Source organism: Lacticaseibacillus camelliae DSM 22697 = JCM 13995 (assembly GCF_001436615.1).
In the GTDB taxonomy this organism is placed as follows: domain Bacteria; phylum Bacillota; class Bacilli; order Lactobacillales; family Lactobacillaceae; genus Lacticaseibacillus; species Lacticaseibacillus camelliae.
Genome location: NZ_AYZJ01000028.1, coordinates 1 through 57,671, shown reverse-complemented (window position 1 = coordinate 57,671; position 57,671 = coordinate 1). Strand labels below are relative to the sequence as shown.

At 54.6% G+C, this 57,671-nt stretch carries 51 protein-coding genes and 3 pseudogenes; 30 read left to right on the top strand and 24 right to left on the bottom strand.

Annotation, left to right across the window (positions count from 1 at the left end):
* The first annotated feature begins 123 nt into the window (after positions 1–123).
* From tyrS to FC75_RS05590, 12 genes are all read left to right on the top strand, one after another.
* The gene (tyrS, locus tag FC75_RS05645) at positions 124–1,386 is read left to right on the top strand and encodes a tyrosine--tRNA ligase (RefSeq protein WP_056989359.1); all 1,263 of its coding nucleotides are present in this window, start codon (positions 124–126) and stop codon (positions 1,384–1,386) included.
* 111 nt (positions 1,387–1,497) lie between these two features.
* Entirely contained in the window at positions 1,498–1,854 is a 357-nt protein-coding gene (locus tag FC75_RS05640) for a hypothetical protein (RefSeq protein WP_054661644.1), read from the top strand.
* A 142-nt stretch (positions 1,855–1,996) separates the two neighbouring features.
* On the top strand, positions 1,997–3,217 hold the full coding sequence (locus FC75_RS05635) for a C40 family peptidase (RefSeq protein ID WP_056989358.1): 1,221 nt from the start codon (positions 1,997–1,999) through the stop codon (positions 3,215–3,217).
* Between the two features lie 252 nt (positions 3,218–3,469).
* Entirely contained in the window at positions 3,470–4,705 is a 1,236-nt protein-coding gene (locus FC75_RS05630; protein ID WP_056989357.1) for a C40 family peptidase, read from the top strand.
* 97 nt (positions 4,706–4,802) lie between these two features.
* Positions 4,803–5,378 carry an AAA family ATPase gene (locus FC75_RS05625; protein WP_056989356.1) on the top strand — a complete coding sequence of 192 codons (576 nt, stop codon included), beginning with the start codon at positions 4,803–4,805 and terminating at the stop codon, positions 5,376–5,378.
* Between the two features lie 72 nt (positions 5,379–5,450).
* Positions 5,451–5,882 carry a Fur family transcriptional regulator gene (locus FC75_RS05620; RefSeq protein WP_054661627.1) on the top strand — a complete coding sequence of 144 codons (432 nt, stop codon included), beginning with the start codon at positions 5,451–5,453 and terminating at the stop codon, positions 5,880–5,882.
* A gap of 131 nt (positions 5,883–6,013) precedes the next feature.
* Positions 6,014–6,448 carry a hypothetical protein gene (locus FC75_RS12455; protein WP_082397655.1) on the top strand — a complete coding sequence of 145 codons (435 nt, stop codon included), beginning with the start codon at positions 6,014–6,016 and terminating at the stop codon, positions 6,446–6,448.
* A 12-nt stretch (positions 6,449–6,460) separates the two neighbouring features.
* Complete coding sequence (locus FC75_RS05610) at positions 6,461–7,288, top strand: DUF6681 family protein (protein WP_054661621.1); 828 nt, start codon at positions 6,461–6,463, stop codon at positions 7,286–7,288.
* Positions 7,289–7,593: 305 nt separating this feature from the next.
* Positions 7,594–8,331 carry an amino acid ABC transporter ATP-binding protein gene (locus tag FC75_RS05605; protein WP_056989355.1) on the top strand — a complete coding sequence of 246 codons (738 nt, stop codon included), beginning with the start codon at positions 7,594–7,596 and terminating at the stop codon, positions 8,329–8,331.
* 11 nt (positions 8,332–8,342) lie between these two features.
* On the top strand, positions 8,343–9,170 hold the full coding sequence (locus tag FC75_RS05600) for a transporter substrate-binding domain-containing protein (protein WP_054661618.1): 828 nt from the start codon (positions 8,343–8,345) through the stop codon (positions 9,168–9,170).
* Positions 9,167–9,811, top strand: coding sequence for an amino acid ABC transporter permease (locus FC75_RS05595; RefSeq protein ID WP_056989354.1), 645 nt, complete (start codon positions 9,167–9,169; stop codon positions 9,809–9,811). Before FC75_RS05600 ends, FC75_RS05595 begins: the two co-directional genes overlap by 4 nt.
* Before the next feature lie 17 nt (positions 9,812–9,828).
* The gene (locus FC75_RS05590; protein ID WP_054661615.1) at positions 9,829–10,482 is read left to right on the top strand and encodes an amino acid ABC transporter permease; all 654 of its coding nucleotides are present in this window, start codon (positions 9,829–9,831) and stop codon (positions 10,480–10,482) included.
* 301 nt (positions 10,483–10,783) lie between these two features.
* Here FC75_RS05590 and FC75_RS05585 read toward each other — a convergent pair whose 3' ends face one another.
* Positions 10,784–11,146, bottom strand: a complete 363-nt coding sequence (locus FC75_RS05585; RefSeq protein ID WP_054661612.1) for a hypothetical protein — start codon at positions 11,144–11,146, stop codon at positions 10,784–10,786.
* Positions 11,147–11,487: 341 nt separating this feature from the next.
* Here FC75_RS05585 and FC75_RS05580 point away from each other — a divergent pair, with 341 nt between their 5' ends.
* Together FC75_RS05580 and brnQ are read left to right on the top strand one after the other, a co-directional pair.
* Positions 11,488–14,592, top strand: coding sequence for an alpha-mannosidase (locus FC75_RS05580; protein ID WP_056989353.1), 3,105 nt, complete (start codon positions 11,488–11,490; stop codon positions 14,590–14,592).
* A 401-nt stretch (positions 14,593–14,993) separates the two neighbouring features.
* Positions 14,994–16,388, top strand: coding sequence for a branched-chain amino acid transport system II carrier protein (gene brnQ / locus FC75_RS05575; RefSeq protein ID WP_056989352.1), 1,395 nt, complete (start codon positions 14,994–14,996; stop codon positions 16,386–16,388).
* A gap of 105 nt (positions 16,389–16,493) precedes the next feature.
* Here brnQ and hflX read toward each other — a convergent pair whose 3' ends face one another.
* Together hflX and FC75_RS05565 are read right to left on the bottom strand one after the other, a co-directional pair.
* On the bottom strand, positions 16,494–17,771 hold the full coding sequence (hflX, locus tag FC75_RS05570) for a GTPase HflX (RefSeq protein ID WP_056989351.1): 1,278 nt from the start codon (positions 17,769–17,771) through the stop codon (positions 16,494–16,496).
* Between the two features lie 199 nt (positions 17,772–17,970).
* The gene (locus FC75_RS05565) at positions 17,971–18,918 is read right to left on the bottom strand and encodes a diacylglycerol/lipid kinase family protein (protein WP_054661600.1); all 948 of its coding nucleotides are present in this window, start codon (positions 18,916–18,918) and stop codon (positions 17,971–17,973) included.
* A gap of 302 nt (positions 18,919–19,220) precedes the next feature.
* Between FC75_RS05565 and FC75_RS13130 the strand changes: the two genes are divergently transcribed.
* Positions 19,221–19,346: a hypothetical protein gene (locus FC75_RS13130; protein ID WP_268872396.1), complete on the top strand. Its 126-nt coding sequence runs from the start codon at positions 19,221–19,223 to the stop codon at positions 19,344–19,346.
* A gap of 101 nt (positions 19,347–19,447) precedes the next feature.
* Here the strand turns inward: FC75_RS13130 and FC75_RS05560 are convergent, their stop codons facing one another.
* Positions 19,448–21,094: an APC family permease gene (locus tag FC75_RS05560; protein WP_056989350.1), complete on the bottom strand. Its 1,647-nt coding sequence runs from the start codon at positions 21,092–21,094 to the stop codon at positions 19,448–19,450.
* Positions 21,095–21,376: 282 nt separating this feature from the next.
* Positions 21,377–23,026, bottom strand: coding sequence for an APC family permease (locus FC75_RS05555; RefSeq protein WP_056989349.1), 1,650 nt, complete (start codon positions 23,024–23,026; stop codon positions 21,377–21,379).
* A 310-nt stretch (positions 23,027–23,336) separates the two neighbouring features.
* Between FC75_RS05555 and FC75_RS05550 the strand changes: the two genes are divergently transcribed.
* The 3 genes from FC75_RS05550 to FC75_RS05540 all read left to right on the top strand — a co-directional run bounded on the left by FC75_RS05550 (position 23,337) and on the right by FC75_RS05540 (position 26,643).
* Positions 23,337–24,095 (top strand): ABC transporter ATP-binding protein, encoded by a 759-nt coding sequence (locus FC75_RS05550; RefSeq protein WP_054661591.1) that lies wholly within the window; start codon positions 23,337–23,339, stop codon positions 24,093–24,095.
* A gap of 12 nt (positions 24,096–24,107) precedes the next feature.
* The gene (locus tag FC75_RS05545; RefSeq protein WP_054661588.1) at positions 24,108–25,916 is read left to right on the top strand and encodes an FtsX-like permease family protein; all 1,809 of its coding nucleotides are present in this window, start codon (positions 24,108–24,110) and stop codon (positions 25,914–25,916) included.
* Between the two features lie 202 nt (positions 25,917–26,118).
* A complete protein-coding gene (locus FC75_RS05540) occupies positions 26,119–26,643 on the top strand; it encodes a hypothetical protein (RefSeq protein ID WP_054661585.1) in 525 nt (174 codons plus the stop codon).
* 120 nt (positions 26,644–26,763) lie between these two features.
* On the opposite strand, the gene FC75_RS05535 is transcribed toward FC75_RS05540, so the two are convergent.
* The 7 genes from FC75_RS05535 to FC75_RS05510 all read right to left on the bottom strand — a co-directional run bounded on the left by FC75_RS05535 (position 26,764) and on the right by FC75_RS05510 (position 33,952).
* A complete protein-coding gene (locus FC75_RS05535; RefSeq protein WP_225350620.1) occupies positions 26,764–28,494 on the bottom strand; it encodes an oleate hydratase in 1,731 nt (576 codons plus the stop codon).
* 55 nt (positions 28,495–28,549) lie between these two features.
* Complete coding sequence (locus FC75_RS13125) at positions 28,550–28,684, bottom strand: hypothetical protein (protein WP_263849526.1); 135 nt, start codon at positions 28,682–28,684, stop codon at positions 28,550–28,552.
* A gap of 89 nt (positions 28,685–28,773) precedes the next feature.
* On the bottom strand, positions 28,774–29,331 hold the full coding sequence (locus tag FC75_RS05530) for a TetR/AcrR family transcriptional regulator C-terminal domain-containing protein (RefSeq protein WP_056989348.1): 558 nt from the start codon (positions 29,329–29,331) through the stop codon (positions 28,774–28,776).
* Between the two features lies 1 nt (position 29,332).
* Entirely contained in the window at positions 29,333–29,995 is a 663-nt protein-coding gene (locus FC75_RS05525) for a histidine phosphatase family protein (RefSeq protein ID WP_054661577.1), read from the bottom strand.
* Between the two features lie 97 nt (positions 29,996–30,092).
* Complete coding sequence (locus FC75_RS12450) at positions 30,093–31,046, bottom strand: aminoglycoside 6-adenylyltransferase (RefSeq protein ID WP_082623115.1); 954 nt, start codon at positions 31,044–31,046, stop codon at positions 30,093–30,095.
* Positions 31,047–31,129: 83 nt separating this feature from the next.
* Entirely contained in the window at positions 31,130–32,035 is a 906-nt protein-coding gene (locus FC75_RS05515) for a proline-specific peptidase family protein (RefSeq protein ID WP_054661571.1), read from the bottom strand.
* 93 nt (positions 32,036–32,128) lie between these two features.
* Complete coding sequence (locus tag FC75_RS05510; protein ID WP_056989347.1) at positions 32,129–33,952, bottom strand: monovalent cation:proton antiporter family protein; 1,824 nt, start codon at positions 33,950–33,952, stop codon at positions 32,129–32,131.
* Positions 33,953–34,467: 515 nt separating this feature from the next.
* Between FC75_RS05510 and trpB the strand changes: the two genes are divergently transcribed.
* The 6 genes from trpB (at position 34,468) to FC75_RS05480 (ending at position 41,758) form a co-directional block, all read left to right on the top strand.
* Complete coding sequence (gene trpB, locus FC75_RS05505; protein ID WP_056989346.1) at positions 34,468–35,658, top strand: tryptophan synthase subunit beta; 1,191 nt, start codon at positions 34,468–34,470, stop codon at positions 35,656–35,658.
* Positions 35,651–36,376 carry a tryptophan synthase subunit alpha gene (gene trpA, locus FC75_RS05500; protein WP_054661565.1) on the top strand — a complete coding sequence of 242 codons (726 nt, stop codon included), beginning with the start codon at positions 35,651–35,653 and terminating at the stop codon, positions 36,374–36,376. Before trpB ends, trpA begins: the two co-directional genes overlap by 8 nt.
* Positions 36,377–36,599: 223 nt before the next feature.
* Positions 36,600–38,888: an RNA polymerase recycling motor HelD gene (helD, locus tag FC75_RS05495; RefSeq protein WP_054661562.1), complete on the top strand. Its 2,289-nt coding sequence runs from the start codon at positions 36,600–36,602 to the stop codon at positions 38,886–38,888.
* A 6-nt stretch (positions 38,889–38,894) separates the two neighbouring features.
* Complete coding sequence (locus FC75_RS05490; protein WP_054661559.1) at positions 38,895–39,362, top strand: acyl-CoA thioesterase; 468 nt, start codon at positions 38,895–38,897, stop codon at positions 39,360–39,362.
* A 201-nt stretch (positions 39,363–39,563) separates the two neighbouring features.
* Entirely contained in the window at positions 39,564–40,415 is an 852-nt protein-coding gene (locus FC75_RS05485; protein WP_054661556.1) for an SDR family oxidoreductase, read from the top strand.
* A 314-nt stretch (positions 40,416–40,729) separates the two neighbouring features.
* Entirely contained in the window at positions 40,730–41,758 is a 1,029-nt protein-coding gene (locus FC75_RS05480; RefSeq protein ID WP_082397651.1) for a branched-chain amino acid aminotransferase, read from the top strand.
* A 69-nt stretch (positions 41,759–41,827) separates the two neighbouring features.
* On the opposite strand, the gene FC75_RS05475 is transcribed toward FC75_RS05480, so the two are convergent.
* From FC75_RS05475 to FC75_RS05465, 3 genes are all read right to left on the bottom strand, one after another.
* Positions 41,828–42,844: an NAD(P)-dependent oxidoreductase gene (locus FC75_RS05475; protein ID WP_056989345.1), complete on the bottom strand. Its 1,017-nt coding sequence runs from the start codon at positions 42,842–42,844 to the stop codon at positions 41,828–41,830.
* 169 nt (positions 42,845–43,013) lie between these two features.
* Positions 43,014–44,000: a LacI family DNA-binding transcriptional regulator gene (locus tag FC75_RS05470; RefSeq protein ID WP_056989344.1), complete on the bottom strand. Its 987-nt coding sequence runs from the start codon at positions 43,998–44,000 to the stop codon at positions 43,014–43,016.
* Positions 44,001–44,011: 11 nt separating this feature from the next.
* Positions 44,012–45,451, bottom strand: coding sequence for a sucrose-6-phosphate hydrolase (locus FC75_RS05465; protein ID WP_056989343.1), 1,440 nt, complete (start codon positions 45,449–45,451; stop codon positions 44,012–44,014).
* A 157-nt stretch (positions 45,452–45,608) separates the two neighbouring features.
* Between FC75_RS05465 and FC75_RS05460 the strand changes: the two genes are divergently transcribed.
* The 4 genes from FC75_RS05460 (at position 45,609) to guaA (ending at position 50,899) form a co-directional block, all read left to right on the top strand.
* Entirely contained in the window at positions 45,609–47,561 is a 1,953-nt protein-coding gene (locus FC75_RS05460; protein ID WP_056989342.1) for a sucrose-specific PTS transporter subunit IIBC, read from the top strand.
* A 155-nt stretch (positions 47,562–47,716) separates the two neighbouring features.
* Positions 47,717–48,259: an HIT family protein gene (locus FC75_RS05455; protein ID WP_054661544.1), complete on the top strand. Its 543-nt coding sequence runs from the start codon at positions 47,717–47,719 to the stop codon at positions 48,257–48,259.
* Between the two features lie 77 nt (positions 48,260–48,336).
* Positions 48,337–49,263, top strand: a complete 927-nt coding sequence (gene coaA, locus FC75_RS05450; RefSeq protein WP_054661541.1) for a type I pantothenate kinase — start codon at positions 48,337–48,339, stop codon at positions 49,261–49,263.
* 85 nt (positions 49,264–49,348) lie between these two features.
* Complete coding sequence (gene guaA, locus FC75_RS05445) at positions 49,349–50,899, top strand: glutamine-hydrolyzing GMP synthase (protein WP_056989341.1); 1,551 nt, start codon at positions 49,349–49,351, stop codon at positions 50,897–50,899.
* 64 nt (positions 50,900–50,963) lie between these two features.
* Here guaA and FC75_RS05440 read toward each other — a convergent pair whose 3' ends face one another.
* The 6 genes and pseudogenes from FC75_RS05440 to FC75_RS05420 all read right to left on the bottom strand — a co-directional run bounded on the left by FC75_RS05440 (position 50,964) and on the right by FC75_RS05420 (position 54,809).
* Positions 50,964–52,157 (bottom strand): site-specific integrase, encoded by a 1,194-nt coding sequence (locus FC75_RS05440; protein ID WP_054661538.1) that lies wholly within the window; start codon positions 52,155–52,157, stop codon positions 50,964–50,966.
* Positions 52,158–52,160: 3 nt separating this feature from the next.
* Positions 52,161–52,409, bottom strand: a complete 249-nt coding sequence (locus FC75_RS05435) for a DUF3173 family protein (RefSeq protein WP_056989340.1) — start codon at positions 52,407–52,409, stop codon at positions 52,161–52,163.
* Between the two features lie 357 nt (positions 52,410–52,766).
* Positions 52,767–53,018, bottom strand: coding sequence for a helix-turn-helix domain-containing protein (locus FC75_RS05430; RefSeq protein WP_056989339.1), 252 nt, complete (start codon positions 53,016–53,018; stop codon positions 52,767–52,769).
* An 18-nt stretch (positions 53,019–53,036) separates the two neighbouring features.
* Complete coding sequence (locus tag FC75_RS05425; protein WP_054661532.1) at positions 53,037–53,435, bottom strand: RNA polymerase sigma factor; 399 nt, start codon at positions 53,433–53,435, stop codon at positions 53,037–53,039.
* 217 nt (positions 53,436–53,652) lie between these two features.
* A pseudogene (locus tag FC75_RS12785) lies at positions 53,653–53,883 on the bottom strand (FtsX-like permease family protein); the annotation flags it as partial.
* Between the two features lie 5 nt (positions 53,884–53,888).
* On the bottom strand, positions 53,889–54,809 hold the full coding sequence (locus FC75_RS05420; protein ID WP_003574021.1) for an IS30 family transposase: 921 nt from the start codon (positions 54,807–54,809) through the stop codon (positions 53,889–53,891).
* Positions 54,810–55,110: 301 nt separating this feature from the next.
* Between FC75_RS05420 and FC75_RS05415 the strand changes: the two are divergent.
* A pseudogene (locus FC75_RS05415) lies at positions 55,111–55,629 on the top strand (transposase); the annotation flags it as partial.
* Here FC75_RS05415 and FC75_RS12440 read toward each other — a convergent pair.
* Together FC75_RS12440 and FC75_RS05410 are read right to left on the bottom strand one after the other, a co-directional pair.
* Positions 55,625–55,930 carry an IS66 family transposase gene (locus tag FC75_RS12440; RefSeq protein WP_082397649.1) on the bottom strand — a complete coding sequence of 102 codons (306 nt, stop codon included), beginning with the start codon at positions 55,928–55,930 and terminating at the stop codon, positions 55,625–55,627. The pseudogene FC75_RS05415 and the gene FC75_RS12440 sit on opposite strands and share 5 nt — an antisense overlap.
* A 123-nt stretch (positions 55,931–56,053) precedes the next feature.
* Positions 56,054–56,815 (bottom strand): hypothetical protein, encoded by a 762-nt coding sequence (locus tag FC75_RS05410; RefSeq protein WP_056989338.1) that lies wholly within the window; start codon positions 56,813–56,815, stop codon positions 56,054–56,056.
* A 220-nt stretch (positions 56,816–57,035) separates the two neighbouring features.
* Between FC75_RS05410 and FC75_RS12990 the strand changes: the two genes are divergently transcribed.
* Entirely contained in the window at positions 57,036–57,116 is an 81-nt protein-coding gene (locus tag FC75_RS12990) for a hypothetical protein (RefSeq protein WP_235808707.1), read from the top strand.
* Between the two features lie 43 nt (positions 57,117–57,159).
* Here the strand turns inward: FC75_RS12990 and FC75_RS05405 are convergent.
* Positions 57,160–57,618: pseudogene (locus FC75_RS05405) on the bottom strand (transposase); the annotation flags it as partial.
* Positions 57,619–57,671 lie beyond the last annotated feature (53 nt).

Below are 57,671 nucleotides of genomic sequence, written 5' to 3'. Positions count from 1 at the left end.
TGGCTTTAGCCATAACGTGGGTGGTACCGCGGAATTTTTCCGTCCCTGTTTGCAGATGCAAGCGGGGGCTTTTTTTCGGTCGTGACTTTAATTTCCTGTTCAGAGTTTTTAAGGAGGAACATGATGACAGAGAATATCTTAGACGAGCTGGCGTGGCGCGGAGCTTTGAATCAGATCACCGATGAGGATGGATTGCGCAAGCTCACAACGGAAAAGCACGTTGGTATCTACGTGGGGACGGACCCGACCGGCGATTCGCTGCACGTCGGTCACCTGATCCCGTTCATGATGCTCAAGCGGTTCCAGCTGATGGGACACAAACCGGTGATCGTCATCGGCGGCGGCACCGGATCAATTGGCGACCCGTCCGGCCGCAACTCTGAGCGGGTGCTGCAGACGATGGCCACCATCGATGAGAACAAGAAAAAGCTGACCGCGCAAATGGAGCGCCTGTTTGGCACCGATAATTTTCGCATCGTCGACAACTACTCTTGGCTCAGCAAACTCAGCCTGCTGGACTTTCTGCGTGACTACGGGAAGCTGTTCCCGGTCAACCAGATGCTGAACAAGGAAGTTGTCGCCAGCCGGCTGGAAAATGGGATCTCCTACACCGAGTTCACTTACCAGATCCTGCAGTCGATCGACTTTTTGAAGCTGTACCAAACCGAGGACGTGCAGGTACAGCTGGGCGGCGCCGATCAGTGGGGCAACATTACCGCTGGCATCGACCTGATCCATAAGGTCGAAGGCCCGGATGCCAAGGTGTACGGGCTCACGAACCCGTTGATGCTCAAAGCTGATGGCACCAAGTTTGGCAAATCCGCCGGCGGTGCCGTTTGGCTCGACCCGGAGAAGACTTCACCGTACGAGTTCTACCAGTTCTGGTTCAACCAGGACGACAAGGACGTGGAGAAGTTTCTGAAGTTCTTTACCTTCTTATCTAAAGACGAGATCCAGCAGCTGGTCGAAGCGACCCAGACGCACCCGGAGAAGCGGGAAGCGCAGCGCCGGCTAGCCCAAGAGGTCACCAAGTTTGTTCACGGGCAAAAAGCCGTCGACCAGGCCGAAGCCATTTCTGCCGCGCTGTTCTCTGGCGATGTCCAGGACCTGACTGCCGAAGAAATTGAGCAGGGCTTCAAGCAATTTCCAAGTAAAACGGCGCCACGGACTGCTGAAAACATTGTGACCTGGCTGGTCGATACGACTGGTATCGAGTCGTCGCGGCGCCAGGCGCGCGAGGATGTCCAAAATGGGGCCATCACTATTAACGGGACCAAGCAGCGCGACTTGGACTTCACGGTCGATCCGAGCGCTCACTTTGCTGGTGAATTTACGATCGTGCGCCGCGGGAAAAAGAAGTACTTCCTGGTGCGCATTCAGAAGTAGCCGGGGACTCAATCGATAGAAGCAAAGGTGGCCAATGTGCCGCCTTTTTCGTCGCCGAAAGGGAGCGCGCGCCGGTCAGGATGCTATACTGAATAAAAAGGGGGAAACGGCATGGCTTATTCGGTGATCGGCGCCACTTACCAACATCAATCGCTGTCAGTCTTTTATTCAGGCCAGGACAGCTTGCAACCGCTCAATTTTAAAGCGGCGTGCAAGGAGGCCTTGCGCCTGCTGAATGCAGAGCTTGCCGCCTGTCCGCTTCCGGATATTCACGAGTTGGCGGAGCAAGTCCTGAATTTTGCCATGGCCCAGTCGCCAAAGTTGCATCAGCTGGAAGAGGCGACTGGAGACTCGCTTTCAGTGAGCTGGTTTGCCGATGACCACTTTGTCATCGCAGTGATGGACCGCACCGAGGCGTTTCAGCTGCACATCGAGGTCGTACCGGTCCATCAGCCTGCAGAGCAATAACTCATTTTGGCTTCGGCGTGGTTGCCGAAGCTTTTTTAATGGCCGTGTTCAAACTGACTTACTTTGTTAACGACTATGTAACGCCTCTGTAATCTGTGACTGCTATGGTCAAGCTAGTTAATTTCGGAGGAGTGTGTCGAGAATGAAGTTTGGGAGAGTCGTTGTTTCTTTGGGGGTTGCAGCACTGATCGGTGTGAGTGGGGTGTCGCTGAACGTGGTGTCTGCTGCTTCTTCAACGGATAATGCGAGTCAGTCATCCACAAGCTTGATTCAAAAACTGCAAGCCGCGCAAAACAAGGTCATGAAGGCGTCCAATGACGCGTCCAACCTGGTGACGCAGATCGATGAGACGCAGACAGCCATTGACGCCACGCAAACTAAGATCACGGCTTACCAAAGCCAGATCAAAAAGGCTGACGCCGAGGTCAAGAGCCGGCGCGCAGTGCTGAGAAAGCAACTGATTTCCCTGCAAAAGCAGGTCGGCAATTCAGTGACTGGCAATATTTACTTTGACTTTATGCTGAACGCCAAGGACTTTTCAGATTTAATTTCGCGCGGGTTCACGGTGAACAAGCTGAACCAAGCCTCCCAGGAAGCCTTGCAGGCGGTCCAGGATGCCGAGGCCAAGGCGAAGACCTTGAGTCAGGAACTAACCGCGAAAAAAGCGCAGTTGGTTGCCAGCAAGGCTAAACTGACCGCTTCTAAGGCCCAATTTGACGCGGCGGCCAAGCAGGCCACTGCCGATGCGGCTTCGTTGCAGAAGCAGGTCGATGCGAATAAGGCTAAATTGACTGCGCTTGCGACTTCTAATAACAAAGCCACTGCGGCAACTGCGAAGGCGCTAGTTGACTCAGCCGCACCGCAGGCCAAGAGCGTTTCTGCGGCCACCAAGAGCCAGGTTTCTAAGACAACTGGGTCAGCAAGTGTCGCAGTGCAGGTCGCGCACCGGACGCGCGCGGTTGCTGCGCCTTCCACGACTGGTTCACGCTCAGTTGCGCCATCACTTCACGGTGGGTCACTGGTAGCAAACGCACTGGCCATGCAAGGTGTGCCTTACGTTTACGGCGGCAAGACTGCTGCAGGGGTTGACTGCTCCGGGCTGGTTTATGTTGCCGGCCGCGCCGCAGGAATTCCTGCTTTCAGCACCTATCACACATCGCAGGCACTGAGCTCAATGGGTAAGATGGTTTCGCTGTCCAGCTTGCAGCCAGGCGACTTGCTTTTCTGGGGTGGCGTTGGCTCAGCTTATCACGTGGCCATTTATGTTGGTGGTGGCACCTATGTCCACGCGCCGAAGCCAGGCGATCATGTTCACACGGCCAGCATTAATGGCTGGCGGCCAAACTTCGCTCGCCGGATCTAATGCAGTGATAGAATCGGAAAAGCCCGCAAATAAATTGTGGGCTTTTTTGGTGGCTAGAATCTGAATATTTCCTGTTGCCTTTTCAGGCCAAATGTGGGTGTACACGGCTCCAAATTGGGGGAATGTGTCGTTTGTCACACTGCAGCCAAATCGCGCCATGACGGACTTTAATTGTTAACGCTGCTGTAACACGGCTGTAACGTTCGGTTGGTACATTAGACTACAGTTAATTCATTGAGGAGTGAATGTTTAATGAAATTTTCCAAAACCTTATCAGTTATCGCGGTGGCTGCACTGCTTAGTGCCGGCACCTTAAGTACCGGAACGATTGTTTCTGCTGATTCCGTCAGCGACGCCAAGAGTGCCGTTTCCAAGAACCAGTCGGCGACCGCAGCGCTTGTGGCTAAGTTGCAGGATGCCCAGGTCAACGTCAGCAAGATCAACAACCAGATTTCCGACAAAGTCGTCTCGATTCAAAAAACGCAGGATAGCATCGATGCTGCCCAGGCGAAGATCGCGGATTATGACGGCCAGATTGCCAAGGCCACTGCCGAAGTCAACAGCCGCAAAGCGGTCCTGAAGAAGCAGTTGGTCTCCCTACAAAAGCAGGTCGGTGATTCTGTCACCGGTAACGTTTACTTGGACTTCATGCTGAACGCTAAAGATCTGTCTGATTTGATCTCTCGCGGCTTCACCGTCAACAAACTGAACCAGGCCAGTCAGGAAGCTCTGACGGCGGTTCAGGAGGCAAAAGCCAAGGTTGCGTCACTGAAGGCTGATCAGGAAGCCAAGAAGCAGCAGTTGGTCACCAGCAAAGCAACCTTGGTTGCCGATAAGGCTAAGCTTGACACCATGAAGACCAGCGCGACGAAGCAGGCCAATGACCTCTCCGCTCAGGTCGAGGCCAACAAAGCTAAGCTGACTGATCTGCAGAACACAGTTTCCAAGGCGACGGCTGACGCTGCTGCGGCACTGGTTGCGCAGGCCAACGCGGCGAAGGCTGCTAAGGCGGCACCGGCTCAGGCAACAACAAAGACGCAGAGCAAGACGCAGACTGCAAGCGTCGTTCAAACTAGCCATCACACTGCACCGGCCGCAACCGCGACCATTGCCTCGGCAACGCCGGCCGCTCATTACGGCAGTAACATGTCCGGCTTTGTTGCGGCGGCACTGGCGCAGCGCGGCAAGCCGTACGTCTGGGGCGCTGCTGGTCCTTCATCCTTCGACTGCTCCGGGCTTGTCGTTTACGCCGCTAAGCTTTCTGGTCTTGGCAGCTTGCCTCACCAGGCTTCGCAGCTTCAGCAGCTTGGTTCTTCTGTCTCGCTGTCCAACCTCCAACCAGGCGACCTGCTGTTCTGGGGCGCGCCAGCATACCACGTGGCCATCTACATCGGTGGCGGCACCTTCGTTCACGCGCCAAACGCTGGCCAAACCGTGACGACGCAGAGTGTTGGTTCATGGACGCCAACTAACGCACGGCGGATCTAAAGCGTTAAACATTCACTCACTGAAGTCGGCAAGTTGCCGGCTTTTTTGATTGGGTTTTTTAGGGTAAAATAGGCGTAACTATGAAGGAGGGTCATCGATGCAGCACAAGCTGATTGTGATCACCGGCGCGACGGGGACCGGCAAGACAACCGTTTCTTCCTATTTGAAAAGGCACTACGGGGTGAATCGGGTGATGACGCACACCACCAGGCCGCAGCGGCCGGGCGAGATTGACGGCGTGGATTACTATTTCGAGACGCCGGCCAGTTTTGCCGCCAAGCACTACATCGAGCATGTGACATACGCGGGCTACGAGTACGGCAGTTCCTTTGAGTCCCTCAACCAGGCCTGGGCGCAGGCGGACTTTGTGTCGATCGTGCTGGACACGAAAGGGGCGCTGACTTACGCCCGGCAGCTGGGAGATAAAATCGCGGTGCTGTACCTGACCATTGAGGACCCCAGCATTCTCAGGCAGCGCCTGCTTGATCGCGGCGATCCCCAGGCAATGATTGAAAAGCGGCTGGCCTCGCCCGAGTATAAACGTGATCTGCGGCTGCCTGCAGGGTTAGCGGCGGTGGCGACGGAGATTAAAAATGATGACTGGGCGCTGGCCTGTCGCCAGATTGACGTGTTCATGGCGCAGCTTATCGATACGGCGGTGACCCCGGGTTAATTGCCGGTCGGCAGCAGTTGTGATAAGCTAGCTTTAATCGTAATCAATCCGATTTAGAAAGCGGAGGTCGTCATGTCTCAGGCAGCGATTGCAATTGAAAAAATGAAGCAAAGCGGCATGCGTGTCACTAAGCAGCGCCGCGCCCTGGTCGCTTACCTTGACCAAAGTGGCAGGTTTGTGCCGGTTACCCAGCTGGATCAGTACATGCGTGGGGAGTATCCGGGACTTTCTCACGACACGATTTATCGCAACGTGAAGGAATTTGAACGACTCGGGATTTTGGAAAGTGACGTGGAAAACGAGCAAGCCATTGTCAAACTGCAGTGTGACTTCCAGCACCCGCACCACCACCACTTCATCTGTACCAACTGTCACCGGGTCCAGGAGGTCAAGATGTGTCCTCTGGCGTACTTTGAGGACCAGTTGCCGGGGGCCAAAATTGCCAGCCACAATTTTGAACTTTACGGGTTGTGTGCGGATTGCGCCAAGAAGCTCAACAAGTGAGAATCCCGCGTTCAGGCGGGATTTTTTAGTGCGCAAAATGGGACGATTCTGCGCTTTTCAGGTTTCTTTAGGGTCAGGCGCGGAAGTTTACGTTAGAATCAAGGTAGCAAGTTTGAAAAGGAGGACCAGCAATGGCCTATCGCACACCACCGCTGCTGTCACCGGCAGCAATCGTTTCGCTGATCGTCTTGATCAGCGGTTACAATTGGATCAATAACACCGTGAATCCGAGTAGTACGCCGAAGTCGCCGGCGGCCCAGAGCTCATTGGTGTCGAGCATGAAGGCCAAGGACAGCAGCACCGATTCGTCTAGCAGCAGCGCGGCGCCGGCTTCCAGCAGCAAACCAGCGGCTTCTTCTAGCAAGCCGGAAGCTTCCAGCAGCACGGCGTCTTCTTCTAGCCAGCCGCAGACGGAAGGCGCGGACAAGGCGACGTCATCCAGCGCGGTTAGCAGTTCGACCACCAGCAGTAAGCCGGCGGCAAGCAGCAGTAGCAGCAGTAGTGCCAGCTCGCAACCGGCGACCACGACGGATGGCAAGACTGAGACCAATGACACGAATGAATAAGGAGGTGAGCGCATGCTGACGGCGCTGGACGTGCTCAACCGGTTACTCGGTTATTTTAATATTCAGGATAAGGCGAAGGGTAAGGCCTTCACCGTAGTGGCGGGCGCAGCCAACTTTTACATTCTGTACTTGGCCATTACCTGCCTGCGCTACCCCGGTTACCGCTTAAAAGGGGTGCTGTTTCTGTTGCTGTTTGTGGTGCTCTTGTATTTTGTCGTGCTGAATGTGGTGTACTACTACACTGACAAAACAGTGCCATTTGATATTTCGCCCAGGGTCGAGAAACTGCTGGGCGGCAATCCCGAACGGATGAAGGAAGCTGAATCAGCGCTGACTCGGCAGAGTCAGTCCGGCGCCGCCAGCGGGCTGTTCGCGGACCAGCAGCTGCTGCCGACGACCGTGATCAGTTCCGATGCCCAGCAGCAGGCCCTAAAAGCACTGGTGGATGAGCTCGTCCAAACCGGCGCCTTGAGTCTGAATTATCAGGGGCTGGATGAGCGGGCGGTTCAGCGCGTGGCGCAGAAGACGCACCAGCCCGTGGCTGCGATGGGCGGCCCGTTTGACCTGCCGTACTTCCGCCTCAGCCAAGAGCGGGGTCATTTAACGGTTTATGGCGGCGTCAACGCGCTGAAGCCCGTGGCGTTGGGTGAAATCACTCAGGTCGGCCTCATGCCGGTGAAGCAAGCGGAAAAGGACTACCAGTTAGCCGCGGCGCATGTCTTTCTGCAAGGCGGTGAGTCGAAGCGGCCGGGCCGCGCCGGCTTGTTGACCGAGCACGCGCCGTATTCGATCAGCGTCCAAGTTGCATACACGCCGCGGCCTGAAGTGACGACCAGGTAGAAAGCAGTTGCGTCGCGCCTGAATATTGGTAGAATTATTTAATACATATGATAATTCTGTCAGACGGAGCGGCGTTTTTGTTTACTTTGGTTTGTTCTCAAATTACTAACAGTCGTCCACCTATCATGGCTCAAATCGGCATGATAGGTGAGCCGCTCAATATACTGATAGAGCATTATCAGCGGTACAACCGTGTCACGACACTTAGTCTGCAATTCATTTTTCTTGCAAACGGTTGCGCTGACGCGGTATTCTAGACGCAAGCACTGTGCGGTAAATTCTGTTTGCGTAAAGGGGGAATCACGATGTCAATGATCGAATTTCACGACGTCGAGAAGTACTACGGAAAGTTTCACGCGCTAAAGAATATCAACCTGACGATCGACCGTGGTGAAGTCGTCACGATTATTGGGCCCTCAGGGTCGGGGAAAAGTACGCTGCTGCGGACAATCAATGGTCTTGAACGCATCACGTCGGGACAGCTGATTGTCAATGACTTCGACCTGGCAGACAAGAAGACCGACATGAACCGCATTCGTAAGAACGTCGGCATGGTGTTCCAGCACTTCAATCTCTACGCGAATAAGACCGTGCTGGAGAATATCACGTTAGGCCCCACTTTGGTGCTCAAGCAGGATAAGGAGAAGGCCAAGAAGGAGGCCATGGACCTGCTGGATATGGTCGGCTTGGCGGATCAGGCGCCCAAGTTGCCGGCCGCCCTTTCCGGGGGTCAGAAGCAGCGGGTCGCCATCGCCCGGTCTTTGGCGATGAATCCCCGCGCGATCTTGTTTGACGAGCCCACCTCTGCCCTAGATCCCGAAATGATCGGCGACGTCCTGGATGTCATGCAGAAAATTGCCAAGCAAGGGATGACCATGGTCGTGGTCACCCACGAAATGGGCTTTGCCAAGCGCGTCGGCGACCGGATCGTCTTTATGGCAGACGGCCGCATTTTGGAGGATTCGTCGGATGTGACTGGTTTCTTTGATCACCCTAAGGAACCGCGCGCTCAGGAATTCATCAGTAAGATCTTGAACCACTAGGAGGGGAGATTATGGCTAAAAGAATTCGCCGCCTCGGCCTTTTGCTTGCTGCGCTCGCCATGCTCCTGGTGGTGAGCGGCTGCGGCAAGTCCGTTGCGGATAGCGATGCCTTGGCCCGCGCGAAGCGGACGGATAAAATCGTTTGGGGCGTTAAGGCCGACACCCGGCTGTTTGGACTGATGAACACGAAAACCGGTCAGATTCAAGGCTTCGAGGTCGACATGGCCAAGGCGCTGACCAAGCAGATTCTCGGCAAGAGCGGCAAGGCGGAGCTGACTCAGGTCACCTCGGACACCCGCGTGCCAATGTTGAAAGCCGGCAATGTTGACGCGGTGATCGGCACGATGTCGATCACGCCGGAGCGCCAGAAACAGCTCAATTTTTCCCACAGCTACTTTTCTGCTGGTCAGTCGCTGCTGGTGCCCAAGGGCAGCAAGATCAAGTCGGTCAAAGACCTGAAAAAGGGCACCACAGTGATTGGCGTGCAAGGGTCAAACTCGGTGGACAACGTTAAAAAAGCGGCACCGGATGCGCGCGTCTTGCAGCTGACCGATTACTCGCAGGCGTTCACGGCGCTGAAGTCCCACCAAGGTGCCGCGCTGACCACAGATAACGGCATCTTGTACGGGATGTCGCAGCAGGACCCGAATTACGTCGTCGTGGGCGGTACCTTCACCAAGGAGCCGTACGGGATCGCGATGAACAAAGGACAAACCAACATGACCCGCGCGATGAACAAGGCGCTGGCGACGCTGCAGAAAAACGGAACATACGAGCGCCTGCTCAAGAAGTGGTTCAGCGATGTGCCGGGCTTTGACATCAAGGAGGTGCAGCCATGATTGAGATTCTGACCCATAACTTTGGCACCCTGATCTCAGGGTTGGGTTACACGCTGTTGTCCTCGATCATTGCGCTGATTGCCAGCTTGATCATCGGCACCGTGTTTGCACTGCTTGAGATCTCCCACAAAAAATGGGTGCGGTTCATCGGCAAAGCATACGTGGAGTTTATCCGCAACATTCCACTGCTGGTCATCACCATGGCGTTTTACGTCATCGTCCCGCAGTTCGTTGTGCAAATGGACGGCTTCACCGCCGGGACCATTGGGCTCACGATTTACACTTCCGCCTTCATTGCTGAGACGGTGCGCGCCGGGATCCAGGCGGTGCCGACTGGGCAAATGGAAGGGGCCCGCAGCAACGGGCTCAGTTACACGCAGGCCATGGTCCACATCGTGTTTCCCCAGGCGATCAAGATCGTCGTACCCTCGCTAGGGAACCAGTTCATCAATCTGGTCAAGAACTCCAGTATTCTGGCCTTCGTGGCGGGCTTTGACCTGATGTACCAAGGCAAGATCATCGCGGCCACCACGTTCAACACCTTTGACACCTACCTGGTAGTCGGGGTCTTGTACCTGGTGATCACCATGCCGATGTCGTACGCGATGCGGTACCTTGAAAAACACTGGTCACGGGCCTAGGAAGGGGATGAACGCTCATGCAAAACTTTATTAATGCGTATTCGGCGGTCAACCTTTCCTACTTACTGCGAGGCCTGTGGGTCACCGTGGAAGTCTCCGTGGTGTCGATTTTCTTCAGCTTTATCATCGGGACTTTGCTAGGCGTTGCCCGTTACGTCAAAATCAAGTACTTCAGCGCGATTGTTGGTTTCATCATTGACTTGATCCGGAACCTGCCGCTGCTGCTGATCCTGTTCTTCACGTACTTCGCGCTGCCAAATATTGGGATTCGGTTGTCGGTCATTCCAGCTTCGATCATCGCGATGACGGTGTTTGAGTCCGCCATGCTGGCTGAGATCATTCGTTCCGGGATCGGCGCCGTGCCTGTCGGTCAAATGGAAGCGGCCCGCAGCAATGGCATGACCTACACGCAGGCGATGACGCAGATCATTTTGCCCCAAGCTTTCAAGAAAATGATCCCGCCGATCGTGTCGCAGTTTATTTCGCTGGTCAAGGACACGAGTTTGGCAACCATCATCCTGCTGCCGGAGCTGACGCAGCACGCCCAGATCATTTACGGCCAGAACGTCAATTACACGATTCCGATGTTTGTGGCGCTGGCGCTGCTTTACTTTGTCGTCAATTACGCGTTGTCGGTGGCCTCGCATGTGATCGACCACAAGCTGAATTAACCAAAAAGAGGCTGAGCAACAAAGCGGTTTTAGCCCAAAACGCAGGCGTCCCTGCATCACGATTCGCACTACGAATCGCGATGCAGGGGCGTTTGTGTGTCTGGGCGTTGCTATGTGGAACGCGACTAGGTTGATTATGTCTGAGCCTGTTTTTCACCTGAGGCAGGAGAGTGTCGGGCCTTCAAGAGCCGCTTTGTTTGCCTCCTTTTGGGTGCGTTGAAAGCAGTGATACCTGGCAAGAAGCCGCCCGCTGGGATCGGCAAAACCGGTAGTGTGAGGGGGTGGCCCTCGCAGCAGCCGGCTAATTAAGGGCGTCGATTGCTGTCCCTAATTCGTTCAACAACTCGACCCATGACTTCTGGCCTTGATACTTGATGTCCATGCTGGCCACAAACTGCGTCAGGATGGCCTGCGTTTCCGGGGAATAATGACCCCGCGTGACGCTCAAGGCTTCATTAATGCGCAGGGCTTCCCATGCCATGTAAGTTTGGCTGTGCCATTGGTGGCCGTCATACACCAAAGCAAAGGTGTCGGGTGAAACCAAAGCAGTCAAATCGGCGGTGGGGGATAATCCAATACTGCTCAAGTCGACTGGACCGGTCGTTGGGTCCTGATTCGTTAACTTTTGCGCGGGTTGATTATAAATAATTATGGTCTTTGTCATGATGCGGATCACTCCTTAAATAGTGAGATTTTTTAACCACTGGGAAATTGCGGCAACGACAATCTAAAATATTAATATATTTGAATCCGTTTCCAGCATATCGAGTCGGCCACGAATGTCAACCGCTTCCGGAAAAATACTCTCAACTACGGGCGCCCGCCTTGACCGTAGTTAGCCTAGTTGCTTCAGGCGAGCTGGCGGTCGCATGAGTCGGTCGGGAGGGCCCTCGGCGGCCATCGGCACGATTGCTTTGATTTGGAACAAATTAAAATAAAATGTCAATGTTTTCACCTAAATTTGGATGCGCTATACTTGCACCAATGTGAGCAAGGAGGCAAACAATGACAGAGGAATTTAATCAACGCAAGGCCAATCAGCAAGTCAGATTGTTGCATCAGGCGATTTACGCCGGGTTTACCGACATTGAGGGCATGTCGATCTGGCACGAAACGCGGGCGGATCACCGGGACGTGCCACCGGCAGACGCCGACTGGCAGCCCGTCAAGATCGGCGACAAGTGGTCGGGCCGGGACGATTACTACTGGCTGCGCTTTAAGGTGCAAGTGCACGCGAGCGAGGCCAGCCAAACCGTGTTGCGGCTGGATCTGGGCCGGACCGGCGAAGGCAATAACTCGGGATTTGAATCGCTGCTATTTTTGAACGGTAAGGCGCGTCAGGCGGTTGATTCCAATCACGAAGAGGTCTTTCTCGGCCCTGAGTACGACGGCCAGACTGTCGATATTCAGATCATGATGTGGACGGGGCTTGAAGGCGGCGGGCCCAAAAAGAGCCAGCACTACGTCTTCACCACTGCTCAGCGTGGGCCGGAGCGCCGGACCGTGCGTAAGGCCTACCGTTACCTGAGCAACATCGTGAACTTGATCCCTGAGCTCAGCGAGGACAATCCGCTGCGTTACAGCTACATTCGGTTGGTCAAGCACGCCTTTAAAGGCTTTTTCTGGGCGACGGCCACACCTGCAGAAACGGAAAAGAACGCCGAGCATGCGCTGGCTTTGATCGATGACTTCATCGCCAAGCACCAAAACCAGAAGTTGGACTTTGCTGTTGACGCCATTGGTCAAACCCACATTGATGTGGCCTGGCTGTGGCGCTACCGGCACACGCGTGAAAAGGCGCGCCGCTCGTTTGCGACGGCGCTGCGCCTGATGGACCGGTACCCTGATTTCAAATTCTTCTACTCGACACCGCAGGTCCACAAATTTGTTGAGGAAGACGACCCGGAGATGTTCAAGCAGATCCAGGCGCGCGCAGCTGAGGGCCGCTGGGAACCAGACGGTGGCACCTGGCTGGAGCCGGACACCAATCTGCCAAGCGGCGAAGCCTTAGTACGTCAGTTCCTGTACGGGACGCGCTACTTTGAGGAAAAGTTCCACCACAAGCAAACCGTGATGTGGTTGCCGGATGTATTCGGCTACTCCTATGCCCTGCCGCAAATCATGCGGGGGTTTGGCATTCAACGGTTTGTGACCATTAAAATCTCCTGGAACGACACGAACCGGATGCCGCATGACCTGTTCATGTGGACCGGGCTGGATGGCAGCCGCGTGCTGACACAATTTTTGACGACGGTTGAACGTACTGAGGATTACTCGCAGTCCAAGGTCTGGAACTACACTTACAACGGTGAAATCTCGCCGCATGTGGTGATGGGGTCCTATCACGAGTACAAGGACAAGGACAAGTCGAACGTGCTGCTAATGCCTTATGGCTTCGGCGATGGCGGCGGCGGCCCGACCAAGGAAATGATCGAAAACCTGCACGTGATCGACAAACTGCCTGGCCTGCCTCACGCAAAGAACAAGACCGTGGCTGACTTCTTTAGCGACCTGGAGCAGTCAGTCAAGGACAACGAGGAGACCTACCCGGAGTGGAACGGGGAGTTGTACCTGGAGTTCCATCGTGGGACTTACACCTCGCAGGCGAAGACTAAGCGCAACAATCGCAAGCTTGAACTGGCCCTGCGTCGTGCCGAAATTTTGGCCACTACGGCCTTAGTTGAAAAAGGCACGCCTTATCCGAAGAAGGCGTTCGACCGGGCGTGGGAGATTCTGCTGCGCAACCAGTTCCACGACGTGCTGCCGGGTTCTGCCATTGGCGAGGCCTATGAGGACGTCGACAAGCTGTACGCCGAGGCCTTTGACCTCGTGGCCAAAATTATCGCCGACCGCACGACAGAAACCACTGGCATCGAACTGAGCAACCCGCTGCTGGGTGCAACAACGCAGGCCTTTGTCCCCGAAAAGCGTCAGGGTGAGTTCAAGACGGCTGACGGCACTGCGGTTGAAGCCAAGCGCCAAGGCGCCGGTTACTTGCTGCCAGACGTGACCGTTCCGGCCTTCGGAACGACGGCGCTGACCTTTACGCCAACGGGCGAAGCGCCAGCCGCAATGCAAAGTAATGCCAATCAAATCGAAACCCCGCACTACCTGGTCAAGTGGAACGCGGCAGGCCAGCTGACTTCCGTGTTTGACAAGGATAACGACCGGGAAGCCATCAAAACTGGCGGCCTGGGCAATGTCCTCACCGTTTACGAAGATCGGCCGACCTCATTTTCCAACTGGAACATCGACGCGGATTACCCGGAGAAGTCGCGCGTACTTTCGGCGGAGTCGATCACGACCTACCAGGAAGACGCTGGCTACCGCGTGGTCTTCAAGTACCAGTTTGATCAGTCGACGGTGACGCAGACCTTGATTTTGGCTAATGAGTCGCGGCGGCTGGACTTCAAGACGACGGCCGACTGGCACCAGCACGAGCTGCTGCTGCGCACCAGCTTTGACCTGAATGTCCTGACCGACCAAGCCACCTACGACATTCAGTTCGGCAACATCCAGCGGTCCGTGGCCCGTAACACGTCCTGGGAGCAAGCTAAGTTTGAGGTCGTGGGGCACCAGTGGGCCGACATGTCCCAGCGCAACTTTGGCGTGGCGCTGCTCAATGATTGCAAGTACGGGTATGCGGCGACCGACCGCGGTTTGTCGCTTTCGCTGATCAAGTGTGGGGTGTACCCGGACACCGATGCCGATCAGGGGCTGCACGAGTTTACCTATAGTCTTTTGCCGCACCGCGGTGACTTCATTGAGGGCCAAGTGGCCGAAGAGGCAGCTAAGCTCAACGATCCGGTGGTCGTGCGCCAACACGCCGCCAGTGGGTTGAAGCCGCTGTTCACCTTTGCCAATGCAGACGCAGTTCAGGTCGACGCCATCAAGGCCAGCGAAGACGGCAATGCAGTGATCCTGCGGGTGCACAACAACACACCGGGGGACACCCGGTTTACGGTCAAGCCAACCTTCGACTTTGCCAGTGCCGAGCAAGTGCAACTGGATGAATCGCCGGTGGCGGCGCTGACTGCTGGTGAGGATGAGACCTTCTCGCTGATCCTAAAGCCTTTTGAAATTAAGACAGTGGCCTTTAAGCGCAACTAGTCCAAACGGAATCTCATCTTTTTCTCACATTAGGGCTTGACACTTATCGGATTCTAATCTAATATGACTAGCAACAAAGACGAAGAGTAGCAGAGTAACTGAGGACGCCATGTCAGTGAGCCGCGGCAAGTGAGAAGTGGTGATGGTCAGTCAGCGAAAGTAGGCTATGAGTTGGTGCGGCGACTGCGGAAGTGGCACCTGGGATTGCGCCCATTACAGCAATGGCATATCGCCGAGTGATCGGCCGTACGCTTAGAGGTCTAGTTGGTGACGACTAGGCGAATTAAGGTGGTAACACGCGCAAGCGCCCTTAGCAATTTTTATTGCTAGGGGCGCTTTTCCTGTCTTCAGGGCGGCCTTTAGCCTGCGACTTTTCGTCAATCTTTATTGGAGGCTTGATTATGGAAAAACGCGACACAAAGCTGACCAAGCGTCAGTACATCACCTTGGGATCGATGCTGTTCGGCCTGTTCTTTGGGGCCGGCAACCTGATTTTCCCGATTCATTTGGGTCAGCTGGCAGGGGGCAACTGGGTCCCGGCAACGGTTGGTTTTCTGCTGTCGGCGGTGCTTTTACCGTTGCTCGCTATTTTGGCCATTTCGATGACTGAGTCTGATTTGATGTTTCATTTGGCCCGGCCGGTTGGCCACGGCTTTGCACTCTTTTTCCTGATTGCGACCCATGCCAGCCTGGGCCTTTTGATCGCCACCCCGCGCACCGCGACGGTCGCGTTTGAAATGGCAGTTCAGCCGTTTATTGCCCAAGCGGATATCCGGTGGTGGCTGCTCGGCTTTTCGGCGCTGTACTTTGCCGCGGCGTACTTCTTTTCCCGCAAGCCGTCTAAAATGACCGATTACGTGGGCAAAATTCTGAACCCACTGCTGCTCCTGCTGCTTTCCAGTGCCTTCATCGCCGCCTTTGTCATCAAAGGGGACGGCGGTACACTGCTCCACGCGACACACGCCACCGCGGCCGGCAGCAACCTCACCAATGGCTTCCTGCAAGGGTACAACACCATGGACGCACTGGCCGGCCTGGGGTTTGGCGTCACCATCGTTACGGCGCTTGGTTTCTTCGGCGTGAACCAGCCGCTGCAACGTTCCAAGGACGTTGCGAAGGTCGGCGTGCTGGCGATGGGGCTGGAAGCCATTATTTACGCACTGCTGATCGCGCTGGGCGTGTTGTCGCTGAACTTCACGAAGCTGTCGGCCAACGGCGGTCCGGCATTCACCTCGATCATGACCCACTACACCGGCTTGATTGGCACCGGCCTGCTCGCGGCGATGACGCTGCTGGCATGCCTGACCTCCGCCATCGGGCTGGTCACCTCGCTGTCGCAGGACCTGGGTCACCGCTTTCCGAAGGTTGGGTTCAAGCGGTTCTTGCCACTGACCTGCACAGGTTCGTTTATCATTGCCAACTTCGGCCTGAATGACATCATCACGCTCTCCACGCCGGTGCTGATGCTGCTTTATCCGCTGGCGATCGTGTTGATTCCGCTGGGCATTTTGCACCCGTTCATCGGTAAAAACCCGATCATTTACAAGACGACGGTCTTCATGACCCTGATCCCGGCCATTCTTGACGCTTTGCATTCACTTTACACGGCCTTTCCAGCGCTTTCGCTGCTCAAAGGAATCGATGCGTTCGCCAGCACCTACATTCCGTTGTTCAACATTTCGATGGACTTTGTGCCGTTCATGCTGATCGGCCTGATCGGCGGTACGCTGATTGCAAAGCTGTCCGGTCGCCCTCTGCGCGATCAGGCGTATGAGGCGTTCGGCAGCGAAGATTAGGCCTTGCTTCTTCCCAAAAGCACAAAGCGGCCAGTGGGGCTTCTGCCCTCACTGGCCGTTTTGCGCTAAAAAACTGACCCGTCAAAGCGAGTCAGCAATGTGAAGTTAGTCTTCTTCAACCAGGTACTGACGCAGCTTGCCAGCCTGGATCGGGTTGACGGTGGTTTTGACCTTCGTGCCAGTTTCCACGTACTCGGTATTGATCACACCGGTTTCGCGGTTGATAAAGTCGACCAGCTGACCTTTGTCGAACGGAATCAGGTAGGTGTGCACGGCGGAATCTGAAAAGACGCGCGCCGTGATCATCTGCACCAGCTTGTCGAGCGATGCCGGATCCTTGGCTGAGTAAATCAGCGTGTTGCCGTTTTCCTCGGGGAAGCGGGTGCCAGGGCGCAGATCAGCCTTGTTGTAAGCTTCGATCATCGGGATATTCTCGATACCGATGCTCTTCAAGGTGTCGGAAGTGACCTTCATCATTTCCGGATAGTGCTCGTCGTGGTAGTCGACCACTTGGATCAGCAGGTCGGCGTTTGCCGCTTCGGCCAAGGTGGCCTTGAAAGAATCGATTAGGTTATGCGGCAGCTTGGACACAAAGCCGACGGTGTCCGACAGCAGAAACTTGCGGTTGTCCTTCAGGCTGATCTGGCGCACCGAGGTGTCCAGGGTCGCAAACAGCATGTCCTTTTCAAAGACCTGTTTGTCAGCGCCAAGGTCGGTGTAGCGGTCCAGCAGTCCGTTCATCGTCGTGGATTTGCCGGCGTTGGTGTAGCCGACTAAGGCGACGACAGGCAACTTGTTTTCTTTACGCTGGGCGCGGCGCACTTCTTCGCCGACGTCGGCGTCCTTGAGTTCGCGGCGCAGGCGAGCGATGCGTTTGTTCAGCACCCGTTTGTCCATTTCCAGCTTGGTTTCACCGGCCCCGCGGTTGGCTAAACCACCAGCGCCACCGCCGCCTTGCTGGTCGAGTTTGTTCGCCGATGGGTGCAGCCGCGGCAGCGCATACTGCAGTTGGGCAATTTCGACTTGCGCCTGGGCCGTTTTGCTGGCCGCACGGGAGGCGAAAATGTCGAGGATCAGCTGGGTGCGGTCGACGACGTGCAGCTTCATTTCCTTTTCGAGGTTGCGCAGCTGCGATGGGGTTAGCTCGTCGTTGATCACGACAGTCGTGGCGTCGTTGGCGCGGGCCAGTTCGGCGACCTCATCGACCTTGCCAGACCCAAAGTAGGTCGCACCGGTTGGCCGGTCCAAGTTCTGCCGGGACTCGCCGACCACGTCGTAGTGGCGGGCCAGGGCAAGTTCTTTCAGTTCCTGCATCGAGTAGTCGAAGTTCTCTTGCATCCGGGAGATCCCGGCGATAATCACTTTTTCAGGTATTTCTTGCATAAATCCTCCATTGGGCGCTGTTTGCTGCAGCTCATAAAAAAAGGGAAGCCACTAAGCTTCCCAGACGGGGTGAACCGACTTGCAAGCAGCGCAAAAACAATTAGTCATTGGTCGGCGTTGCTTTCTTTAAGCGCATCGCAAGTCGGCTCCTTTCCTTATAGATGTCTTCAGTTTAGCACGATTAGTCAGTTCCAGCCAATCACGGCTTCGGAGTCGTGGCGGTTGCTTGGGCCAGCTTACCGAGTTTTTCACCAAGCGGCTCCACCGGCTTGGTCAGGACCTGAACCTTGCCTGAGATCACCTGCATGTGCAGTGGCAGACCGACGCTGGGGTCTCCGTCGATACGACTTTTGAGCTTCGGGTTGGCGGGTTCGGTTTCAATCATAAGGCGGTCTGCCGCGAAGTACGTCATGCCGGGCAGTTTGGCAAAATTACCGGTCAGGAAATACGGGAGCATCAGCAAAAAGCCGCTGAGTGACGGCTTCGGCGCCACAAACACGTGGAACAAACCATCGTCGGGCTTGGCCTGCGGCGCAAAGTTGCGAAAGCCGCCGACCGAGTTGGTCATGGTGACGAGCAGAAAGCTGGTGTTCTGTTCCCACGTTGTATTTTTGCCGGTAATCTTCAAGTGCCAGTGCTGATTACGGCTGAGCGAGTTCAGGCCGCGGGTCAGGTAGACAATGGGGCCAAAGCGCTGCTTGTCCTTTTGCGAGACGGACACCGCGGCATTCGCCAGCACGCCGAGGGTCAATGTTGAAATCATGACGCGGTCGTTGACGATACCGATGTCCAAGTCGTGCGGGGTGCCTTCCAGCAGGTTGACCAGCGCGAGGTCCGGCATCAGCGGAATGCGCAGGACCTTGGCCAGGTTGTTGACGGTGCCCTGAGGAATGATACCAAGACGCGGCGGGTTGCGGCGCTTGACTAAGCCGCCGGCAACCTGATTGATGGTGCCATCGCCGCCGATTGCGACGACGACATCGCTTTGCGCATGATATGCCAAGTCGGTGGCGTCACCTGGCGCTTTGGTCGGCTGCAGTGTGGCCGCGTGGCCGGCCGCCTTGATCCGGTTGGCCATGTGTTCGGCAACTGCCGAGCCGCCTTTGCGGCCAGCTTCTGGGTTGTAAATCAGCGTGTAAGATGTCATGGGCACATCCCTCCAATAGCTCCAGTGTAACACGCAGATTGGCGAGGCGTTTGAGATGCAAAGCGGCCGTTTGGCAGTGCATACTGGTGAAAAGAGGTGATTGGATGCTGAATGCCACATTGATCGTCGCCGGTACCTTGACCCTTGGGGCTTTAACCCTAGCCGTCTTCGTGCGCCATGAAACAAACGTCCCAGTCCCCGTGCCAATCAGACAGGGGCATTAAATTTTGCTGAAGGTCGTGATGTTCATGAAGCGGCCACCGTTTGCCCGCCGAATCCAAACCACTGGCAGTTAGACTGGCATGATTCAAACCAAGGCTAGTGCTGTTTATGAATCCATTCCTGTCATGCTGGTTGCTTCCGTTTCTGTCGGCTTCACCGGGCTGATTGTCCGGCGGCGGACTTGGGCTGTGGCACGCAAACGCTGATCCTTTAGAAAAAATGACCCCGCCGGCGTTTAGTTGCCAGTGGGGTCATTTTGCTACTCAGATGTTTCATCAAGACGCTTGCATTTTGATTTTAATCTCGATTAATTCTCTTCAGTGACGATGCCGTGACGGCCGTTGCGGGTCGCTGACAAGGTGACGGCAACCATGATGACGTCAATGACGAGGATGACGCCCCACTTAAGCACGTTCGGTGCGCTTGCCAAAATGCTGGTGGCCAAGCCGTAGCTGACTAAGGCAATCAGTGCAACGTCTGTCACAATGGTGATCAGGTTCCAGGTCGCCGGTTTAAACGCGTTGCCGCTTTGCTGCCGTTTCGCGATCCACGGCATCATGAAGCCGAGCACGACCATGCCGATTGGGACGATGATGTTCATCGCCAGCTGCAACGCGAAGGTATCAGCGGTGGCGTCGGTTGGGAAGAAGCCAAGCAGCGCGAGCAGCGCCGTGATGCCGAGCATCCAAGCACCGACGAAAATCGCCACGTGGCGGTTTTTCAGGTACGTGTAACTCGGCTTCGGGAAGCGTTCCGGGTGAATCCGGACCATGAGGTAGGCCCAGAACAGGAAGCAGGTGGAAGCCGGGGAGACGATACCGTTCAGGTTGAGCAGCCAGTTGAAGATGTCGTTGATCTTGGGCAGCAGGCCGCCCAGCGCCATGATCAAGGCGCAGAGGATGGTGGTCATCCAGTAGCCGTTGATTGGGAGGCCGTCGCTGTTCTTTTTCGTGAGCTGTCGCGGCATGAAGCGCTTCGCGACATCGGACAGAAACACGCGAGTTGACGCGTCCAGGATGACGGCCAGCTGGGCGAGCATGTAAATGCCTTGCACGCCGGCGAACAGGTACATCAGACTCTTGCCCAGGCCGAACTGCTCGCCGATGCGCAGAAAGGCGTAGTAGGAGCCGTTCATCTTCAGGTCATTCGGCAGCTTGTGGGCATTGAAGTACACGCCCAGGGAGAATGTGCCGAGCAGGGTCAGAAACATGGTCATGATGGCAATCATTTTCAAGGCCTTGGGGAAATCCTTGGCCGGGTGCTTCATGTCCGCGGTGTACGGCGCGGCGAGTTCCGAGCCGTTCATCGCGAAGACGAACAGGCCGAATGTGGACAGGAAGCCCAGCGAGAAGAAGTCCTTCGGCAAAAAGGCCTTGAAGTTGAACGGGTGGGTGGCGATCGGGTTGCCTTTGGCCAGACCGACAAAGGTCATCACCACAAACAGTACGGTCATGATGAACATGGCGCCGCCGCCAATGGTCGACATGACTTCCAGCGACTTGTTCTTAAACAGGTGCTGAATCCAGATGAAGACCACGAAAATCGCGGCGGTGGTGATGCCGAACCAGGCGTTGCCGAGGTGGGCCTGAATGTTGCCGTTACCGGTGATGATCCAGCCCAGCGAGATGACCACTGAGTTGGCCACGTCCACGACGTAAGGCAGGCCGGTGATCCAGTAGAACCAGGCGGCGTAGTAGCCGACCGTGTCGCCGTTGGTCTCACGCATCCATGAGGTGATGCCGCCGCCGCGTTCCGCGAAGGTCGAGCCCATGTGCGCCACAATCAGGTTATAGGGCAGCACGTACAGAAACGTCATCAGCACCCATGAGGTGACGGCGACGAGTCCTTGATTCTGAAAGTTATAAATGATGTCGTCGAAGCCGATGACCGTAACGAAATCCATTAGGCCAACAATGACCCATGGAATGTATTCTTTTTTGTCTTTAGTATCCATTTTATCCTCCGAGTGTGACAGTGTGCGGTCAGCGCTCAAAGGCCCGGGGCTTTATTTCTACGCATAGGGCTCCTCCAAGTCAGACAATTTTGTCTTACCCATTTTACCCTATATTAGTTTTCAGTAAACACCCAAAATTACGTGTGTGGTTTATCGGGCTTCCGAGTGTCCGCTAATGGCTCAGACTGCTGAAAAATGGTCTGGTCATACTTGAAGTCAACGCAAAAAGAGCACGCTGTCGATTGGCGGCGTGCCCTTGAGGGGTTGCATGAATGTGCAGGTTTAGGCGGCGGAAACGCCTTTGCGCCCGTTGCGCGTGATCAAAAGGACCAAGCCGACTGCCACAAGGTCGGCGACGATGACCAACCCCAGCTTAGGCAGGGTCGCAAGTCCGGCAAACAGCCGCACGTCGATGCCATAGCTGACCGCGCCCACGGCCCCAATGGCGAGCAGGATGGTGATGATCTGCCAGCCGCGCACGCCGAACGCAGTGCCGCGGTCTTGTTGCCGCTTAGTGAGCCAGGGCATCATGAAGCCGAGGATGATCATGCCGGCCGGCACTGCAAAGTTCAACGTTAGCATGGTCGCAAAGGTTTTGGGATCAGAGTCGGTCGGGAAAAAGCCCATGACCGCTAGGATGAATGTGACACTGAACATCCACAGGCCGACCAAGAAGGCGAGCTTGTCAGATTTGATGTAGGTGTACTCCGGCGTTTTAAACCGGTCGGAGTGCCGCCGCAGCATCATGAACGCCCAGAACAGGAAGCAAGTCGCAAACGGTGACACGATGCCGTTCAGATCCAGCAGCCAGTTGAAGATGTCGTTGATCTTCGGCAGCAGGCCGCCCAGGGCCATAATGACGCCGCAAATCGCGGTGGTCAGCCAGTAGCCGTTGATCGGCAGGCCGTCACTGTTCTTCTTAGTCAACTGCTTGGGCAGGAAGCGCTTGTTCACGTCGGCCAGGAAGATTCGGGTCGAGCCGTCCAGCAGAATGGCCAGTTGCGCCAGGTCGTACAGCAGCTGCGTGACTGTGAAGGTGTAGAGCAGTGTGTTGCCCAGACCGAACTGGTGGCCAATCAGCTGAAACGCGTAGTAGTTCCCGTTCATTTTGAGGTCGTTTGGCAGGTGGTGAGCATTAAAGTAAACGCCCAGACTGAAGGTGCCAAACAGGGTCAGGAACATGGTCATGATGGCGATCATTTTCAGGGACTTGGGAAAATCGCGGCTCGGGTGTTTCATGTTGCCCGTGTAAGGGGCTGCCATTTCCGAACCGTTCATCGCGAAGACGAACAGGCCGAACGTGGAAAGAAAGCGGAAGGACCAGAAGTGCTTGGGCATGAACGCCTGCAGGTTGAACGGGTGCGTGGCAATCGGCCGGCCCTGTTTCAGGCCGACGAACGTCATGATGACAAACATCACCGTCATCCCGAACATCGCGATGCCGCCGATGGTGGACATGACCTCCAGCGACTTGTTCTTGAACAGGTGCTCGAGCCAGATGAAGACGACGAACACGAAGGCGGACAGAATTCCGAACCACGCGTTCCCCATGTGGGACTGGATGTTGCCGTCGCCGTTGAGGATCCAGCCGGCGGAAATGATGACTGAATTGGCCACATCCACGACGTAAGGCAGTTCCGTGATCCAGTAGAACCAGCCGGCAAAGTAGCCGACCGTGTCGCCATTGGTCCGGCGCATCCAGGACGTGATGCCGCCGCCTTCGTCAGAGAAGGTCGACCCCATGTGCGCGACGATTAGGTTGTACGGGATGACGTAAAAGAACGTCATCAGCACCCAAGTGAAAAGGGCGACCAGCCCCTGATTACGGAAATTATAAATAATATCGTCAAAGCCAATAACGGTGACGAAGTCCATCAGCGCAATGATGAACCACGGAATGTAATGATTTTTTTCGTCTAATTCATTATTCATATGATTACTCCTCAGTTGTCAGTAACGTTCGACAAGCTGAGGGCCGGGGGCTTTGTTGCGAGCCATGACCACTCTCCTCACGTGCACTGTGCGGTACTGGCGCATAGTTTACTTATGACACTATTGATTAATTCTAGCCGACTTTTCAGAAAATTCTAGGCCATTTCAGAAAATATGTTGAGAAATGGTTAAGCAACTTACAGAGTTGTTAGCGTTCGGCCGTAAAACGTAAGGTCACAGCAAGGCGTTTTACGTTACGATATTGGCATGGACAAATTAGGGGGCACTCGCCCCAAATGGAGGAATCAACATGGCAGAGCAACCAGTCGTCAGCGTTAAGGATGTCACCAAAACTTATGGTAAGCGCGGCGAAAAGCAGTACCAGGCCTTGAAAGGCATCACGTTTGATGTACAGCCCGGTGAATTTGTCGGCATCATGGGGGCCAGCGGCTCTGGGAAAACCACGCTGCTGAACATTTTAAGCACGCTGGACCGGCCAACCTCCGGCAGCGTCGCGATCAACGGCCAGGACGTCACCGCGCTGCGAGGTAACCAGCTGTCCGATTTTCGGGCCAAGCGGGTCGGGTTCATTTTTCAGGATTTCAACCTGCTTGAGAACCTGACGGCGCGCGAAAACATCGCCCTGCCGATGGCGCTGCAGAACGTCAAAAGTGCGCAGCAGCAGGCAGCCGTGACCCGAATCGCCCAGACTTTGGGCATCGATGCTGTGCTCGACCACTACCCAACAGAGCTGTCCGGCGGTCAAAAGCAGCGCGTCGCGGCCGCTCGCGCCTTGGTGCAGCAGCCGGCGATCCTGTTTGGCGACGAGCCGACCGGGGCCTTGGACTCCCAGTCCGCCCGGGAGCTGCTGAACACGATGGCGCAGCTGAACGAGCAGCAGCACGTCTCAATTTTGTTGGTCACCCACGATCCGTTTTCGGCAAGTTACGCCAAGCGCATCCTGTTCATTAAGGATGGCCAGATCGGCCAGGAGCTGGTGCACGGCGAAAAGACGCAAGAGCAGTTCTACCAAGAGATTTTGACGACCCTGGGCACATTCCAGCAGTAAGGAGGCGGGAAGATGTTACGCAAATTAGCTCTCGGCGGGATTCGTTCCCGCTTTCGCGATTACGCGGTCCTGTTCTCCGGACTGGTGATCGGCAGCGCCGTGTTCTACATGTTTCTCAGCCTCGCGACCAACAAGGCGTTTCTGACCGCCAACACCATGGTGGGGATGACCTCGTTCATTTTTGGCTTTGGTGAGATTCTGCTCGTGATCATCACGACGGTGTACATCGTCTACGCCAACAGTTTTCTGATGAGCATGCGCCAGCGCGATTACGCCATGTTCATGATGCTGGGCGCCAAGAGTCGCAAAATTGCCCAGCTGATCTTCATTGAAACCGTGACGGTTGGCGTGCTGGCTGCCGTGGCCGGAATTCTGGTCGGCATGGGCCTGACCGGCGTGGCCGGGCACGTGCTGATGGCTCAGCTGCACGCGCCGGCAACGCACTTTTCGGTCGTTTGGCCACCGGCGATTCTGTGGACGTTTGTCTTTTTCCTACTCATGTTTGTGGTCGGGGCGCTGATCAATGCGCACAATCTGCTCAAAACGCCGCTGCTAGACCTCTTGCACGCGGCGACGACGCCGAACCGGCTCAAGACGAAGAAGTGGGTGCTTGGAGTTCAGGCGGTCTTGGCGGTGGTGCTGCTGGCGATTGGCTATTGGGCGATGAGTCAGCTGGCCAAGCTGGTACTGGCGGGCATTGCCATCGCACTCGTCGCGATTGTGCTGGGTTCGTACTTTCTGTTCAATTCTCTGCTGGTTTGGCTAATTGGACTGCTGAAAAAAAACAAGCGCTTTGCGGCCAAGGGACTGCACACCTTCACGCTGAGTCAGCTGAGCTTTCGCATTCGTGACTACACGCGGATCCTGGCAGTGGTATCAATCCTCTTTGCGCTGGCGCTTGGGGCCATTACCGTGGGGCTGGGATTCGAGCATGACATTCCGGACCTGGCTTCCAAGCAGAATGGCTACGATGCCGTGGTGGTGGATCCCAACGCGGCCACGCTGGCCAAGGCCAAGCGGCTGACCGGGGTCAAGGCACAGGTCAACTACCACCTCAAACAGGACAAAAAGCACATCTACTTTAATGCCGCCGAGCTGGATCAGCACCCACTGCTGTTTGCACAGTACGGTCGCGGCCCAGTGCAATACACCAAAGTTACCGGCGCGAACTTTGCCAAGGAGGCCGGTGATTACGAGAGTCAGTTTGATCAGTTTATGACCAAGCAAGTCGCAGGCAAGCAGCCTGCTGTCCTGAGCGCCTCGGCGTTTGCCAAGCTGGACAGTCCGGTCGCCACGGCACACACCTGGCGATTGGATGATTTCACGGCCAATTATGATCAGTTGGCGGCGCTGAACAAGGCGATTATTGCGCAGTACGGTAAGCAAAGCAGCGCCGTTTACGGCCAGAAATTTACTTATTACGACATGATCAACGGGGCCTTCTCGGGCATGGCGTTCATGGGCTTCTTCCTTGGCATTGCGTTCCTGGCGATGCTCGCGTCGACGCTGATGTTCAAGATCCTCAGCGGTGCGTCTTACGATCAAAGCCGGTACTTGATGCTGCAAAAGATTGGGGTGCGGCCAGGCCTGCTGCGCAAATCCGTGCGGCAGGAAATCGGGGCGCTGTTCTTGTTCCCCGGCCTGCTTGGTGTGATCCACGTGCTGTTTGGATTGAAGATGTTCGTTGGGCTGCTGCAGGAACCATACGCGCACCTGGCCCTGCCATTTGGACTGTTCATCTTACTGTACGCCATCTACTATATTCTGACGGTGTGGCTATATGAACGCATCGTCATCCAAAAAGATATCGCCACGGACTGAGGCAGCTTAGGGCTCGTTCGGACGGTCAGCTAGCTTTAGAAAGGCGACTGTTTAGCCGCCTTTTTTGATGGGGAGAAAGTGGCCAAAAGCCCCGTTCTGGTGCGGCCTGAGCCGAATGCTTGACATTGCCAGAGGCAAGCAGTATGCTAGCTCTCGTTTTCAAATTACGGCGGCTCGCATACGGCGAGTCAGGGGGGCTATCATGATTTCGCAAGACATGGCGTTCGCGCCAATTGATGATATTGGTGCGATCACATATCCAAGTTTGGCTGGGCTTTCCTGCCCGCACTGCGGGGCCGACCATTTTGTGCCGGTTCGCCTGGCGCACCGCAAGCTGCGGATGGATATGGTGATGGAAGACGATTCGGTGCAGCCAGTCGTCTTTAAACCCATCGAGGTGCAGTGCCTGGTTTGCGGCCGGCGGTTTGATGCCCAGCCGCACGACGCGAGCGCTGAAGAGCGGCTCACTGTGCCACACACCCTGACCATCACCCGCGAGAAGAATCGGCTAGGTGGGACGGTGTACGTGATGCTCAACGGCTTTGCCCAGTGCCTGCCGATCGAAAACGGCGAAACCTTGCAGCTTGAGATCAACACAAAGGATGTCTACATCTTTGTGGCCGGCAACACCAAGCGGTTTGACCGGCAAAACGCCTTCCACCTCAGTCTGACCGACTTGGCGCCAGACCCTGAGATCAGCTTCAAGTTCCATCCTCAATTTCTGTAATCAAGCGCGGCGGTTCTCGTGATGAGGACCGCTTTTTTCGTGGTGCAAAACCCCACAAAAAACCGGCCGTCACAATGACGACCGGTAATTGGGCCAGTTGGTTCCCCCAAACCAGCGGGGTTATTCGAACATCTTCTTGGTGGCCCGCAGCAGGGTGGGGATGTCCTTGTCGTACCGCGGCGTTTTGACCAAATGACTCATCGGGATGCCGGCGAAGTGGTAAGCGGCGATTTCTCCGGAACGGACGGCACTTTGTTCAGTGAAGACCATCTGGTACGGCTGCTCGGCGAACTCACCGGTGAACGCGAGGTTGGTTGAGTGGGCCGGAATAACCAGCGGCCGGTCAGCCTTGGCGCGGTTGTTGAATAACGCCGAGGCATACGGCATGTATACGGGAATGCAGTTAATTACCGAATCCATGATTGCCTGCTCGTGTTCTTTGATGTTGATTGGGCCTGGATCGACCATTGAGAGTTGGCCGAGCAGCTCCTTGAGCATTTCCTCACCGGTCATTTCGATGTACGGCTTCTGCACGAACTCGCCGGTGCGGCGCGGGTACAGGAAGTAGCCCCAAATGACGCTTTCGTTTGGCTTTTGCGTGGTGAAGTGCGGCTGGTGGTGCACCACAATGGACATGTTGACATCGGGCTGGCCGAGAGGCGTGATCGGCGCCGTGCTCAGAAATGAATTCAGGGCGTTGCCTGGGACCTGCGTGGTGATGCGCGTGATCTCGTTAAGCAGCAGGTGGTCATTGGTGGTCAGGGTGAAGCTGACCCACTCGGAGGCATCGCGGTCGGCGAAGAACTTATCCGGATTGCCCAAGTTGTAGAAGCGGCTTGCGGCCTTTTTCCAGAGGCTGGCGGCGATGCCGTAGTCCATGTTCTCGCGGGCCGGGGTGTGGTAGTCGCCAATGGTGGCCGAGTCAGTGATGGAGCCGTTGGTGAAAATCACCGCCGTGTCCTCATCAACATCGACATGTTCAACGTCGCCTGTGTTAGCATCAGTGACTTCAAGGCCGGTGACGGTGATCTCGTCCTGCATCTTGGAGTCCTTGAACGTCCAGTCAGAGACGATTTTGTCGAGCACAATGTTGACGCCTTGGCCCTGCAGGTACTTGATCAGCGGCATCATGATACTTTCGTACTGATTGTAGCGCGTGCGGTTGACGCCGACGAGGTGCTCGATCTGCGTGAACTCATACAGCATCATGTGCATGTAACGCCGCAGCTCCTGCGCGCTGCTCTGCGTGCGGAAGGCAAACGTGGTCTCCCACATGTACCAGAAGTTGGTGGTGAACATGTGTGGGTCGTCTTGGAAGTAGTCGGCAATGGTGACGTTGTCGAGCTGCTCCTCGTCCTTGTCCGGCATCATGACCAGCTTGGTCAGCAGCATCCGGTCCTGGTTGTTGAGGCCGAGGTGCGAGGCGTTGATGATGCCTTCACCGCGCCGCAACAGCCTGGCCTTGTCGAAGGTGCGGTGCTTGCTGTCAAAATCGCGCGTGTCTTCGGCTGCGGTCATGCCGGGTTCGGTGACGGACTGCACGCGGCTCAGCAGATCCATCAGATCCACATAGGTGCGGTAGTTCAGCATGCGGCCGCCGCGGGCGATATAGCCCTTGGTGTTGTCCAGCGGGTGCTCCTTGTTCCAGTATTCTGCGGCCTGGTCAGTGGCGGCGCTGCCGTCGTTGGAGCCGTGGTCGTCCAGACTGTAGAAGGTGATGGCGTCGCCGTTCCATTTGCCTTCTTGAATCAGGTACACCGCCGCGGCCATATTGGCCAGGCCGGCACCAATCATAACTGCTTTATGTTTGATCATGTGAAAACTTCCTTTCGTTTGAGCTGCGTCGGACAGGTGATTTTAGTGGGCCGGCTAGCCACGCTTGCGTTGCCTGCCCGAAGCGCGACTATCACCGGCGCTGCGATTCAAAAATCGCGTAATCTTTCGCATCGTCATGGAACCAGTCCAGCTTCTTCAAGGTGTATGCGGTCGCACCGGCAAGAACGCCGGCAACCAGGCCAAACAGTAGTGTTTTCTTTTTCATCAGATGGACCACCTTTCTGTTTACGCTTACAGTGTATGGGGAAAAGCAGCGCAAAAAAATAGGCAACCCGGGGGGATTGCCCAAAAATCTCAATGTAATGTATTCGCGTTGTGGATCGCGTTTTGGACCGCGCCGGTCAGCATGATGTCGCAGCGATGGACGATGGCCTGTTTGGGCTCCGCCAGCCCTTTCATGAGCCACTGAATGATTTGTGCCACAATGGCCAGCCCGTAAAAGTTGCAGATATCATCCGTCAGCGGTTTGGGCAGGTTGGAATCGGCGTCCACCACGACTCGGTGGACCAGGGATTCGGCGACGGTCGCGAGCAGCTGCTCCAGCAGATCGCGGCCGACCGAGTTGAACGAGGCCACACAGAAAGAACGGTTGTCGTCGATGTAATCCAGCAGCATGCGCAGCGCTTTTTGCCACTCGGTGATCTGCGCGTATTTTGCCATCTGGACAATGATTTCCTGCTCGTAGATCCAGGCCAACAGGGAATAAATATCCTCGAAGTGGTAGTAAAACGTGTTGCGCGTTACCCCGGCCTTCTTCGTCAGCGCACTGATCGTGATGTGCTCCAGCGCCGTAGTGGCCATCATCTCGCGCAGGGTGCGAGCAAGGCGGCGCTTGGTTGTGTCAGTGGCCATCTTAGACCAGCTTGAGCTCGTTGTAGCCGAGCACCTTGATGCCTTCGTCGGTGAGTGCAATGCGCGAGATGGAACCGTTGCGCGGCGAATCGGTGACCACCCAGCCGTCCGCTTTGCCAAATTTGTCGATGATGCTGCGGATGGTTGTCCCATGGGTGACCAGAAGGACATTGTCACCGTTTTGGTTCTGGTCGCGCAGCAGCTTGAAGCCTTTTTGCAGCCGGTTCCAGTAAGTCAGCGCGTCCTCGGCGTCGTGGAAGGGATCAGCCTCGTGCATAAAGTCCTTTGTCGCGTCGACGCCGAATTTCTCAATCAGTTCCTTGAAGGTGGGGACACCGTGAGGCATGCCGACCGCGTACCAGGTCTTAGGCGAGTCCTCGCCTTCGAAGTAACCGTAGAACTGCTCGCGAAACAGTGGGGTTTCGGTGAGTTCAACGTTGCTGTTGAAATTCTGGTCGAGGATGAAGCCGGCCGTGCGCCGAGCGCGCATGGTGTCGCTGCAGTAAGCGTGCGTGAACGTGACGTGGCGCAAGGCCGCGCCGGCACGCTTGCCATCCGCGATGCCTTTTTCCGTCAGTGGCGAGTCCGACCAGCCTTGCATCTTGTTGAATTTATTGAACCAGGTCTGGCCGTGCCGGACCAGGTAAACGGTAACTGTTTTCATGGCGCACCTCCGTCATATTTACCTCAAGTTTACCACAGCACAAGCTTCCGCCGAGGCCAAAAAGGGGGGGCGGCTGGCGGCCGTCCCTTGGATCGAACTATCTCTGCTGCTCGCCTTCGTAATACGCGGCACGCTTGGCGGCGTGGCGCTTAGCAATTTCTTCCTTCTGCTTGGCCGCCGCGGCTTCTTGGGCTTTTTTTTCGGCGTTCAGCGGTGCGGTCAGGTCGAAGAACCAGCTGGTGACCTGAGCGTCGGCGGGGCCGATCCAGGCCGGTCGCAGCAGAGTCTGGTCGTCGTTAAACTCGTCCACCACGCTTTCGACGATGACTACACAGTTTTTCAGGCTGGCCAGAGTCGCCGCGCGGCTGCTTTGGTCGTATGTGGCAGCGAGTTGATTTTGCTCATAGGATGCCAGCTTGGACCAGACATTCTTGAAGTTAACGCCTGGGTCAAAGTGGCCATCTTGTGCCAGCGTTTCCCGGTAGGCGTAAAGCTTGAGCACCTGCGGCCGCAGGTGGGCGTTGAACTGCTCATTGGCGTAAAGCAGGTTGTTGCGCGAAAGGCCCTTGATCACATTGCCGGCGATCCAGAAGATTTCATTGAGGGTCGCTTCGTAGTCCGCCTGCGTCGGCACCGTGAGAAAATGGCTGGATGCATCAGTGGCACGTGGGCTGACGCGGCCTTGACCCTGCCGCCAAATGATCGTGTTCAAGTGGTCGGCGGCCAGGTACGCGGCTTCGTCAGCTGCCGGCGCGATTTTCCAATCGATCCGACGCGTCCCTTGGTAGCGGGTCAGCCAGGATTCCCAAGCGCCAGTGCCAGGACCGAACAGGTGCGTGTCGTGCAGGTGCTGCACCAGCCGAGGCTCGCCCAGCGCCTTGACCCAGGCCTCGGCGTCCACTTGAGCAGGATCGCTGGCGAACAGCGTGACGTCCAAATCGGTCCACTTGTCAGGGGCCTGGGCCGGATCATTGCCGGACCCTTCTGTGCCGATGGCGACGATATTCGGGTCCTTTTCCGCGCGGTCAATAATTGTATCGATGTCTGCCATATTGTGCCTCCGTTAAACTTTGCCATCATTATAGCGCTTTGCTGCGACGAAAAAAGCCAGCCGCAAAGGGCTGGCAATATGACTTAGTCGTTAAAGTTGCCGGATTCGACATCCTTGATGAACTGCTTCAGGTGCGCGAAGTAAACCGGCGCGTTGTCTATCATGTGGTGATGGCCGCCATCCGGCGTGGTGACAAGGCGCGCGTGCGGAATGTCTTCAGCCATGCGCTGAGCCGAGCGAAGCGGCATGGTTTCGTGCTCGCCGAAGGTCAACAGAGTTGGCACCTTAATGTTGTGGATCTGGTCGCGAATGTCCCAGTCCTTCAGCTTGCCGGTAACCACGAATTCGTTGTCGCCTTGGAAGGCGTTGTACACTGGGGTGCCAGTGGTGTCAATCAAGTGCGAAATGGCAGGCGGCTGCTTGCGGTCAACGTAGCTGCGGTTCAAGACGTCGACGTACTTCTGGTACTGGGCATCCTTCCAGTTGCCTTCCGCTTCGATCTTCTTCATGTACTTGACGGCCTTGGGCGGTAGGCACTCTTCGCGCACATAGTTGACGTGCTCGACGTATTCATCGATGTTGTCGATCATGGACGAAATGATGGCGCCCTTGAGGTGCTCGCCGTACTTCAGCGCATATAGCTGGGTCAAGGCGCCGCCCCAACTCTGGCCGATCAGGTAAAAATGATCCAGGCCAAGCTTTTGGCGCACTTCCTCGACTTCGCCCAGGAAGTAGTCGGTCGTGAGGTACTTTTTCGCGATTTCCGGATCCGAGTAGTCCGGTTGATCGGAGTACCAGCTGCCAAGCTGGTCGTACATGTGAACCTGAACGCCGAGGTCCTTGAGTTCCTCGCCAAAATTTTCCCAGTATTCATGGTTGCCACCAGGGCCGCCGTGCAGGCAGAGCAGGTGAATGTCGCCTTCACCCTGAGTGTTGGTCCAAAGGTGGTAGCCGTTATCAAGCGTAATAATCGTGGTTCCTTGCTTCATCGTGGTCACCGCATTTCCTTAGATTAATCTCATTCTATCACTTTCGGCCAGCGCATGGTGGCTGGTCAACAAGCGTTTTGACGCCAAGTCAGGCTAGTTGACCTTTTCGAATTCGGCCCGCATCTGGCCGATTTGCGCCTTGTCGCCGGAGAAAATAATGTGATCGCCCAGATGCAGCTGGGTGTCGCCGTGCGGGGCGATAAAGTGGTCCCCGCGGAAGATCTGGCTGATGGTGATGTCGTTGACGTATGGCAGGTTCTTGACCTCCAAGCCGGCAAAGCGCCGGTTGTTGACAACAATTTCGAAAATCCCGGCCGTGGTATCCTGCAGGATCTTCAGGGTCGATGGGGTTTCAATCAGGCTGCGCAGCATCGCGATGTTGGTCTCAAACGTGTTGTAGACTTCGACGCCTTGGGCCGCGAGTTCGTCATAGCGCGCATCGGTGGCGTTTTTGGCGTCAAAACGGGCGATGATACGTGGGACCTTGGCGGCCAGCGCGAGTTCCGCGACCGCAAAATTTTTGTCCTCATCAAAATGCGCGAGAACGATGATATCGGCGTCAAACACCTCAGCAGCTTGCAGTGTCGGTGCGGTCACGTCGCTCAACAGCGTGACCGGCGCCTCGGAGTTATAAGTCTTGAACTTGACGGGGTCATCTGTGTAAAGCTGCACGTCATACAAGCCTTTGGAGAGCTGCTGAACGATTGGCACCGTCATGAGATTAGCACCGATGATGTGGACACGCGTCTTTTTGATGTCATCTTTTTCCGCAACGTAGAAGGTATTAAACAGGATCGGACTGACGATACAGGTGATGACAGCGGCCAGCGTGAAAGCGGCGCTTTGGGTACTGCTGATGATGCCGAGGCTTTTGCCCACCGACAGTGCCGGAATGACCAACGTGATCGTGGTCGAGGTCAGAAGTGTGCCGGCAAGCGCGTTGTGCTTGCGAAAACGGGTCAATAGCAGCGGCAGGAGCAGCGCCTTGGCGGCGAAAAAGCCGACCAGCAGCACTGGGATCAGCGCCAGGCTTGCAGGGTCTTTGAACATCGCGCGCAGGTTCATGTTGGCGCCGGTCATGATGAAGAAAATGGGGATGAAGAAGCCGTAGCCGATGCTGGTCAGTTTGTCTTCGGTTTCCTCGCGCGGCCGCAGCAGCTTCATGACCATGCCGGCGAGAAAGGCGCCCAGGATGTTCTCGGCGCCGACGGACTCGGCGATGGTGACCAGTGTCACGATCAGAAAAAAGGCGAGGCGAATGTCCAGCTGCGTGGTGCTTTTATCAATTTCCGCAAACCATTGGTAAGGCTTGCGGAACCGCAGCAGCAGGAAGATGGCCGCCAAGAAAATTAGCAGGAGCAGCCAGACGCTGCGCGAAGACGTTCCGTTGATGTTCTGGTAAACCGTCAGGGCAATCAGCGGCAGGACTTCGCCCAGCGCCGCCAGCAGTAACATGGTTTGGCCAAAGGGCTTGCTCAGGAGCTCCTTTTCCTTCAGTGCGGCGATGACGACGCCTAGCGCGACGGTGGCAAAGATAATGGCCGCGAACACGATGTGCGAATATAGGCCAATCAGGTCGAGCACCCAGGCGACAAGCAGCGCCATGACGACAATGCTGCCGTAACTCAAAAAGGCGAGCGGTGCGACGCCGATTTTACCGTCGCGGTGCTTTTGGGGTTTGAACAGCGAAAAATCGATCTCCATCCCGGATAGGAAAATCAGGACAATGACGCCTAGGGTGCGCAGCTCTTCAAGCACGTCATTGCTGATGACCCAGCCCAGCAGGCTCTTGCCCAAAATGATGCCGACGATGATTTCGGCGACCGCGGTGGGAAGACTGTGAATGTTGAACTTGGCCATCAGAAGCGGTGTGAGCAGCGCCGCAAACAGGACGACGAGTAATGAAATACTTTGCATGGCGGACCTCCAGCAACCCGAATTTGTGACCATTTTACCGCAAGTGAGGGGCGTTTGCGTCCCGCCTACCAGCCGGGCTTCGGTTAATTAAAAAAATTATGTGAAAGCGGTTGACGTTTCATGAGCGAGGCCTTAGACTCGCAGTAACAAAATAATTCGTCCTAAACCGTTGAAGTGGAGATCAAGATTGTCGTGCACGCACAGAGAGCGACCGCAGCTGAGAGTGTCGTCGAACGCAGGCAGTTAAATGGACCACTGAGGGACAGACCAAAAGCCAGAGCGTAGGTGCCGCAATTCCGTTGCGGCACCGGGGCTTGAAGGCAAGTCAGTCTGTACGTGAGGTATACGTCAGTTACCGGAAGGGTGTTGGCCCTTCGTCAAGGGGCGCGCTGTTTGTGCAGCGCGCAATTAAGGTGGCACCGCGGAGTCAATCCGTCCTTAATCAGTCATGTCGGCTGGTTTGGGGCGGATTTTTTTGTTGGCAAATATTTTCCAACAAAAAAGGAGAGATTCACATGGCACAACAAGACATACATTTTGGGCAGTACGGCGGTCAGTTCGTCCCTGAGGCGCTGATGCCGGAGCTGCTGAAGCTGAACGAGGCGTTTCAGGCCTGCAAAACGGATGAGAACTTCCAAAAGGAGTTTCACCGGCTGCTGAACGATTACGCCGGTCGGCCCAGCCTGCTGTATTATGCGCGGCGCATGACTGAAGACATCGGTGGGGCCAAGATTTACCTGAAGCGCGAGGACTTAAACCACACCGGCGCCCACAAGATCAATAACGTCATCGGGCAGGCCCTTTTGGCCAAACAACTGGGCAAGACGCGGCTGATTGCTGAAACTGGCGCGGGCCAGCACGGCGTGGCCACGGCCACCATTGCTGCCCTGTTCGGCATGAAGTGTGAGATTTTCATGGGCAAAGAAGATACCGAGCGACAAAAGCTGAACGTGTTTCGGATGGAGCTGCTCGGCGCCAAAGTGGTGCCTGTCACTGATGGTCAAGGCCTGCTGAAGGATGCCGTCAACGCCGCGCTGGCTGACTGGTCGCAGCACACCCAGGACACCTTCTACGTGATTGGCTCGGCGGTTGGCCCGGCGCCATACCCGGCCATGGTCCACGAATTTCAAAGCGTGATCTCGACCGAGTCCAAAGAGCAGATTCTTAAGGCGGAAGGCCGCCTGCCAGATGCCATTGTGGCCTGCTGCGGCGGGGGGTCCAATGCAATCGGCAGTTTTGCCGCCTATCTGGACGACCCCGAGGTCAAGCTGTACGGCGCCGAGGCCAGCGGCCAGGGCCTGGCTTCCGGTAAAACCGCCGCCACGCTGGAGCTCGGTTCCGACGGGATCTTCCACGGCATGGCTTCCAAGTTCCTGCAGGATAAGGACGGTCAAATCGCGAAGGTCTACTCGATCTCAGCTGGCCTTGACTATCCGGGCATCGGGCCTGAGCACGCTGCGCTGCAGGCGAGCGGTCGCGCCACTTACGTTGGCATTACCGACGAGGAGGCGGTGCAGGCGTTTGAGTACATCGCGCAAAAGGAAGGTATTATCGCGGCCATCGAAAGCTCACACGCAGTGGCTTACACTCGTAAGCTGGCTAAGACCATGAGCCCAGACCAAATCATTATTTGCACGTTGTCGGGCCGCGGCGACAAAGACGTTGCCCAGGTCGCAGATTATCGGGGGGTCAATCTCAATGACTAACATGACAGAAATTTTCAAGCAAAAAGCAGTGATCCCGTTTCAAGTCATCGGTGATCCTGACGTGAAAACCACCGTCGCGAATGTCGTCGCTGAAGCGGCAGCCGGGGCACCACTGATCGAATTGGCGCTGCCGTTTTCCGACCCGGTCGCAGATGGGCCAGCAGTCAAGGCTGCCAATTTGCGCGCCCTAGATGGTGGAATCAGCATCCCCGAAGCGTTTGACGCCATTGCTGCGATTCGGGCGCAAACGGCTGTTCCAATCGTGCTGGTGACCTATACCAACATTGCCTTTGTGTATGGGTTTGAGGCCTTTGCCAACAAGGCAGCGGGGCTCAACGTTGCCGGGGTGATTGTACCCGACATGCCGCACGAAGAGGCACACCTGTTTGCGCCGTTTCTCGCCAAGGCGGGGGTCGACTTCATCACAATCGTCGGCCCGGCCAGTCCGGACCGCACTGCCACCGTGGTCGAGCCGGCCGTTGGCTTTTTGACCCTGTTTCCTGCACTGCCTGAACCACTGCTGGGCCAAGAACTGGGGGCGGTCCACGCGGCGTCTGCCCTGCCCATTGTGATCAATACCGCTAGTGATGATCCGGATACCATCAAGACCCTGGCGCAAAAGGTCGCCGGGGTGCAGCTGACAGAGGCGTTCGTTGGCTTGACCGAGCCGGCCGAGGTGACGGCACGCACCATTAAGTATTTGAACGCTGTCAAGTAGGCAGCGCTGATCCAGCCATGACCGCCTCTAACACTAGACGTTCATCTTCACCAATCATCAAATAAGGAAGTCGACGCGTCAGTCGGCTTCCTTTTTTATTGGCGTTAACTCAGTAAAAATCTGGGCTTGGGGGCCAGGGGGGTGAGGGGCTGTTTTCATTGCAGTGGCGCCGTGCGAGTGGTATGATTGTTCAACGATTATTTTACCTTAAGGGGGCCCTTGCGTGGCAGATCAGAAACAGCTCGAACAGGCGCATCTTGATCACACAATGAAGGAATTGGCAGCGGCGGACACCAGGCTGAGTGCGGAGGTTGCACGGACAAAGGCCGAGGAAACCAACCTGAACAAGAACTTCTTTGCCGATACCAAGATCAACCTGACGAACGATGCCGAGACCATCGAAACTGCGGCCAGCATTCAACAGCAGCAGCAGATGCTCGATGAACGCAGCAATGCCTGGAAGCAGTCGACCCTGCAGCTGGCGACAGTGCGGCGGCTCAAGAAGAGCCCGTACTTTGCGCGAATCGATTTTCAAGAGGGCCAGGAGAAGCCCGAGACCATATACATCGGCCTGGGCTCCTTCACGAACGCCGCGGGTAAGTTTGAAATTTACGACTGGCGCGCGCCGATTTCATCTATCTATTACGATGGTGGGTTGGGTCACGTTACTTACCAGACGCCGGACGGGCCGCAAACCGTGGACGTTTCCTTGAAGCGCCAGTTCGTGATCGCGGATGGCAAGATCCAAACCATGTTTGACACCACGGAAACCATCGGCGACCAGATGCTGCTGGAGGTCCTGAACGAAAAGTCGGACACCCAGATGAAGAGCATTGTCACCACCATTCAGCGCGAGCAGAACCAGATCATCCGCGACACCACGGCAGATCTGCTGTTCGTGCAAGGGGCGGCCGGTTCTGGGAAAACATCCGCAGTATTGCAGCGTGTGGCTTACCTGCTGTACCGGTATCGTGGCAACCTGTCATCCAGCCAAGTGATAATGTTTTCGCCGAACCAGTTGTTCTCCGACTACATCGGCAATGTGCTGCCGGAGCTGGGTGAGCAGAACATGGTACAGTTCACGTTTTATCAGTACGTGACGCGCCGTGTGCCGAACATTGAGGTCCAGGACCTGTTTTCGCAGTTTGAGGCGAAGCTGACGCCGAGCCAGAAGAAAATTGAGACGCTCAAGGCGAGCCTGGCCTTTTTTCAGGCGACCAGCAAGTACACGGCGTCCCTTGAACAATCTGGTATGCGTTTCCGCGACATCCGGTTCCGCGACAAGGTCTTCATTTCCCGTAAGCGGATCGAGGACATTTTCTATTCCTACAACGAAAACTACCACTTGGGTAACCGACTGGACGCGACTAAAAACCGGCTGATTTCCATGCTGAACCGCAAAGTCAAAAGTGAAATGAAGGCGGACTGGGTCCAAGACACGGTCCAGAACCTGTCGCAGGAACAGCTGCGCGACCTGCAGCAAGACGGCCCGCAGGAGTTCAAGGACAGCGACGCCGAGTACAGCTTCTTCGCGCGCAAAATCGTCATTCAGGCCTTTGGCGAGATTCAGCAGGCCATTGTGCGCAACCACTTTCTGAATGTGCGCGGCCAGTACGTGAACTTCCTGCGTGAGCTGCCACACTACCTGGACCTCAGTCAGTTTGACCTGACCGAAAGCGAATGGGCGGCCGAGGTCGACCACTTCGTCACCGAGTTCAAGGCGCGACGGCTGGCAATCGCAGACGCCACCCCATACATCTACTTGTACGATTTGATGACCGGCCGGCACGGCGAGCGGGAGATGCGCTATGTCTTCATCGACGAGATCCAGGACTACACACCGTATCAGCTGGCGTACCTGCAGCGGAGCTTCCCGAAGGCCAAGTTCACGCTACTCGGTGATTTGAACCAGGCCATTTTCACCAAGGAGAACTCGCACTCGCTGATCGCCGACGTGTCCAAGCTGTTCGACCCGGAGAAAACGCGCGTGGTCCAGCTGACCCGCTCGTACCGTTCGACCAAGCAGGTCACCGAGTTCACCAAGGCCATTTTGAAGTCTGGTCAGAAAATCGAAGCCTTCGATCGTCAGGGACCGTTGCCCGTGGTGTACGTGCGCCAGGACGAGGCGGCGCTGATCAACGCGTTGCAGGACCAGATCAAGATCGATAACGCCGCCAAGCAGACGACGGCCATCATCGCCAAGACCCTTGAAGAGGCCGAAAAGCTGCATCATACGTTGCTCGACCAAGGGGTCCAAACGACCTTGATCCGTTCCGAAAATCAGCGGCTTGCCGCCGGTGTCATCATTGTCCCGTCATACTTGGCCAAAGGGCTCGAGTTTGATGCGGTCGTGCTGTGGCAGGCGAATGCGGCGATGTTCCACCACGAAGACGAGCGGGAGCTGCTGTACACGATCGCCAGCCGCGCGATGCACCGCCTGACGATTTTTGCCAGTCCGGCATTGTCACCACTGCTTGCCGACGTGCCGATGGATCTTTACGAAACGAAGTGATCCTGCATGAAAATGTCTGAAACGATTTCTACCACGACCCACCGGATCTTTGAGGGCCAGATGAACGAGCACGGCAGTCTCTTTGGCGGTCAAACGCTGGAGTGGCTGGACGAAACTGCCAGCATCTCCGCGCACCGCTTTGCGCGCAGCCACATGGTCACGGGCTCGCTGGACCGGATGGTGTACGTGAGCCCTGTGCAGATTGGTCACGCGTTGACCTACGAAAGTTTTGTCACCGGGTATGGTCACCGGTCGATCGAAGTGTTCACGCGCATGGTGGGTGAGGACTTGGACACTGGCGAGCAGTACCTGGCCGCGTGGAGCCTGATGACTTTTGTCGTGGAAAAAGGGAGCCAGCTGCCGACCCTTGAGGCGGATACGCCGCTGGGGCAGCAGCTTCAGGCGGGTTACGCAGCGCGGACCGCTGCCAATAAAGCCGCCCGAGCGGCGATGCCCGAGATCCCGATTGACTAATTTTGATGGCACCAACAACGGTTTTGGCCATAGCAACGTGTTCCTCATTTTGAGGGCACGTTTTTTGTTTTCGTTGGCTTCAATACGACACGATGACACGTTCACAACCCATTTTGACGGATGAGAACGGGTGTGCTAAGACGTATGTGAGCGCTATCACAACCTTTAAAAGCGCAATTTAAAGTCAGGGGGATTTTCGCTATGATATTAGTCACAGGTGCTGCGGGCAATGCCGGTTCCGTAATGGTTAAGGGACTAGTTGACCGCGGGTTTGATGTTGTTGCAACAGATATTAATCCTAAGGTGAAGGACTTGCCAGGAATCAAGAAGGCCATGGTCGGCGATCTCGGCGATTTGGCTTTCCAAAAGGAGTTGATCGCTAACGCGGACCAAATCGTCTACATTCCACCCATTTACAATGCGCAGGATGATCAGGTCGCAAACTCATTCATTGATTTGGCAGCGAAGGCGAAAGTCAAACAGTTCGTGCTGATTTCCGTGATTCACTCGATTTTGAGCACACTGCTTCAGCACACGACTAAGCGGAAGATCGAGGAGCACCTACTGTACACGGCGATGAGCACCGGCATGCCATACACGATTCTCAAGCCGACGCACTACATGTACAATTTCCCGCCGCAACTGGTCATGAAGACGAACGAGTACGACATGTTTTTCCCAGTTGACAAGAAGCTGGTGGCTTGGGTCGATCCGGCTGATGTCGCGGAAGTGCTGGCCAAGGTGGTTGGCGATCCCGAGAAGTACAACAAGGCCGACTACGAACTGGTTGGCACCGGGCTGATCTCCAACCAGGAGTGCGTTGACATGTTCAACGAGGTCACTGGCAAGGACGCCAAGGCCGTTTACGTCCCAATCGAAAAGTTCCTCGATATGATGCACATTAACGACATCGTTTCACGTAATGGCCTGACTCACCTGGCCGACACCTACACGAACTGGGGCCTGGATGGCAATACCAGCGTGCTGGAGTGGCTGCTCGGCCGCAAGCCGACGACCTTCAAGCAGTACTTGAAGCGGGAATTAGATCTGTAAGGTTACTACTCGCTAAAGCGGTCTTTTTCAAAGGCCGCGGGTTAAATCACTAGCCAACTCGTTGGCTAATCATCAAAAGCTTCGGAATGTGGGAATGACCACAGGCCGAGGCTTTTTTATTGGGTGAATACACTCTTTATTCTGCGGCAGAGACTGATGCTTAACCACAAGGTGAGCGGGTGTTGATTAAGCCTTAGAACGCTGATAAATTTTCATTCCTGTTAGGTTAGCTGACAAGAGGCCTTGAGCTGATCCAGCATATCGTTTAAGATGCACAGGGAGAATGCATGACGAGAAAACAGGAGGGTGTCGAATTGGCTGTGGATATCGACTGGAATGGTCTAGGCTTTAACTACATGGAATTGCCTTACCGCTACGAGGCGCACTATCAAGATGGCGCGTGGGATCAGGGCGGCCTGGTGCAGGGTAATGAGCTGACACTGAACGTGGGTAGCCCGGCGCTGCATTACGGCCAGTCCGCTTTTGAAGGAATGAAGGCCTACCGCACCAAAAGCGGGGAGATTCAGCTGTTTCGGCCGGACCTAAACGCGCAGCGGCTCCACGATTCTGCCGAAAAGCTGCTGATGCCGCCGCTGAGTCAGACGCAATTCCTGGATGCTGCCAAGCAAGTCGTCGCTGCCAATGCGGATTACGTGCCGCCGTACGGCACCGGCGCCACGCTGTACCTGCGGCCACTGCTGCTTGGGGTGGGCCCAAACATCGGGGTCGCGCCGGCCAAGGAGTACTTATTCACGATCTTCGCCATGCCGGTGGGCGCTTACTACAAGGGCGGGATGGTCCCAACTAAGTTTATGGTCGCCAACCACGCCGATCGCGCTGCCCATTACGGCACCGGCCAAAGCAAGGTCGGCGGCAACTATGCCGCTAGCTTGCAGGCGGGCAAGTACGCGCACGAACACGGCTACGGTGATGCCATTTACCTCGACCCAATCGAACACAAGTACATCGAAGAGGTCGGAAGTGCCAATTTCTTTGGCATTACCAAGGATGAGAAGAAGTTTCTGACCCCGAAGTCGCCGTCGATTTTGCCAAGTATCACACGGCGGTCACTGCTGGCGCTGGCGCGTGATCGGTTCGGGCTCGATGCCGAGGAGACGCGCATTTCCATTGACAGCTTGGATCAATTCGGCGAGGCCGGGGCGTGCGGAACGGCCGCGGTGATCACCCCGATTGCCAGCATCACCTACAACGGTCAAGTTCACCAGTTCGGCGATGGTGGCATCGGGCCAATGACCCACAAGCTTTACGATGAATTGACCGGGATTCAGTTCGGCGACCGAGAAGCGCCGGCCGGCTGGACCGTGCCGGTTTCGCTGGATTAGCAGTGAAAAAAGACGCACCAACGCCGCAGCAACGTTAACGCTGCCAAGCGTGATGCGTCTTTTTGATTGCTACTGAGCCTTGCGCATGCCGGCTGCCGGGTAGACTTCGCAGTCGCTGGTTTGCTGTTCGGCGAGGTCGTGCAGGGCCTGCATTGCGGTGTCGCACATATTACGGACCGCAGTTTCCGTGTAGTAGGCGATGTGCGGCGACAGGATGACGTTGGGCATTGCGAGCAGCGCCTGCCACTGCGGGTCGGTAAAGCGGCCGTGTTCAGCCAGGGCCAGCAGGTCCTCGGTTTCGTGCTCAAAAGTGTCGATGCCGACGCCGCCAAGTTGGCCGGTGCGCAAGGCGGCAAGCATTGCGCTGGTGTCGATCAGGTTCGGCCGGCCGGTGTTGATCAGCAGCGCGCCAGGCTTCATCGTGGCAATGGCCGCTTCGTCGATCAGGTGGGTGTTTTCAGGGGTGCCGGGAATGTGAAGGGTCACAATGTCGCTTTCGTGGAGCAACTGCTGAAAGGTGACCGGTTCAAAAATCAGGTGGGGGTCGCTTGGCGGGTGCGGGTCAAAGGCCAAGACCTTTGCGCCAATGCCGTTTAAAATGGCGATCAAGGTGCGACCGATGCGGCCGGTCCCGATGACGCCGACCTTGGTGTGACGCAGCTCGCGGCCAATGTGCGTCGTCGCGGTTTGGTAGTGATTTTGGTGCAAATCGCGTTGCACGAGTCCGGTTTGGCGCAGCAAGTAAAGCATGTCCGTCAACGCAAATTCCGCGATGGCGTTGGGGGAGTATGCGGGGACATTGGTCACGTGAATGCAATAGTGCTGCGCGGCGCCAAAGTCGACATTATCGACCCCGGTGTTTCGCAGTGCTAACGCGTTGATGCCCAGTTTGCGCATGGTCTTGAAAACGGCGGCTTCGTAAGGCACCGTTTGGAAACAACTGATACCTGCGCTGCCTGCCGCTTTGGCCACTGTGTCAGGCGTCAGCAGCGCAGACGTTTGCACGAGGTCGTCGCCATGCTGCCGTGCCCATCGTTCGAGGTGCTGGCGCTCGTCCGGCCGCACCCCGAAGGCGGTAATTTTCATGAGGAATGACTTCCTTCCGGGTTGGGATAGAAACCTCAGTTTATCAGGTTCAAGCCAGAAAATGGAAGCGGCAACACTTGGCCTTTGACAATTCTTTGAATTATTTTGCATCAGGGTAAAAAAACTGCCGCCACGCCTGTGAAGTGACCCAGTCGCGCGGGCAGCTTGATTAATCCCCAAGCAGCGTCGTGCCGGCATGCAACTCGGCCGGCAGGACATATTGCGATTCGAGAGTGGCATTCTTATCTTCGATGCGGGTCGTCAGTAAGTCGATCATCAGCTTACTGAGGGCGGAGATCGGCTGAACAATCGTGGCGAGCCCGGGGTGGGTCGTTCTGACTGCCGCCGTCCCATCGTAGCCAATGAGTTTGAGTTGACCGGGGATGGCCACTTTTTGGGTTCTGGCGATTTCCTCAATCATCAAGGCGGTGAGATCATCGGTGGCAAACACCGCCTCCGGTCGTTGCGTCTGAATCAATTGCTGAAGTCGCACCCACTTGAGTTGCGCTGACATGCTGAAGGGTAACTCCAGGACGTGCGGTGTTAGAGCACTTTGGCGCATGACCGCCTGATAACCGCGCAGCCGTTCATTGGTCGGGCTAAGTGGTCGATTAGCGCCAGTCACGATCCAGATGTTTCGAGCGCCGGTTTTGACCAGTGCATTGGTCGCCAGGCGGCCCCCCTCGAAGTTGTCCGAGGAGACGATTGGAATCGTGGTGCCGAGGTGGCGGTCAAATGCAATGACTGGGGCAGCAATTGCCTCGTATTCTTTGATGGTCAGGTTGTGGGTGCCAGAGATGATCCCATCGACTTGGTTTGCGAGTAGCATTCGAACATAAGCGGCCTCTTTCTCCGCGTTGTTTGCGGAGTTACAGAGAATCACCCGGTACCCCTGATCAAACAGCTGATTCTCCAGGCATTGAACTAAGTCGCCGAAGAACGGGTTGCTAACGCCAGGAAAAATCAGGCCGATCAGCTTGGTGCGCTTACCTTGCAGCGAGCGGGCCAGCGAATTTGGCTGGTAATTTAGTTCTTTCATCGCGCTCTGGACTTTGGTTCGCGTTTTGGCAGAAATTGCCCCGTAATTATTGATCACGCGCGATACCGTCGTAATCGACACGCCGGCCAGTGCCGCGACATCCGCTAATTTTGCCATTGGCTGCTCCTTTAACTCATATTATTCAGACGACGACCAGTGGCGGCCGTCACTAAGCCAGTATCTGCGGTCATGCGCCATGGTGCGCTGACCTGAGGAAAAATCCGACCAGAGGCGAAGTGCTGGCCATTCGCCACCGACAGCTCAAAACTAGAATGATCCAGCCACAATTGGAGCCGCTGAGGCCCGGCAGCGAGCGGCACCGTTCGCTTTGTACCGTACTGCAAGGCGAAAGGCACGCCGGTTTCAGTCCGGTCAATGGTCAGCGCCTGGGCTGCCGAATCGATGGTTAAGCTCAGGCTCTCTTGCGCGTTGCCAAGCCGGATCTGACCGCTGCGGTGCGCGGCAGTGGTCAGCGTGATCACTTCCTGCAGGTTTAGTTTATCATGCAGCGGCGCGAACGGGGGCCCAAGCAGCGGCTCATCGATTGGTACCTGGTGAAGGCGGCCATTTCGAATCCCCAATCGGCGCGCGAGACTATAGCATCCCTGCCAGCCCTCCTGGTCGCTGGGATAGGAGAGGTCGGGCAGGCCCATCCAGGCAATCATTAAAGCCTCCCCGTTCGGTCTATTTACCACATGGCCGGCGTAGGCATCAAAACCTTCATCCAGCAAGCGCAGGGGACTAGGAACAATCAAAGCCGCGTTTTGCCAGTCAATGCCGGCGGCCACCACCACCGTGTTGGGATAAACATTCTGGTACGCGCAGTCGCGTTGCGCCATGCCTTGAGGACAAAACAGCAATGCGACTTGGCCGTCAACGAAAGCGAGATTGGGACACTCGATCATTTCTCCCAGTGTGGTCCGGCCAAAATCAAGGGGGCCGATGAGCTGCCAGGGGCCGGTGGGGGCAGCAGCCGTATACAAAAGAATCTGTCCTTGCTTATCTGCACGTTGAGCGCCAATCAACGCGTAGTAGGTGCCATTGTGTTCAATGAGCTGAGGATCGCGAAAATGCGAGGTGTAGCCGGCTGGCGGCTCTGCGATCAATGGCTCAGCCAGCTCGGTGATGTGCCCGGACCGCTCCATCCAAGCGCCAAGCTGCGTGGTGCGGCGGCCGCCGTCCGCGGTTCTCACGTTACCGGTGTACATCATGAATAACCGGTCTTTGACTGGTAGCGCCGAGCCTGAGTAGACGCCATTAGTCGTGTAAGGGGAGTGGGGGTGAAGCGCGGTCCCCTGATCTTGCCAGTGCGCGAGATCGTTGCTGGTCAAGTGGCCCCAAGATTTGAGCCCATGCACTGGCCCAAATGGGAATTGCTGTTTAAACAGGTGCCACTGATTGGCGAAGTAGGCAAAACCGTTGGGATCGTTGATCAAGCCACTTCTCGGTTGAATGTGGTAGCCTAAGCGCCACCGTGAACGCTGCTGCTGGGCCTCAAGGGTGGCCAAGTAGGCTGGTGAGTAATTTTGATAAGGGGTGGAGCGCAGGTCAGAGTTCCCTTCAAGCACGTGATCACCTCCTGATTGACAAACGTTTACATGACTATTTTAGCATGATTTACGCATGCTATTGCAAGAAATGCTAAACGTTTGACAATTCGTTTTGGAGGCGATTACACTTAACCTATGCTCAACCAGTAAGCAAAAAAGAAATGGGGGAATTATCATGGATCATCGTCAAGCGGCCAAGGATATTCTGGCTGAGATCGGCGAACATAATATTGTGGCAGCTGCCCATTGTGCCACCCGGCTGCGGTTAGTCGTGAAAGACGAAAGTAAAATCGATCAGCAGGCCTTGGACGCCAATCCGGCAGTGAAAGGCACGTTCCGGGTGAACGGTCAGTATCAAATCATTATTGGCCCTGGGGACGTCGACAAAGTGTACGCTGAACTGATCAAGTTGACCGGTCTCAAGGAGGCCACAACCGACGATTTGAAGGCTGTTGCCGCCAATGGCAAAAAGGCCAATCCGTTGATGGCGTTAGTCAAAGTCCTGTCTGATATTTTTGTTCCGCTGATTCCGGCTTTAGTCGCTGGCGGGCTGCTCATGGCCGTCAACAATGTGCTGACGTCACCGGGGCTGTTCAGTGCTAAGTCATTGGTCGATATGTATCCCGGTATCAGTGGCATTGCCGGCATGATCAACACCTTCGCCTCTGCGCCGTTTGCGTTTCTGCCAATTCTTCTCGGCTTCTCCGCCGCTCGGCGCTTTGGGGGCAACGCTTTCCTGGGCGCGACCATGGGGATGATCATGGTGATGCCGTCGCTGGTTAACGGCTATGATGTGGCCAACGCGCTGGCCACCGGGAAGATGACTTACTGGAACATTTTTGGCTGGAACATTGCCGAGGCTGGTTATCAGGGTCAGGTGCTGCCGGTGTTAGTGGCCGTCCTGATCTTGGCAGTGGTGGAAAAATGGCTGCACGGCAAGATGCCGGCAACTTTGGATTTCATCTTCACGCCGATGATCAGTATTATCTTCACGGCGTTCATCACGTTCGCGTTTGTCGGGCCAGTGCTGCGCCTGGTTGGCGACGGCCTCACCAACGGCTTGGTGGCGCTGTATGATGCGTCCGGGTTCATTGGATCAACGGTGTTCGGCCTAGTGTATTCCCCAATTGTGATCACCGGGCTCCATCAGAGCTTCCCGGCCATTGAGACCCAGCTGCTGGCGGACATTGCCAAAACGGGCGGGGACTTTTTCTTCCCCATTGCCTCGATGGCCAACGCAGCGCAAGGGGCTGCCTGTCTGGCCATCTTCTTCCTGACCAAGGACAAGAAGGAAAAAGGGCTCGCGTCATCCTCCGGCGTTTCTGCACTGTTGGGCATTACGGAACCGGCGATTTTCGGGGTCAACCTGAAGAAGCGCTACCCGTTCTTCATTGCGCTGATCGGCAGTGCGGTGGGTTGCTTTATCGTTGGGCTGTTCGGTATTCGCTCCAGTGCGTTAGGGGCGGCCGGCGTGATCGGGTTCATCTCCTTCCCTGTTGAGTACTACGGGCCGTTCTTCTTGGCCATTGCGCTGAGCATTGCGGTGGCGTTCACTGGTACGTACGTTTACGGTCGAAGGTTAGCAGTAGGACAGTCGGATGAGCCAGTGCAAGCCCCAACGGATCCCGCCGCTCCAGCTGTCAGCGACGGAATGATCATGGCCCCAGTGTCTGGCCTGCCGGTGAGTCTGAAGGCCGTGAAGGACCAAGTCTTCGCCACAGAAATGATGGGCAAGGGCGCGGCCATTACGCCCACCGACAATATGATTTATGCGCCTGTCACCGGGACCATTACCGTCGCCGATTCGACGATGCACGCCTATGGGATCAAGGCAGATGACGGTGCGGAGGTCCTTATCCATCTGGGGATCGACACCGTTAAACTCAATGGTCAGTATTTTAGCAGTCGGGTCATGCCCGGCCAGCGGGTTCAGGTCGGCGATGTGCTGGGAACTGCGGACTTTGCTGCAATCAAAGCGGCGGGGTACGATGCCACCGTGATGGTCGTCGTCACCAACACACCAGCGTTTGGCGAGGTGGCCCCGATTGAGTCCGCACAGGTTGAGCACGATCAGCCGCTGGTGACACTGACTCAATCCCCAGGTAAGCAGCCAGCTGCCGCGCTGTGAGTCCAAGCCATTAACTAAGCCACGCGCAACTTCGGTCCTTCTGGAGTCGCGCGTGGCTTTTGCGTGTGAACGTGCGCATGCGATGGATACAGTTGGTATTCGCCAAAGGGAAGGGCTAAAGTGAAGGCAAACAGATTGTTCCACGGAGGTTTGCGATGCCAAAAGATTGTCTGATTTGCCAGAGAATTGCCGCCATTCGCCAGAATGAGAACCCATACTTAGTGCGAGAGCTTGCCACCGGCTATGTGGTGCTGGCGGACAGCCAGTACTTTGAGGGCTACACGTTGTTTTTAGCCAAGGGCCACGTCACGGAACTGCATGAGTTGGCCCCCAAGACCAAGTTGGTGTTTCTCGAGGAGATGAGCTTGGTGGCAGAGGCCTGCAGTCAGGCATTTCATGCCGACAAGATGAACATCGAGCTGCTTGGCAACGGGGATGCCCATGTGCACTGGCACCTTTTTCCGCGTCATGCCGGGGACACGGCCAAGCCCGGTCCAGTGTGGTGGACCCCGATGGAACAACTTTACGGTGATGACGTGGCAGCCGACCCAGTGTGGCTTGGCAAACTGAAAGCCGCACTGAACCAGGCACTTGACGCGGTTCTGCTTACACGTGTCGGTGAGCTTGGTGCAGTGCACGACTTGACGCTGAGCGACACCGCCCGGAGCGGTCAGGCCGGCCAACAGCCGACGGACTGAGGCTTTTTCACTTGTAAGGCCCACAAGCCGTCGCGAAAGCGCTAAACTAGACAGTAAATCAGTATCAAGGAGTCGTTATGGAATCAGAAATGAATTACTACAAGTTCAGCCGTGCGGAATGGGCGAACTTTCACGCGCACAACTTTGCCTCGGTTACCGATGAAGAGTTGGCGCAGTTGCGTTCGCTGAACGATGTCATCAGCATGGACGACGTGAAGACGATTTACTCGCCGTTGCGGCACCTGATTCACATTCGGTACAAGGATTACCAAGACGACGAGCGCACGCTGGCCCAGTTTCTAAGTCTGTCCTACCACAGCCATCCGTTCATCATTGGCATTTGCGGCTCGGTGGCCGTGGGCAAAAGCACAACGGCGCGGCTGCTGCAGCTGCTGCTTTCGCGCGCGTATCCGGATAGACGCATTCAGATGATCACCACTGACGGTTTTCTCTACTCGAACGCCGAACTGGAAAAGCGTGGTATTCTGGACCGCAAAGGGTTTCCGGAAAGTTACGACATGGACCTGCTGATCCATTTTCTCAACAACGTTAAGAATAACAACGGGATCGTGCGGGCGCCGAAGTACAGTCATCAGATCTATGACATCGTGCCGGGTGAGGAAGAGGTCATCGACCACCCGGACATCCTGATTGTTGAAGGCATCAACGTCTTGCAGCTGCCGAGCCAGCAGCCGATTTACATCAGCGACTACTTTGACTTTTCGATTTATGTCGATGCCGACCCCAAAAACATTGAGCAGTGGTACTTGGAGCGGTTCGGCATGCTGCTGGACACGGCGTTCACCGATCCGACCAACTACTATTACCAGTATGCGATCGGCAACCGCGACGATGCGTTTAAAATGGCCAAAGAGGTTTGGCGCGACGTCAACCTCAAGAACCTGAACGAGTACATTCTGCCGACCAAAAATCGGGCGGACGTGATTCTCCACAAAACCGCGAATCATTTGATCGATCAGGTCGCGCTGCGCAAGTTCAATTGATGAGGTTCTTCTCATTGAAAATTGACCAGCGCGCGAATTTTCCGTATAGTAGTAACAATTCAAAAACAAGGGAGTGTGGGCACACTTGGCAAACCAGGGCCAGGATTATGACAAGATCATCGTCCTTGATTATGGGAGTCAGTACAATCAGCTGATCACGCGGCGCATCCGCGAGTTCGGGGTCTATTCCGAACTCAAACCGCATACCATCACCGCGGCGGAAGTCCGCAAAATTGCGCCAAAAGGCATCATTTTCTCCGGCGGGCCAAACTCGGTCTACGACGACGGCGCACTGGGCGTGGACAACGAGATTTTTGAACTCGGCATTCCGATCCTTGGCGTCTGCTACGGCATGCAGCTGATGGCGCAACGTCTCGGTGGCGACGTCGAACCGGCTGACAACCGCGAATACGGCAAGGTCGATATTACCGTGACGGACAAAACCGCCAAGCTTTTCCAAGATTTACCGGACAAGCAGACGGTGTGGATGAGTCACGGCGACTTAGTGCAAAAGGCGCCGGCCGGATTCCGCGTGACTGCGACCTCACACAACTGCCCAATTTCTGCGATGGACGACGATGCGCGCAAGTTTTACGGCATCCAGTTCCACGCCGAAGTTCAAAACACCAAGTACGGCCATGAGATCCTGCACCATTTTGCCTTTGACGTTTGCGGTGCCAAGGCCAACTGGAACATGGGTGACTTCATCGATGATCAAATCGCGTCGATTCGCGCCGAAGTCGGGGATAAGCAAGTCCTGCTCGGCCTGTCCGGCGGCGTCGACAGCTCAGTGGTGGCCGCGTTGCTGCACAAGGCCATCGGCGAACAGCTGACCTGCATTTTTGTGGATCACGGCCTGCTGCGCAAGAACGAAGCCGACCAGGTGATGGAAAGCCTCAATGGTCGTCTCGGTGTGAAAATCATCAAGGTCAACGCGGCTGATCGCTTCTTGGGTGACCTCAAAGGGGTCACCGATCCCGAGCAAAAGCGTAAGATTATCGGTCGCGACTTCATCGAGGTCTTCAACGACGAAGCGCGCAAGCTGCACGGCATCGAGTACCTGGCCCAGGGAACACTGTACACTGACGTGGTCGAGTCCGGCACTGACACGGCGCAGACCATCAAGTCTCACCACAACGTCGGCGGCCTGCCAAAGGATCTGAAGTTCAAGCTGATCGAGCCGCTGAACAAGCTGTTTAAGGATGAGGCCCGCGAGTTGGGCGAACGCCTCGGCTTGCCGCATGACTTGGTCTGGCGTCAGCCGTTCCCAGGCCCAGGGTTAGGTATCCGTGTTCTCGGCGAAGTCACCAAGGACAAGCTGGAAATCGTTCGCGAATCCGACTGGGTCCTGCGCGATGAAATCGCCAAGGCCGGCCTGCAAGAGAAAATCTGGCAGTACTTCACCGTCCTGCCTGGTTTCCGTTCTGTCGGCGTGATGGGAGATGGCCGGACGTACGACTACACCATTGCCATTCGTGCCATCACCTCAATTGATGGTATGACGGCAGACTTTGCGCGCATCGACTGGGACGTGTTGCAAAAGATCTCGGCCCGTATCGTCAACGAGGTCGCTCACGTTAATCGCGTGGTCTACGACATCACCTCGAAGCCGCCGGCAACCGTCGAGTGGGAATAGACAGAATCGGCTTATAAATGCCGGTATATCAACGTTTTGATGACTGCCTAACCCGTTCGTGCAACTATCGTGCAACTTCTGGTGCAAGTCCAGCGGTAACACCGTTGTTTTGAACCTGCGCCACGTCTGATTTAGCGGTCGAAATTTCGACTAGACCATTCAGCCGTTTGGCGGCCTCAAAGTTCATATTCGGATATAAGTGCCCGTAAGTTCCGAGCGTCGTCTGAATATCTTCGTGGCCGAGGCGTTCTTTAATCACCAGTGGGTTCTCACCCAGACTGATCAATAACGAAGCATGTGAATGCCGTAAAGCATGAACGCGGATGCGATGAACTCCTGCCAGAGCTGCATGCCGTTTAATGATTCGCATGACCAGATCGCGGCGAGTAGGAACGCCGTTGAACGATAGAACAAAATCAGTTTTACACTCAAGCGCTTGTGTTTTCTTCCAATCGGAGAGAAGCTCAAGCGTTTTTGCGTCCAGTGGAATCGTGCGATTGCTGGCTTTGGTCTTCGGTGTGGAGAAGGAGTAGTTCGTGTAGCTGCGTAACCACAGCGTCTTGTTGATCCGAACTGTGCCTTCCTCAAAGTCGATGTCGTCCCACTGCAGGGCGGTTGCTTCACCGATGCGCATGCCAGTCATAAACAGAAACCACAGGGTGAAGAAGCAGAAGTGCTGGTAGAAGTCTTCGATATAGAAGGTCTTGATGACCGCCTCGAATTCTTCCTTCGTCCAGAAATCCACTTGGTTTTTCACTTTCTTAACGTTGCCGACAGTCTTAGTGGGGTTCTCGTTCATGAAGCCAAGCACAATAGCTCGTTGGAAGACGCGTGATAGCATGCATTGGACTAAGCGGGTGTAGCTTTTACTTACTTGACAGGTCATTTGGTTCTGCCATTTCTGTATGTCCACCGGCTTGATCTTGTCCATGTACATGTGCTCAAACATCTTGAAGTGCTTCAAACTGGAACGCCGACTGTCGTAGGTCTGTGGCTTCACTTGATTCTTGTACCACGGAAGAAAGAATTCTTCCCAGAATTGTTTGAATTGAATGTGTTGTTGGTCACGTTCCGCGACAACTTCCTCTACACTGCCACCGACCATTTCCTTGTAGGCTTTGCGTGCATCACGACGTGTCGTGAAGCCACCAACCTGCTTCTGGATCTTCTCGCCTGTTTTAGGGTCAACACCGAGGTAGGCGCGGAAGTAGAAAGTACCATTCTTGCGTGTTTTGATTGGGTCTGTTGTTGTAGCCATGTTTTATTTCTCCTTTGGTGCTTCGGAGTGCATGGTTTTGGCGAGTTCCGCCAACGTGCGAGTGCTAATTTGGAGACCCAGTATTTCTTCAACAGCAGTTACCGGTACGCGTCCGAGCTTCGGGCTTTTGTAGTAGGGAACACCTTTACGTACCATCAGCAGCTTAGCGCGTCTAATAATGTCCTGTGCGCGTGAGGCACCATACCCAAGAGCAACCAGTTCGTGTTTCGTCATCGTGATCACGTGAACCATATTCTTCTCCTTTCCGGGGAGCACGGATCGTACCGATGCTCCAGTCTACCATCCAAAAGTTACTTGCAACAATACCTGGTGCAAAAAACAATACGTGTTTCGTCATCATTCAGCCCGGTTCCAACCGGCTATCGAGGATCTTAAATAGAGCCTCTCTCCCTTGTTTCGTCAGGGTGACGTGCAAGTATCCGGCTCACTGGGTTAGTCGCTCGCTCGTGAGAGGTCGTGGCGTTTTGGGGCCTTCGTTGCTGAATGATGGTATTCAGTTGTCAAAGAACGTTGGCGGGAAAATAAAAACCCGCTTCGTATATACAGACAATGAAAGCGGGTCGAAATGAAAGAAATGGCAAAAAAAGATTATGTTTTTTTCTGACCGGTTTTTTTTGAAGATATTGCAAGGTGTTTCTCAACATCGAAACACTTTGCAATGTAGATCAGTTTGATTTGAAGCTCTTGCCTCAAATCCGGATCAATATGCCGTTGCCCGTATCTGGCCTCGTAGTCAATATCACGACCAAATAATTCAAGCAAGAGCGTAATAGCGTCGTTGTCCTCCTCCTGAACTGCTAAAATAACCGGTACTAGGTTATCGATCTCTGAGTAATGCATCGAATACCTCCGCATCCATTACAGATTTGTGTATGCTACCCGAATTCGTTCTAGTGCACGCTGACGCCGATAATTTACTCCTTGACTTGTTTTGCCACTACGGTTGCCAATTTCGACGTCGTTGAGTTCGCCATAATAATATTGATACAAGACCGTTTTATCCGTTGAAGAAAGTGTGGAAACTGCTCTTGATAACTTCTCACTTTCGATGAAATCTTCAAGATGCTCGATTTCCTCATTGGTCAACCTGAATTCATCGAGATGATAGGGATCTTCGATTTCTTCCAGTAGCCAGGCCTCCAGTGGTGTTTCCTTGATTCGCCGAAGAGAGGCCTTATACCGATTGATTCGTTCATTTTTGAGGGCTTGTTGTACATAGCGAATAAACATTCGTGTCACTTCTTGCTCACTACTCATTGGGTTATCCTCCTCGTTTGATTTATTGGGCTACATAATTCCAGACAATTTTTTCGGTCGCTTATGAAAGCGATTCCCAAATATTTCTTTGACGAATTACCTGATGGAGAATTGCTGCACGAAAAAAGAATCGACCGGTAGCAGTGAATGCATACAGGTCGATTCTTGATCGATAGCTTATGAGATAAGTGTTTTGAGCTGTCCGTGGGAGAGATCCTTATCGAGAGGATGGTTGTCGTTCGGAAACAACCCGGTAGTAGATATTTCCGGTCAGTTTGTAGACAAGAACGTATACTAGCGCCAGAATGGCCAATGTGATCAGCGAGACATTGAGGAAGAAGTGCCAGTTTGTGAGACCGAAGACGTGTAGTAGACGCTGAACAAAGGGTAATGCAACGCCTACGTGGATGATCGCAACTAGCAGGGGCAAATACCTAGATTGCAATAATAAAGTTACCACCTAGAAAGAGGCTTGCTCACTGCTTGAACTGGGGTTTGCCAACGGAGACATTTTCTAGGTTTGTTATTGATAAGCGCTGTGGCTTGTTGAATATCGGTCTCTGAAACCTGATCAAACTGTGTTCCCTTCGGGAAATAGTAGCGAAGTTCTCGATTGAACCGTTCATTTGTGCCCCGTTCATTCGGGTGATAGGCGTGGCAAAAGTAAACCGGTATCCGATAGCGCTTTGTAAGCGCCTGATCGCAGGAAAACTCTTTACCGTGATCAACCGTCACTGATCGAACCGGACCCGGAAAGTCCACCATCAGTCTTGCAAATCCCTTAAGAACAGCATTTTGTGATAAGTTTTCAAGCTTAGTTGTCGCCATTAAACGTGTCACCCGATCGACAATGGTCAAAACAGCAGCCTTTGACCCGCGACCACCGCGAACTGTATCCATCTCTAAATGTCCTTTTTCGGTTCGCCGATTAGCTGACTCACTGCGAATCTCAATTGAGGTGCCTACTGCTTGGTTATAGCGCGACCGAAGGTCTTGTCTTCTTTTATGACGTTTACCGTGATCAAAGAGTTGGCTTGGCTGAAAATCGACTTGTCTTTGATAAATCCAGTGGTAAATCGTGTGTGGCGCACAGTGAACGGCATAACCGACCATTTCAGGGGACCAACCTAGGTTTAGCTTCTCAGTTACCATCCGCTTCAACTTAGGCGTTAAAATCGAGTGCCGACCACAACGATGCCGACAAGTATCGGCATGATCCTGAGCTATAATGGCGCAGTAATCACCTTCAGGGCAACGGTGAAGCTCATGCCTAATAGAAATACGAGAGCGGCCTAAGGTCGCGGCGATGTATTGAATCGTGTGGTGTTGCATCAGTTCTATCTGAGATCGTTCAATTAAGGTTATAATGGCCATGGGACCTGTCCTTCTCTCTAGATGGTATGTTATGCAAACACCATTTTAGCAAGAACGGACAGGTCTTTTTTCACATTTTCTGGGTGGTAACTTTAATTATGCAATCTAGGATAGAACACCGTCAATAATTGGCTGTTAATTGTTCGGCGAACTTCTCGTCTAGATAGTGACTGTCTAAAAATCTAAGTAGTCAAGCATGTCAACCAATAAGTTCATTATTTCGTTATACTGAATCCATATAAATTCACCGATCTGACGTGTTTTCCTTGCACTTCTTAAAAAAATTCTCGAAGGCTATCTTATGGCATATCGTCACAGTCCACTTCAACTCTCATTTGCATCATTTGGTGCCGCTTTGAGCACACCGCTTAGCTCGGACAACGAATGGGTTCAATTGGCGGACATCATGCCGTGGAAAGCTCTTGATGAGGCATACCAATTAGAGTTCACCAAGAATACCGGCCGGGCAGCGAAGCCTTTTCGCTTACTATACGGCGCTAGTTTGATCCCGCAGCGGATGGGCTTGACTGACCGTGGTGTCGTTGCGGCAATTTGCGATACGCCAGCGCTCCAATACTTCGTGGGTCTTTCTGAGTACAAAGCCGTCGCACCATTCAGCTATTCAAGTTTGACACATTTTCGCAAGCGAAGCGCCGATATCTCGGCGCTGATTACCGACATCATCAACGATACTGTGCGCGCTAAGATTGAAGCGCTGGTGCCATTTAAGGTCGACACCGTGATCACCGATGCGACGGCAGTTCCTATCAAGATTAAATATCCTCAAGACACTGTGCTACTCAATCAAGCCAGACTTAACCGGCCGGATTGGCTGAATCACACCAGACCCAAAATTGATCAATCAACGGCTTGAGCTCCGCCTGCCGATGTCGCAGGCGTTCCTCTGCAGTTAGGTTCTTCCATTGCTCCTCGAGCTTGAACATCTTGTTCAGTAGCTCCAAGGGTATCGTTGAACGAAACTGTTCCTTGACCTTTACGGCATCATCATAAAACTTTCGCCGCACATGTGCCCAGCACCCCACTCTCGTGACGCAATCACCCAAACTGTTATAGGCTGAATAACCATCGCACTGAAGTACACCAGTGAATCCGGTATAAATGTGCTGGGCAAACTTAACAGACCACGTATCACCATACCCTAGTGGCCTTGCTTATAAGAGAATTGCTATACAAATTTGTTCAATTTTCATTCATGAAAATTAGTAAAAATATACCCCAAGAGCTTATATATCTCCCAATCTTAAATTATTAATATCTTGAGATTTGTGTACTTTAACATACTTTGTTAAGTCATGAATAGGAATAAGCAGCTCATTTGCATCTATAGAATCATCTAAAGCCAATCCCACTCTATATTCTCGTTGATCCTCGAAATAAGCGGGTTTAACTAAGTAGAGAAAATGTAATATACTTTGTAACGAGGTATCAGTTATTGAGGATCGACTGATCATTTTTGTATCATTGTTGATGAAGATCCCGTTGATCTTTGATATATTATTTTCCTCGTATAGCTCAGCTTTTTTGTAATCCTCGTCATTTAGATAATTCACAACTTTTGCAAATAGTCCGGATCCTTTCAGGCTATTGTCTTTCAAGTAATCTCCAACTTGTTTACATAACTCATTCAGTAATTTTGGACTGTTTTTTGCGCTAATGGTTATAAACGGCCTATTAACTTTATTACCATTTTTATCTAAATTTCCCTTTTTTAATTTTTCTACGATGTTAGGATCCAAAAAGCCATCTTTAAAATCCTTATCGCTTAGCATTGTAAAGCAGGAAACAAAACAGCAATGCCTTAGCAAACTCCAATTTTTAGCTTTTCCCTCTGAATCATCAAATTTTAGATTAGGGGGCACAGTACCAGTAACCATCTTTTCAGCTTTTCTATAGCATAGAACGTCTTTTAAATAGAGATCAGTTTGTAGATAGTTGTTTGCAATAACATCATTAGGTACAAACTGCAATAAAGCAGGTGCAACCATTTTAAACGTCCCCTTTAAATTATTTCTACGTCAAATAAATATTAACACTCCGCCTAGATTGTTGTTACTACTGGTTTATCTGTATAATGGATTGAGTAGAGAAGTTAAGGCGGCGGCTATTTCCAATCGGAGGTGGTGCTTATGGTGTTAAACCTTTAAAGCCCATAAATCCTAACGAAAGGAGTAGCCTAAGTGTCCCGTGTCGGACGCTTTACAATTAATGTTGGCTTTCGGTACTTTTATCGTACCCCAGTTATTTTTTGCTTTATCGCCCTTACTTTTAGTCAAATATAGAACATAAAAATAAGCTTCCATAATTGTACGACTAATTAGTAGCTGTTGAACTAGGCCGCCATATCTTCGAGCCCTGTAGTAAATTTGTACCGTATTTGGTAGGTCACGTCTTCAAATTCTGCCAAAATCAAAATTGGTATCGCAAATACCCGCATCAGGGCCAACACATTGCTCAAGACAACAGCTTCATCAATCTTTACAACTAGTGATTCCGCAGTTCGACTGTTCACCAAATCAAGCCCCACTGAGCCTTTCATAAAGGCAAACCGGCACTCAATGGCGCCACGACGATTCTCGGCGTCGGTATCTTTGCGACGTTGGTTCGCATCGATATGTTTTGGGTGGCGACCCAGTTTGGGACCATAGATCTTGATACCTAGGTCCTTGCACAATTTCAAGTTCGCCCGATTACGATATAGCGTGTCTGCGAGTACTTCATCTGGGTAATCACCGTGTCGGTCGTAGTAGTGATCTAATGTTGCTGCGAAATCTTGGCCTTCGAAAAGGGCCCCAGTTTACAATTCAAGTGCAACACCTTAGCGACTAGACCAAAAAGGCCATG

Bases quoted from the DNA above. Each gene is read 5' to 3' on its own strand.
- tyrS (WP_056989359.1), top strand. From the start codon at position 124: ATGACAGAGAATATCTTAGACGAGCTGGCGTGGCGCGGAGCTTTGAAT.
- FC75_RS05640 (WP_054661644.1), top strand. From the start codon at position 1,498: ATGGCTTATTCGGTGATCGGCGCCACTTACCAACATCAATCGCTGTCA.
- FC75_RS05635 (WP_056989358.1), top strand. From the start codon at position 1,997: ATGAAGTTTGGGAGAGTCGTTGTTTCTTTGGGGGTTGCAGCACTGATC.
- FC75_RS05630 (WP_056989357.1), top strand. From the start codon at position 3,470: ATGAAATTTTCCAAAACCTTATCAGTTATCGCGGTGGCTGCACTGCTT.
- FC75_RS05625 (WP_056989356.1), top strand. From the start codon at position 4,803: ATGCAGCACAAGCTGATTGTGATCACCGGCGCGACGGGGACCGGCAAG.
- FC75_RS05620 (WP_054661627.1), top strand. From the start codon at position 5,451: ATGTCTCAGGCAGCGATTGCAATTGAAAAAATGAAGCAAAGCGGCATG.
- FC75_RS12455 (WP_082397655.1), top strand. From the start codon at position 6,014: ATGGCCTATCGCACACCACCGCTGCTGTCACCGGCAGCAATCGTTTCG.
- FC75_RS05610 (WP_054661621.1), top strand. From the start codon at position 6,461: ATGCTGACGGCGCTGGACGTGCTCAACCGGTTACTCGGTTATTTTAAT.
- FC75_RS05605 (WP_056989355.1), top strand. From the start codon at position 7,594: ATGTCAATGATCGAATTTCACGACGTCGAGAAGTACTACGGAAAGTTT.
- FC75_RS05600 (WP_054661618.1), top strand. From the start codon at position 8,343: ATGGCTAAAAGAATTCGCCGCCTCGGCCTTTTGCTTGCTGCGCTCGCC.
- FC75_RS05595 (WP_056989354.1), top strand. From the start codon at position 9,167: ATGATTGAGATTCTGACCCATAACTTTGGCACCCTGATCTCAGGGTTG.
- FC75_RS05590 (WP_054661615.1), top strand. From the start codon at position 9,829: ATGCAAAACTTTATTAATGCGTATTCGGCGGTCAACCTTTCCTACTTA.
- FC75_RS05585 (WP_054661612.1), bottom strand. From the start codon at position 11,146: ATGACAAAGACCATAATTATTTATAATCAACCCGCGCAAAAGTTAACG.
- FC75_RS05580 (WP_056989353.1), top strand. From the start codon at position 11,488: ATGACAGAGGAATTTAATCAACGCAAGGCCAATCAGCAAGTCAGATTG.
- brnQ (WP_056989352.1), top strand. From the start codon at position 14,994: ATGGAAAAACGCGACACAAAGCTGACCAAGCGTCAGTACATCACCTTG.
- hflX (WP_056989351.1), bottom strand. From the start codon at position 17,771: ATGCAAGAAATACCTGAAAAAGTGATTATCGCCGGGATCTCCCGGATG.
- FC75_RS05565 (WP_054661600.1), bottom strand. From the start codon at position 18,918: ATGACATCTTACACGCTGATTTACAACCCAGAAGCTGGCCGCAAAGGC.
- FC75_RS13130 (WP_268872396.1), top strand. From the start codon at position 19,221: ATGATTCAAACCAAGGCTAGTGCTGTTTATGAATCCATTCCTGTCATG.
- FC75_RS05560 (WP_056989350.1), bottom strand. From the start codon at position 21,094: ATGGATACTAAAGACAAAAAAGAATACATTCCATGGGTCATTGTTGGC.
- FC75_RS05555 (WP_056989349.1), bottom strand. From the start codon at position 23,026: ATGAATAATGAATTAGACGAAAAAAATCATTACATTCCGTGGTTCATC.
- FC75_RS05550 (WP_054661591.1), top strand. From the start codon at position 23,337: ATGGCAGAGCAACCAGTCGTCAGCGTTAAGGATGTCACCAAAACTTAT.
- FC75_RS05545 (WP_054661588.1), top strand. From the start codon at position 24,108: ATGTTACGCAAATTAGCTCTCGGCGGGATTCGTTCCCGCTTTCGCGAT.
- FC75_RS05540 (WP_054661585.1), top strand. From the start codon at position 26,119: ATGATTTCGCAAGACATGGCGTTCGCGCCAATTGATGATATTGGTGCG.
- FC75_RS13125 (WP_263849526.1), bottom strand. From the start codon at position 28,684: ATGAAAAAGAAAACACTACTGTTTGGCCTGGTTGCCGGCGTTCTTGCC.
- FC75_RS05530 (WP_056989348.1), bottom strand. From the start codon at position 29,331: ATGGCCACTGACACAACCAAGCGCCGCCTTGCTCGCACCCTGCGCGAG.
- FC75_RS05525 (WP_054661577.1), bottom strand. From the start codon at position 29,995: ATGAAAACAGTTACCGTTTACCTGGTCCGGCACGGCCAGACCTGGTTC.
- FC75_RS12450 (WP_082623115.1), bottom strand. From the start codon at position 31,046: ATGGCAGACATCGATACAATTATTGACCGCGCGGAAAAGGACCCGAAT.
- FC75_RS05515 (WP_054661571.1), bottom strand. From the start codon at position 32,035: ATGAAGCAAGGAACCACGATTATTACGCTTGATAACGGCTACCACCTT.
- FC75_RS05510 (WP_056989347.1), bottom strand. From the start codon at position 33,952: ATGCAAAGTATTTCATTACTCGTCGTCCTGTTTGCGGCGCTGCTCACA.
- trpB (WP_056989346.1), top strand. From the start codon at position 34,468: ATGGCACAACAAGACATACATTTTGGGCAGTACGGCGGTCAGTTCGTC.
- trpA (WP_054661565.1), top strand. From the start codon at position 35,651: ATGACTAACATGACAGAAATTTTCAAGCAAAAAGCAGTGATCCCGTTT.
- FC75_RS05490 (WP_054661559.1), top strand. From the start codon at position 38,895: ATGAAAATGTCTGAAACGATTTCTACCACGACCCACCGGATCTTTGAG.
- FC75_RS05485 (WP_054661556.1), top strand. From the start codon at position 39,564: ATGATATTAGTCACAGGTGCTGCGGGCAATGCCGGTTCCGTAATGGTT.
- FC75_RS05475 (WP_056989345.1), bottom strand. From the start codon at position 42,844: ATGAAAATTACCGCCTTCGGGGTGCGGCCGGACGAGCGCCAGCACCTC.
- FC75_RS05470 (WP_056989344.1), bottom strand. From the start codon at position 44,000: ATGGCAAAATTAGCGGATGTCGCGGCACTGGCCGGCGTGTCGATTACG.
- FC75_RS05460 (WP_056989342.1), top strand. From the start codon at position 45,609: ATGGATCATCGTCAAGCGGCCAAGGATATTCTGGCTGAGATCGGCGAA.
- FC75_RS05455 (WP_054661544.1), top strand. From the start codon at position 47,717: ATGCCAAAAGATTGTCTGATTTGCCAGAGAATTGCCGCCATTCGCCAG.
- coaA (WP_054661541.1), top strand. From the start codon at position 48,337: ATGGAATCAGAAATGAATTACTACAAGTTCAGCCGTGCGGAATGGGCG.
- FC75_RS05440 (WP_054661538.1), bottom strand. From the start codon at position 52,157: ATGGCTACAACAACAGACCCAATCAAAACACGCAAGAATGGTACTTTC.
- FC75_RS05435 (WP_056989340.1), bottom strand. From the start codon at position 52,409: ATGGTTCACGTGATCACGATGACGAAACACGAACTGGTTGCTCTTGGG.
- FC75_RS05430 (WP_056989339.1), bottom strand. From the start codon at position 53,018: ATGCATTACTCAGAGATCGATAACCTAGTACCGGTTATTTTAGCAGTT.
- FC75_RS05425 (WP_054661532.1), bottom strand. From the start codon at position 53,435: ATGAGTAGTGAGCAAGAAGTGACACGAATGTTTATTCGCTATGTACAA.
- FC75_RS05420 (WP_003574021.1), bottom strand. From the start codon at position 54,809: ATGGCCATTATAACCTTAATTGAACGATCTCAGATAGAACTGATGCAA.
- FC75_RS05410 (WP_056989338.1), bottom strand. From the start codon at position 56,815: ATGGTTGCACCTGCTTTATTGCAGTTTGTACCTAATGATGTTATTGCA.
- FC75_RS12990 (WP_235808707.1), top strand. From the start codon at position 57,036: ATGTTGGCTTTCGGTACTTTTATCGTACCCCAGTTATTTTTTGCTTTA.